The sequence below is a fragment of the Pararhodobacter sp. CCB-MM2 genome, from assembly GCF_001691415.1.
Taxonomy (GTDB): Bacteria; Pseudomonadota; Alphaproteobacteria; order Rhodobacterales; family Rhodobacteraceae; genus Pararhodobacter.
Genome location: NZ_LRRR01000001.1, coordinates 451,637 through 508,110, shown reverse-complemented (window position 1 = coordinate 508,110; position 56,474 = coordinate 451,637). Strand labels below are relative to the sequence as shown.

52 protein-coding genes and 2 tRNA genes (2 of these 54 running past the window's edge) are annotated in these 56,474 nt (G+C 65.9%); 20 read left to right on the top strand and 34 right to left on the bottom strand.

Going from position 1 to position 56,474, the window contains the following annotated elements; genetic code table 11:
- The 6 genes from BCY78_RS02375 to BCY78_RS02350 all read right to left on the bottom strand — a co-directional run.
- Nucleotides 1-25 carry the beginning of a hypothetical protein gene (locus BCY78_RS02375; protein WP_068297255.1) on the bottom strand. 254 nt of this gene lie to the left of the window's left edge, so the window shows 25 of its 279 coding nt (coding positions 1-25); its start codon is at nt 23-25; its stop codon lies off the left edge, out of view.
- Complete coding sequence (gene pgk / locus BCY78_RS02370; protein WP_068297253.1) at nt 22-1,209, bottom strand: phosphoglycerate kinase; 1,188 nt, start codon at nt 1,207-1,209, stop codon at nt 22-24. Before pgk ends, BCY78_RS02375 begins: the two co-directional genes overlap by 4 nt.
- A gap of 192 nt (nt 1,210-1,401) precedes the next feature.
- A complete protein-coding gene (locus tag BCY78_RS02365; protein WP_068297250.1) occupies nt 1,402-2,127 on the bottom strand; it encodes a peptidase in 726 nt (241 codons plus the stop codon).
- Between the two features lie 62 nt (nt 2,128-2,189).
- Entirely contained in the window at nt 2,190-2,996 is an 807-nt protein-coding gene (locus BCY78_RS02360) for a transglutaminase family protein (protein ID WP_068297247.1), read from the bottom strand.
- Entirely contained in the window at nt 2,993-3,946 is a 954-nt protein-coding gene (locus tag BCY78_RS02355) for an alpha-E domain-containing protein (RefSeq protein WP_068297243.1), read from the bottom strand. The genes BCY78_RS02360 and BCY78_RS02355 overlap by 4 nt, the downstream gene beginning before the upstream one ends.
- Before the next feature lie 5 nt (nt 3,947-3,951).
- Nucleotides 3,952-5,364, bottom strand: coding sequence for a circularly permuted type 2 ATP-grasp protein (locus BCY78_RS02350; RefSeq protein ID WP_068297239.1), 1,413 nt, complete (start codon nt 5,362-5,364; stop codon nt 3,952-3,954).
- Nucleotides 5,365-5,694: 330 nt separating this feature from the next.
- Between BCY78_RS02350 and BCY78_RS02345 the strand changes: the two genes are divergently transcribed.
- The 3 genes from BCY78_RS02345 (at nt 5,695) to BCY78_RS26290 (ending at nt 9,066) form a co-directional block, all read left to right on the top strand.
- Nucleotides 5,695-6,261: a hypothetical protein gene (locus tag BCY78_RS02345; RefSeq protein WP_068297237.1), complete on the top strand. Its 567-nt coding sequence runs from the start codon at nt 5,695-5,697 to the stop codon at nt 6,259-6,261.
- 84 nt (nt 6,262-6,345) lie between these two features.
- Nucleotides 6,346-8,058 (top strand): methyl-accepting chemotaxis protein, encoded by a 1,713-nt coding sequence (locus tag BCY78_RS02340; RefSeq protein ID WP_068297234.1) that lies wholly within the window; start codon nt 6,346-6,348, stop codon nt 8,056-8,058.
- Nucleotides 8,059-8,616: 558 nt separating this feature from the next.
- The gene (locus tag BCY78_RS26290; protein ID WP_369808685.1) at nt 8,617-9,066 is read left to right on the top strand and encodes an excalibur calcium-binding domain-containing protein; all 450 of its coding nucleotides are present in this window, start codon (nt 8,617-8,619) and stop codon (nt 9,064-9,066) included.
- A 149-nt stretch (nt 9,067-9,215) separates the two neighbouring features.
- Here the strand turns inward: BCY78_RS26290 and BCY78_RS02335 are convergent.
- Together BCY78_RS02335 and BCY78_RS02330 are read right to left on the bottom strand one after the other, a co-directional pair.
- A tRNA-Gln gene (locus tag BCY78_RS02335) sits at nt 9,216-9,290 on the bottom strand.
- 128 nt (nt 9,291-9,418) lie between these two features.
- A tRNA-Gln gene (locus tag BCY78_RS02330) sits at nt 9,419-9,493 on the bottom strand.
- Nucleotides 9,494-9,713: 220 nt separating this feature from the next.
- Between BCY78_RS02330 and BCY78_RS02325 the strand changes: the two genes are divergently transcribed.
- Entirely contained in the window at nt 9,714-10,877 is a 1,164-nt protein-coding gene (locus tag BCY78_RS02325; RefSeq protein ID WP_068297231.1) for an NAD(P)/FAD-dependent oxidoreductase, read from the top strand.
- A gap of 76 nt (nt 10,878-10,953) precedes the next feature.
- Here the strand turns inward: BCY78_RS02325 and BCY78_RS02320 are convergent, their stop codons facing one another.
- The 9 genes from BCY78_RS02320 to BCY78_RS02280 all read right to left on the bottom strand — a co-directional run bounded on the left by BCY78_RS02320 (nt 10,954) and on the right by BCY78_RS02280 (nt 22,447).
- A complete protein-coding gene (locus tag BCY78_RS02320) occupies nt 10,954-12,423 on the bottom strand; it encodes a carboxypeptidase M32 (protein WP_068297228.1) in 1,470 nt (489 codons plus the stop codon).
- Between the two features lie 2 nt (nt 12,424-12,425).
- Complete coding sequence (ctaA, locus tag BCY78_RS02315; protein WP_068297225.1) at nt 12,426-13,565, bottom strand: heme A synthase; 1,140 nt, start codon at nt 13,563-13,565, stop codon at nt 12,426-12,428.
- Nucleotides 13,566-13,637: 72 nt separating this feature from the next.
- Nucleotides 13,638-14,387: an RNA methyltransferase gene (locus tag BCY78_RS02310; protein ID WP_068297224.1), complete on the bottom strand. Its 750-nt coding sequence runs from the start codon at nt 14,385-14,387 to the stop codon at nt 13,638-13,640.
- Between the two features lie 268 nt (nt 14,388-14,655).
- Nucleotides 14,656-15,282, bottom strand: coding sequence for a thiamine phosphate synthase (locus BCY78_RS02305; RefSeq protein WP_068297221.1), 627 nt, complete (start codon nt 15,280-15,282; stop codon nt 14,656-14,658).
- A 72-nt stretch (nt 15,283-15,354) separates the two neighbouring features.
- The gene (locus BCY78_RS02300) at nt 15,355-16,992 is read right to left on the bottom strand and encodes an ABC transporter ATP-binding protein (RefSeq protein WP_068297218.1); all 1,638 of its coding nucleotides are present in this window, start codon (nt 16,990-16,992) and stop codon (nt 15,355-15,357) included.
- The gene (locus tag BCY78_RS02295; protein ID WP_068297215.1) at nt 16,985-17,803 is read right to left on the bottom strand and encodes an ABC transporter permease; all 819 of its coding nucleotides are present in this window, start codon (nt 17,801-17,803) and stop codon (nt 16,985-16,987) included. Before BCY78_RS02295 ends, BCY78_RS02300 begins: the two co-directional genes overlap by 8 nt.
- Nucleotides 17,800-18,756: an ABC transporter permease gene (locus tag BCY78_RS02290; protein ID WP_068297212.1), complete on the bottom strand. Its 957-nt coding sequence runs from the start codon at nt 18,754-18,756 to the stop codon at nt 17,800-17,802. The genes BCY78_RS02295 and BCY78_RS02290 overlap by 4 nt, the downstream gene beginning before the upstream one ends.
- 6 nt (nt 18,757-18,762) lie before the next feature.
- Complete coding sequence (locus tag BCY78_RS02285; RefSeq protein ID WP_068297209.1) at nt 18,763-20,349, bottom strand: ABC transporter substrate-binding protein; 1,587 nt, start codon at nt 20,347-20,349, stop codon at nt 18,763-18,765.
- 139 nt (nt 20,350-20,488) lie between these two features.
- Nucleotides 20,489-22,447, bottom strand: coding sequence for a CocE/NonD family hydrolase (locus BCY78_RS02280; RefSeq protein ID WP_199523090.1), 1,959 nt, complete (start codon nt 22,445-22,447; stop codon nt 20,489-20,491).
- Nucleotides 22,448-22,624: 177 nt separating this feature from the next.
- Here BCY78_RS02280 and BCY78_RS02275 point away from each other — a divergent pair, with 177 nt between their 5' ends.
- Both BCY78_RS02275 and BCY78_RS02270 read left to right on the top strand, forming a co-directional pair.
- Nucleotides 22,625-24,037 (top strand): amidase, encoded by a 1,413-nt coding sequence (locus BCY78_RS02275; protein WP_068297203.1) that lies wholly within the window; start codon nt 22,625-22,627, stop codon nt 24,035-24,037.
- Between the two features lie 125 nt (nt 24,038-24,162).
- The gene (locus BCY78_RS02270) at nt 24,163-24,369 is read left to right on the top strand and encodes a Flp family type IVb pilin (protein ID WP_068297200.1); all 207 of its coding nucleotides are present in this window, start codon (nt 24,163-24,165) and stop codon (nt 24,367-24,369) included.
- Between the two features lie 76 nt (nt 24,370-24,445).
- Here BCY78_RS02270 and pyrC read toward each other — a convergent pair whose 3' ends face one another.
- Together pyrC and BCY78_RS02260 are read right to left on the bottom strand one after the other, a co-directional pair.
- Nucleotides 24,446-25,483, bottom strand: a complete 1,038-nt coding sequence (pyrC, locus tag BCY78_RS02265) for a dihydroorotase (protein WP_068297197.1) — start codon at nt 25,481-25,483, stop codon at nt 24,446-24,448.
- Nucleotides 25,484-25,537: 54 nt separating this feature from the next.
- Nucleotides 25,538-26,470: a hypothetical protein gene (locus tag BCY78_RS02260; protein ID WP_068297195.1), complete on the bottom strand. Its 933-nt coding sequence runs from the start codon at nt 26,468-26,470 to the stop codon at nt 25,538-25,540.
- 271 nt (nt 26,471-26,741) lie between these two features.
- Between BCY78_RS02260 and BCY78_RS02255 the strand changes: the two genes are divergently transcribed.
- A complete protein-coding gene (locus tag BCY78_RS02255; RefSeq protein WP_068297193.1) occupies nt 26,742-27,443 on the top strand; it encodes a class I SAM-dependent methyltransferase in 702 nt (233 codons plus the stop codon).
- Nucleotides 27,444-27,660: 217 nt separating this feature from the next.
- A complete protein-coding gene (locus tag BCY78_RS02250) occupies nt 27,661-28,473 on the top strand; it encodes a tetratricopeptide repeat protein (protein ID WP_068297191.1) in 813 nt (270 codons plus the stop codon).
- A 7-nt stretch (nt 28,474-28,480) separates the two neighbouring features.
- Here the strand turns inward: BCY78_RS02250 and hpt are convergent, their stop codons facing one another.
- A complete protein-coding gene (gene hpt, locus BCY78_RS02245; protein ID WP_068297188.1) occupies nt 28,481-29,017 on the bottom strand; it encodes a hypoxanthine phosphoribosyltransferase in 537 nt (178 codons plus the stop codon).
- An 89-nt stretch (nt 29,018-29,106) separates the two neighbouring features.
- Here hpt and BCY78_RS02240 point away from each other — a divergent pair, with 89 nt between their 5' ends.
- Nucleotides 29,107-29,562, top strand: a complete 456-nt coding sequence (locus BCY78_RS02240) for a type II toxin-antitoxin system RatA family toxin (protein WP_068297185.1) — start codon at nt 29,107-29,109, stop codon at nt 29,560-29,562.
- A gap of 71 nt (nt 29,563-29,633) precedes the next feature.
- Here the strand turns inward: BCY78_RS02240 and BCY78_RS02235 are convergent, their stop codons facing one another.
- The 5 genes from BCY78_RS02235 to ispD form a co-directional block, all read right to left on the bottom strand.
- Nucleotides 29,634-30,812 (bottom strand): ammonium transporter, encoded by a 1,179-nt coding sequence (locus BCY78_RS02235; protein WP_068297177.1) that lies wholly within the window; start codon nt 30,810-30,812, stop codon nt 29,634-29,636.
- Nucleotides 30,813-30,972: 160 nt separating this feature from the next.
- Nucleotides 30,973-31,443 carry a CinA family protein gene (locus BCY78_RS02230; protein WP_068297174.1) on the bottom strand — a complete coding sequence of 157 codons (471 nt, stop codon included), beginning with the start codon at nt 31,441-31,443 and terminating at the stop codon, nt 30,973-30,975.
- Complete coding sequence (locus BCY78_RS02225; protein ID WP_068297170.1) at nt 31,443-31,937, bottom strand: phosphatidylglycerophosphatase A; 495 nt, start codon at nt 31,935-31,937, stop codon at nt 31,443-31,445. Before BCY78_RS02225 ends, BCY78_RS02230 begins: the two co-directional genes overlap by 1 nt.
- A complete protein-coding gene (gene ispF, locus BCY78_RS25820; RefSeq protein WP_068297168.1) occupies nt 31,934-32,413 on the bottom strand; it encodes a 2-C-methyl-D-erythritol 2,4-cyclodiphosphate synthase in 480 nt (159 codons plus the stop codon). Before ispF ends, BCY78_RS02225 begins: the two co-directional genes overlap by 4 nt.
- Nucleotide 32,414: 1 nt before the next feature.
- Nucleotides 32,415-33,092, bottom strand: coding sequence for a 2-C-methyl-D-erythritol 4-phosphate cytidylyltransferase (ispD, locus tag BCY78_RS25815; RefSeq protein ID WP_068297163.1), 678 nt, complete (start codon nt 33,090-33,092; stop codon nt 32,415-32,417).
- Nucleotides 33,093-33,294: 202 nt separating this feature from the next.
- On the opposite strand from ispD, the gene dusB reads away from it, so the two are divergent.
- The 9 genes from dusB (at nt 33,295) to hflX (ending at nt 45,305) form a co-directional block, all read left to right on the top strand.
- Complete coding sequence (gene dusB / locus BCY78_RS02210; RefSeq protein WP_068297664.1) at nt 33,295-34,284, top strand: tRNA dihydrouridine synthase DusB; 990 nt, start codon at nt 33,295-33,297, stop codon at nt 34,282-34,284.
- Nucleotides 34,281-35,384: a nitrogen regulation protein NR(II) gene (locus BCY78_RS02205; protein ID WP_068297160.1), complete on the top strand. Its 1,104-nt coding sequence runs from the start codon at nt 34,281-34,283 to the stop codon at nt 35,382-35,384. Before dusB ends, BCY78_RS02205 begins: the two co-directional genes overlap by 4 nt.
- Nucleotides 35,384-36,787 carry a response regulator gene (locus BCY78_RS02200; protein WP_068297158.1) on the top strand — a complete coding sequence of 468 codons (1,404 nt, stop codon included), beginning with the start codon at nt 35,384-35,386 and terminating at the stop codon, nt 36,785-36,787. Before BCY78_RS02205 ends, BCY78_RS02200 begins: the two co-directional genes overlap by 1 nt.
- Before the next feature lie 91 nt (nt 36,788-36,878).
- Entirely contained in the window at nt 36,879-39,167 is a 2,289-nt protein-coding gene (locus BCY78_RS02195) for a PAS domain-containing sensor histidine kinase (RefSeq protein WP_068297155.1), read from the top strand.
- Nucleotides 39,164-40,552, top strand: a complete 1,389-nt coding sequence (locus BCY78_RS02190; RefSeq protein ID WP_068297153.1) for a sigma-54 dependent transcriptional regulator — start codon at nt 39,164-39,166, stop codon at nt 40,550-40,552. The genes BCY78_RS02195 and BCY78_RS02190 overlap by 4 nt, the downstream gene beginning before the upstream one ends.
- Nucleotides 40,553-40,602: 50 nt before the next feature.
- Nucleotides 40,603-41,979 carry a Trk system potassium transporter TrkA gene (gene trkA, locus BCY78_RS02185; RefSeq protein ID WP_068297150.1) on the top strand — a complete coding sequence of 459 codons (1,377 nt, stop codon included), beginning with the start codon at nt 40,603-40,605 and terminating at the stop codon, nt 41,977-41,979.
- Between the two features lies 1 nt (nt 41,980).
- The gene (locus BCY78_RS02180; RefSeq protein ID WP_068297147.1) at nt 41,981-43,474 is read left to right on the top strand and encodes a potassium transporter TrkG; all 1,494 of its coding nucleotides are present in this window, start codon (nt 41,981-41,983) and stop codon (nt 43,472-43,474) included.
- A gap of 173 nt (nt 43,475-43,647) precedes the next feature.
- Nucleotides 43,648-43,881: an RNA chaperone Hfq gene (hfq, locus tag BCY78_RS02175; protein WP_068297142.1), complete on the top strand. Its 234-nt coding sequence runs from the start codon at nt 43,648-43,650 to the stop codon at nt 43,879-43,881.
- 47 nt (nt 43,882-43,928) lie between these two features.
- Entirely contained in the window at nt 43,929-45,305 is a 1,377-nt protein-coding gene (gene hflX / locus BCY78_RS02170) for a GTPase HflX (protein ID WP_083194768.1), read from the top strand.
- Between the two features lie 48 nt (nt 45,306-45,353).
- On the opposite strand, the gene BCY78_RS02165 is transcribed toward hflX, so the two are convergent.
- The 5 genes from BCY78_RS02165 to BCY78_RS02145 all read right to left on the bottom strand — a co-directional run bounded on the left by BCY78_RS02165 (nt 45,354) and on the right by BCY78_RS02145 (nt 51,423).
- Nucleotides 45,354-46,457, bottom strand: a complete 1,104-nt coding sequence (locus tag BCY78_RS02165) for a flagellar motor switch protein FliG (protein WP_233499329.1) — start codon at nt 46,455-46,457, stop codon at nt 45,354-45,356.
- A 354-nt stretch (nt 46,458-46,811) separates the two neighbouring features.
- Nucleotides 46,812-47,945 (bottom strand): flavodoxin-dependent (E)-4-hydroxy-3-methylbut-2-enyl-diphosphate synthase, encoded by a 1,134-nt coding sequence (ispG, locus tag BCY78_RS02160; protein ID WP_068297139.1) that lies wholly within the window; start codon nt 47,943-47,945, stop codon nt 46,812-46,814.
- A gap of 131 nt (nt 47,946-48,076) precedes the next feature.
- Nucleotides 48,077-49,318 (bottom strand): helix-turn-helix domain-containing protein, encoded by a 1,242-nt coding sequence (locus BCY78_RS02155; RefSeq protein WP_068297136.1) that lies wholly within the window; start codon nt 49,316-49,318, stop codon nt 48,077-48,079.
- Nucleotides 49,319-49,469: 151 nt separating this feature from the next.
- On the bottom strand, nt 49,470-50,699 hold the full coding sequence (gene hemA, locus BCY78_RS02150; protein ID WP_068297132.1) for a 5-aminolevulinate synthase: 1,230 nt from the start codon (nt 50,697-50,699) through the stop codon (nt 49,470-49,472).
- 145 nt (nt 50,700-50,844) lie between these two features.
- The gene (locus BCY78_RS02145; RefSeq protein WP_068297130.1) at nt 50,845-51,423 is read right to left on the bottom strand and encodes a hypothetical protein; all 579 of its coding nucleotides are present in this window, start codon (nt 51,421-51,423) and stop codon (nt 50,845-50,847) included.
- 210 nt (nt 51,424-51,633) lie between these two features.
- Between BCY78_RS02145 and BCY78_RS02140 the strand changes: the two genes are divergently transcribed.
- Nucleotides 51,634-53,022 (top strand): M20/M25/M40 family metallo-hydrolase, encoded by a 1,389-nt coding sequence (locus tag BCY78_RS02140; protein ID WP_068297129.1) that lies wholly within the window; start codon nt 51,634-51,636, stop codon nt 53,020-53,022.
- 56 nt (nt 53,023-53,078) lie between these two features.
- Here the strand turns inward: BCY78_RS02140 and BCY78_RS02135 are convergent, their stop codons facing one another.
- Entirely contained in the window at nt 53,079-53,435 is a 357-nt protein-coding gene (locus tag BCY78_RS02135) for a hypothetical protein (protein ID WP_068297126.1), read from the bottom strand.
- Nucleotides 53,436-53,466: 31 nt separating this feature from the next.
- Nucleotides 53,467-54,174: a hypothetical protein gene (locus BCY78_RS02130; protein ID WP_068297123.1), complete on the bottom strand. Its 708-nt coding sequence runs from the start codon at nt 54,172-54,174 to the stop codon at nt 53,467-53,469.
- Nucleotides 54,175-54,336: 162 nt separating this feature from the next.
- Here BCY78_RS02130 and BCY78_RS02125 point away from each other — a divergent pair, with 162 nt between their 5' ends.
- Nucleotides 54,337-55,518, top strand: a complete 1,182-nt coding sequence (locus BCY78_RS02125; RefSeq protein ID WP_068297117.1) for a cytochrome P450 — start codon at nt 54,337-54,339, stop codon at nt 55,516-55,518.
- A 19-nt stretch (nt 55,519-55,537) separates the two neighbouring features.
- Here the strand turns inward: BCY78_RS02125 and BCY78_RS02120 are convergent, their stop codons facing one another.
- Both BCY78_RS02120 and BCY78_RS02115 read right to left on the bottom strand, forming a co-directional pair.
- Complete coding sequence (locus BCY78_RS02120; protein ID WP_068297114.1) at nt 55,538-56,317, bottom strand: heparin lyase I family protein; 780 nt, start codon at nt 56,315-56,317, stop codon at nt 55,538-55,540.
- Nucleotides 56,310-56,474: the end of an NADPH:quinone reductase gene (locus tag BCY78_RS02115; RefSeq protein WP_139103059.1), read on the bottom strand. 834 nt of this gene lie beyond the right edge of the window; the window shows 165 of its 999 coding nt (coding positions 835-999); the start codon falls outside the window, past its right edge — the gene reads right to left on this strand; its stop codon occupies nt 56,310-56,312. The genes BCY78_RS02120 and BCY78_RS02115 overlap by 8 nt, the downstream gene beginning before the upstream one ends.

The window sequence follows — 56,474 nt, the reverse complement described above, 5'->3', positions numbered from 1 at the left end:
GGTCATCAGGATCACGCGTGTTCATTCAGCCTCCAGAGCGGCCACACCGGGCAGTTCCTTGCCTTCCATCCATTCGAGGAAAGCACCCCCGGCCGTAGAAATATAAGTGAAATCCTGCGCCGCGCCAGCACGATTGAGGGCGGCCACCGTGTCCCCACCGCCGGCGACGGAAACCAGCGTGCCAGCGCGGGTCAATTCGGCAGCTTTGCGCGCGGCGGAATTGGTTGCGGTGTCAAAGGGTTCCAACTCGAACGCGCCGAGAGGGCCGTTCCAGATCAGGGTCCGCGATCCGCTAAAGATGTCTGCAATCTGTTCCACGCTGGCGGGGCCTGCGTCGAGGATCATCGCATCCGCCGGGCATTCGGTGACGATCTGATGGTCGGCATGGGCCTTGAATTCCCGCGCGACGACCAGATCGACGGGCAGCACCAGTTTGCAGCCGACGGCCTTGGCCTTGGTGATGATCTCGCGCGCGGTATCGGCGAGGTCATGCTCGCACAGCGAGGTGCCGACCGGCTGGCCCATCGCCGCAAGGAACGTGTTGGCCATGCCGCCGCCGATCACCAGCGCATCGACCTTGGTGATGAGGTTGCCCAGCAGGTCCAGCTTGGTCGACACCTTGGCGCCGCCGACAACCGCCACCACCGGGCGCTGCGGGTTGCCCAGTGCCGCGTCGAGCGCGGTCAACTCGGCCTCCATCAGGCGCCCGGCGCAGGACGGCAGCAGCTTTGCGATGCCTTCCGTCGAGGCATGGGCCCGGTGCGCGGCCGAGAAGGCGTCGTTGACATAGACATCGCCCAGCGCGGCGAGGCCGGCGGCGAGCATCTTGTCGTTCTTCTCCTCGCCTGCATGGAAACGGGTGTTCTCCAGCAGCAGGACCTCGCCCGGCTTCAGGGCCGAGACGGCGTCCTTGGCCGGTTTGCCGATGCAATCCTCGGCGAAGGCGACGGGTTGGCCAAGGCGCGCTTCCAGCGCCGGCTGGACCTGACGCAGGGACATCTCGGGCACGACCTTGCCTTTGGGACGCCCGAAATGCGCCAGCAGGACCACTTTACCGCCGGCTGCCGCGATGTCACGGATGGTGGGCAGAACGGCGTCGATGCGGGTGAAGTCGCTGACCTGACCGTTCTCGAACGGGACGTTGATGTCGACGCGCACCAGTGCGGTCTTGCCGGCAAAGTCGATCTGGTCGAGGGTCTTGAAATTCATGGCCTGTTCCTTGCCCGCTATGCGTTCTGTCTGCCCGTTTGATGCCCCCGCCTGACCGCCGCGTCAACAGCAGGCAGGCGGGCGTTGGCGCAAACGCGCGCGCCACCGTCGCAAATGGGTGGCGACTGGAAAAACTTGGGGGTAGGGCAGGTGGTTCCGGCTGACGCGGGGGCAGGCGGCGGCAGGCGTGGATCAGATCTCGATCTTCTGGAAGCCGTCGCGCAGGGCGTTGGACCAGGCCTGCGACATGGCGCGGAAATCCTCGTCCTGGGCTTCGATCCGCTGCTTGTGCGTGATGCGGCAGGCGTCCTTCTCGATCACCGCGTAATCGAGCGGCATGCCGACCGATAGGTTCGAGCGCAGGGTCGAATCCATCGACAGGAACACCGCCTTGCGCGCGTCATCGAGCGTCGTATCCGGCGTCACCACCCGGTCGAGGATCGGCTTGCCATATTTATGCTCGCCGATCTGCAGATAGGGCGTGTCCTCGGTGGCTTCGATGAAATTGCCCTCGGGGTAGATCAGGAACATGCGCATCGCGCCGCCCTTGCGCTGCCCCGCGACGATCATCGAGGCCGAGGTCGAGACCTTCGAGGCCTGCATCTTGCTGTCGATATCCTGCCGCACCGAGGCCAGCGTGTTGCCGACGATCTCGGCGACTTCCAGCATGGTCTGGGCCTGCATGATCGAGGGGGTATCCTCGGTTTCGGGATGCTCGATGGCGTCGCGCAGGCGGGCGAGGGTGGTCTGGGTAACCGAGAGGCTTCCGGCGGTCAGCAGCACGATGCAGCGGTCACCGGGTTCCTCGAACACGAACATCTTGCGATAGGTAGCAATGTTGTCGAGCCCCGCATTGGTGCGGGTGTCCGACAGGAGCACCATGCCGGCCTTCAGGAGCAATCCGACGCAATAGGTCATCGAGGCGTGCCGTATCCGAGGGGAAGAATGCCCCCGGAAAGGGGCATCGAGAAGACCTGTATTTACTGTTGCGCCGAGGCGACCGCAACGGCGATTTCCATCGACTCGCTGCCCGGACCACGCGTGGTGCCACGGATCGGCGCCGCCGCCTGTGCATCCATCCCGCAGCCGAGGCGGATGTAACGCTCATCCGGGCAACAGGCGTTGGCGGGATCAAAGCCGACCCAGCCGAGGCCGTCGATATGCACCTCGGCCCAGGCATGGGCGGCCTCGTGCGGCTTGCCGTCGGCATCGGTGAACAGGTAGCCCGAGACATAGCGCGCCGGCAGGTCGTGCAGCCGGGCGCAGCAGATCAGCGCATGGGCATGGTCCTGACAGACGCCTTCGCCCAAGGCCAGCGCCTCGGCCGCCGTGGTATGGGCGTCGGTCGCTCCGGGTTTGTAGACGATGGCCTCGGCCACCGCGCCCGAGAGCGCATGGGCCAGTCCCAACGGGTTGCTATCGCTCACCGACCTCGCCAGCTCACGCAGGGCGGCATCGGGCATGGTGGGCGCGGTTTCCCCCAGCCAGGCGACGGGCGGGATGCATTCGCGGTTGCCGCGCAGCACGCCCGACAGGTCGGTCGTCGTCACCTCGCCGGTGACTTTCACCTCGATATGGTCGACCGGGCCGCGCACGCTCCACGCCTGGATCATGTCGCCGGCGCCATCGCGGAACGAGCCGCCCATCATGCCGTCGCTGACCGCGACCTGCCAGCGATGGGTGATCTGGTTGTCGCATTTGGTCGGCAGCAGGCGATGGCTCTGCACCACCGCGCGCACCGGCTGGTCATAGCGATAGGTCGTCACATGCTCGACGATCAGCCTCATTTCACGTCTCCGGACAGGTAGACCTCGTGGACCCGCGCGCCCAGATCGGCGATCTCGCCGATGAAGCGGGTGAGGAACTCGTGCAGGCCCTCTTCGAAGACGCTCTCGGTCGAGGTTTCGAACATGCGCGCCATCATGTTGCGCGCGGCGTTCTGCGCCTGCGTCGGGCGGCGGTAATAGCGCGCCAGCCGGTCCAGATGCAGGTTCAGCGCCTCGACGCAGGGCACGAGGCCGCGCGGGGTCTGCGGGTTGAGGATCAGGAAATGCGCGATCTTGTGCGCGGTGATGTCGCCGCCATAGGCCCAGTGGAAGGCGCGGTGCAGCGACATGGCGCGCAGCAGCGTGCGCCATTGGTAATTGTCGAGGCCCGAGCCCACGAAATCGGCATGTGGCAGCAGGACGTAGTATTTCACGTCCAGCAGACGTGCGGTCGAATCCGCCCGTTCCAGATTGTAGCCGATGTTCAGGAAGTCCCAGCCATCGTTGCGCAACAGCGTCGATTCGATCGCGCCCCGGACGGTCGCGCAATGGCGGCGGGTCCAGTCGATCAGGCGGCTGAGCGATTGGTCGGAGCGCGCCTCGCGCTCGATCTGACGCAGCTCCTGAAAGGCGGTGTTCAGCGCGTCCCAGACCTGCGTGGTCAGCGCGGTGCGGACGATCCGGCCGTTTTCCCGCGCGCGCGTGATGCAGGAGGCGACCGAGGAGGGGTTCTCGTAATCGAAGAACAGGTGGCTCTCGATATTGCGCTGCACCGGGTCGCCGTATTTCGCGGCGAAGGCGTCATAGGAACCGCCGGCGTGCAGCAGCGCTTCCCATTCGTTGCGATAGCCCTGTTCCGAGTTGGGCAGCATGGCGATGCGCGCGCCCACCTCCAGCAGTCGGGCGGCGGTTTCGGCGCGCTCCATGTAGCGGGCGAGCCAGAAGAGGTTGTCGGCGGTCCTGCTCAGCATATCCGTTACTCCGCCAGAACCCAGGTGTCCTTGACCCCGCCGCCCTGCGACGAGTTCACCACGAGCGAGCCTTCGCGCAGCGCCACACGGGTCAGCCCGCCCGGCACCAGCTCGATCCGCTCACCCACCAGACAATAGGGCCTGAGGTCCACATGCCGTGGCGCCACGCCTTCCTCGACGAATGAGGGGACGGTCGACAGGGCCAGCGTCGGCTGGGCGATGTAATTGTCGGGATCAGCCTCGATCTTGTGGCGGAAGAGCTCGATCTGCTCCTTGGTGGATTTCGGCCCCACCAGCATGCCGTAGCCGCCCGAGCCGTGGACTTCCTTCACCACCAGCTCGCCAAGGTTCTCCAGCACGTATTTGCAATCGTCCGCCTTGGCGCATTGCCAGGTGGGGACGTTCTGCAAGATCGGCTCCTCGCCGAGGTAGAAGCGGATCATTTCCGGCACGAAGGTATAAACGGCCTTGTCGTCGGCGACGCCAGCGCCCGGGGCCGAGCAGATCGACACCCCGCCCGAGCGGTAGACATCCATCAGCCCCGGCACACCCAGCATCGAATCCGGCCGGAAGCACAGCGGGTCAAGGAAGGCGTCGTCGATGCGGCGGTAGATCACGTCGACCTTGCGCGGGCCTTCGGTGGTCCGCATCCAACAGAATTCGCCCTCGACGAACAGATCCTGCCCCTCGACCAATTCGACACCCATCATGTCGGCAAGGAAGCTGTGCTCGTAATAAGCGCTGTTGAAATGACCCGGAGTCAGGATCACCACATTCGGCTCGCCGTCGCATTTCGCCGGCGCGACCGAGGCCAGCGTCCGGCGCAGGATCTCGGGATAGGCCTCGACGGGCTGGATGCGGTTGGCGTTGAACAGCTCGGGGAACATCCGCATCATGATCTCGCGGTTTTCCAGCATGTAGCTGACGCCCGAGGGGGTGCGGCAATTGTCTTCCAGCACGAAGAAATCGTCAGGCCCGGTCCGCACGAGGTCGATGCCGACGATATGGCTGAACACGCCCTTGGGGGGACGGATGCCGGCGACGGCCTTCTCATAGGCCTCGTTCAGATAGACCAGCCGCGAGGGGATGCGGCCCGCGCGCACGATCTCGCCCCGGCTATAGACATCGGCGAGGAAGGCGTTCAGCGCCCGCGCGCGTTGCTTGATCCCGCGCTCCAGCCGCGACCATTCCTGCCCGCTGAACACGCGCGGGAACATGTCGAAGGGGATCAGCCGGTCCGGATCGCCGCCTTCACCGTAAACGGCGAAGGTGATGCCGATGCGTCGGAACAGGGCCTCGGCCTCGGCCTGCTTGAGGTTGCGCAGCTCGGCGGGCATCTGCGCGACCCAATCCTGAAGCTGCGAATAGGGTCCGCGGACGGCCCCTTTTTCCATCATCTCGTTGAAATATACGCTCATTCCACCTTCCCCGGTTGGCTTGATCTTAGAGCATCCCGCGCGCTCGGCAATGGTAAGGTGAGGCACCGTTCACAGAAGCGCCCGAACGCATTCTGCCGATTTATTGCGCAGATAGACGGGGCGTAGATGGTCATTTGTTCTGAAAAACACCGCTCTACGGATGGTCAGAAGGCGATTGCCCGGCAAACGGGCAGTGAGCTTTCGGAGAGCGTCAGGCACCCGTGAACGCGGCCGTCGCGCATTAACCGGCCTTAAAAACTTCGTTCCTATTCTGCGAATCGTGCCCTTTGTCCGGGCGTGATCCCCACTGACGCAAAACAGGAAGCCTGCATGAAAAACCTTGCTCTCAGCCTCTGCCTCGCCGCTCTCGCTGCGCCCGCTGCTGCGACCGATCTGACCGGTCCGATGCAGGCCTATTTCGAAAGCACACTGCACCCGCTGGCGCATGATCCGATCGTGCTGTCGGCCGTGCGCGCCCAGAACGGCGTGACCGAGGGGCTGACCCAGGCCGATATCGACGCGCGCGACAGCGATTGGGCTGCGCAGCTCGGCTCCAGCAGCACCCCGCTGATTGACGCCGTCCTGAACAACGACGCCGCCAACCACCTGCGCGAGGTCGTCGCAGCCTCGGGTGGCCGCGTGACCGAGATCATCGTCATGGATTCGCATGGCCTGAACGTCGCGATCACCACGCCGACTTCGGACTACTGGCAGGGCGACGAGGCGAAGTACCAGGAAACCTACCTGAACGGCGCAGAAGCACTGCACATGAGCGATATCGAGCTCGATGAATCGACCGGCCGCTATCAGGCGCAGATCTCGTTCACCGTGTCGGACGAGGCCAGCGGCGAAGTCCTCGGTGCGATCACCGTGGGCGTGGATGCCGAACTGCTCTGATCCCTAACCGAGAGGGTCCCAAAGATGCGAATGCCCGTGAAACCTAGTCTGCCAAGCCTGCGTGTTCCGCGGCTTTCGATCTTTATGAAGATCATCGGTTTGATCACCGTCTCGACGGTGGTCGTGGTGGTGGCCAACCTCTTCGTCAGCTTTCAGGCGACGACGCGGATGGCCACCGAAGCCCTTCATGAAAGCGCGTCGGTCTCTGCCGGTGATTTCGGCTTCCGCGCCTATGCACCTGTCCGCTTCGGCGATACGGCGCGCGTTGCCGACATGGCCACAGAGGCAGACGAATTGGGCGAAGACGACCTTCATGGTGTGGTCGTTGTCGGTGCCGACGGCGCGGTGATGGCCGCAGCCGGCATCCTCCCGCCCGAGAATCTGGAGCACCTCGCCACCATGGCGGCCGAGGCGCAGGAACTGACCATTCTCCCCGGCGAGAACGGCGTTTTCTACGTCGTCGCGCCGGTCACCAACGGCGGCGCCGAGGCGCGCGTCGGCGGCTTGGCGATGCACTGGACCACCGAGGCGGCTCTGGCCCGCGCGCATGCCAATGACTGGATCACGGTCGGCATCGCGCTTGGCATCCTGGCCGGCATGCTGGTCTTTTCGCTCTTCGCTGTCCGCCATCTGATCAGCGCGCCGATGGTCGTGCTGGGCAATTCGCTGCGCGAGATTGCCGAGGGCAATTACGACGGCAGCCTGACGGGTCAGGACCGCGGCGATGAGATCGGTGATTTCGCTCGCAACGTCGCCGATCTTCGTGACCGCCTGCGCATCGCGCAACAGGACGAAGAAGCGCGCGAGCGTGACCACGAAGAGCAGGTGCGCGTCGTCTCGGCCCTGCGCGAAGGTCTCAACGCCCTGTCGCAGCGCGATCTGACCAACGTCATCGATATGCCGTTTGACGAGCGTTACGACGGTCTGCGCAGCGATTACAACGACACCGTCAATGCCCTGCGCGATACGCTGCGTGTCGTCATCGACTCGGTCACCCGGATGCGTGAAGGCGCCGAGGACATGACCTCGTCCGCCGACAACCTGTCGCACCGGACGGAAACCCAGGCTGCGACGCTGGAAGAAACCGCCGCTGCGATCCAGCAGATCTCGACCCGCGTGACCGAAACCGCGACCAACGCCCGCAAGGCCGAGCAGATCGCCCGCGGTGCGCAGGAAAAGGCGCAGGTCAGCGAGCCCATCGTGCGCGAAGCGATCGAGGCGATGGCCGCGATTCAGAAGCGCTCGTCGCAGATCGCCCAGATCATCACCATGATCGACGACATCTCGTTCCAGACCAACCTTCTGGCCCTGAACGCCGGCGTTGAAGCCGCGCGGGCAGGCGACGCAGGCCGCGGCTTCGCGGTCGTGGCCTCGGAAGTGCGGGCTCTGGCGCAGCGTTCTTCGGAAGCGGCGCGGGAGATCAAGGAACTGGTCTCGGGCAGCACCGAGCAGGTGAACCACGGCGTGGAACTGGTGAAGCGCTCGGGCTCGGCCCTGTCCGACTTCGCCGGTCAGGTCGACGATATCGCCAGCCTGATGAGTGTCGTGGCCCAGGCCAGCGACGACCAGGCGCATAGCGTGACCGAGATCAACGTGGGCGTCAGCCAACTCGACTCGGTGACGCAGCAGAACGCCGCGATGGTTCAGGAAACGACGGTCGCCATCCACGATCTGCGCCAGCAGGCCATGGAGCTGTCGTCGCTTCTGCAGAACTTCGATCTCGGCAGCGGCGCCGGTCAGCGCCATACGGCTGATCCCTACGACAATTTCCAGTCGCGGGCGCGCTCGGTCGCCTGACAAGGTTGGAATGCTGCAAGAACCCGTCTCGAGAGATCGAGGCGGGCGTTTTCTATGCCTATGCGGCAAACTCTCGGGGCATTGAGACGCAAACGACCCTCGACAGGCGATCTACTACCCATCTCTCGGACTGGATCTGGTGTAGTTTAAGCCACACATTGCACCTGCTGATCGGGTTGGTTGATATCGTTTCTCTGCCAATAGACCAGGGCCCGAGGCTAGCCGGACAATGCTGAACGCGGGCGCTGGTGGTTCTAAAGGCTCATCCATTTCCGGATGGCCGCCGTCGTCTCCGAACTGGCTTGCCAAATCAGCGGCGTCGCTCAGGCTTAGGCCGCGCCACTGGCGCGACGGTCCCTCCGACCCACGCCTTTCAGCGCTTCCAGCGCGACCGTCGCCTTCTACTCAGGCGCGTGCAGTTTCCGTTTCGACATCTTCGATGTCCTCCTCGCCGTTGCCGCCTGCGGGCCGAGCCCGCAACGGGTCTCTGCGGCCTTGGCTTCACTCTCGACATCACAGCTGTGCACCCAGGCAGGCCTGGCACAGCCCGCGGATCTCTTGGCTATCGAAGCCGAGCTTGGCGCGCGTGGCGCCATGCAATGCACCACGACCTACGGCGCGACCCGCTATGTCGGCGAGCGTACCGGCACCGCGGTCGGGCTGCCGCGCTATGGCCGCGAGTCATCGGCGCAATCCAGCGCAGGCACGAGTCAGGCGCCGAGTAGTGGAGATCGGAACTGCGGCGACTTCGCAAGCGCGGCTGACGCGCAGCGCTTCTTCCTCGCGGCAGGCGGGCCGACGCGTGACCGGCACGACCTGGATCGCGACGGCGACGGGTTTGCGTGCGAATGGGGCGCGGAGGTGCAGCGCAGCCATCGGTCCTATCAGAGCTCACTGCGAGTGACGTCACGACGCGCCTATACTGGGGGCAGCCGGTGCTATCGCGGGCGGCGCGGCGGCACCTACACCATCACGGCGAGCGGGCGGCGGAACTACGGCGGCTGTTGACGTGCCTGGGGCGGAGGGTCAGCCTCCGCCTGTCTGTTCTCGGTGAATCGCTTGAGGTGCCCGCGGGGCATGTGTCGCAACGACAAGACTGTAACACATGCGACCACGACGGTCGGTTTATGCCATTGTCATCATTCAGGAAAATGAGATGGCTGGGGCGGTAGGATTCGAACCTACGGTACACGGTACCAAAAACCGATGCCTTACCACTTGGCCACGCCCCAACTGCCGCGGTGTTTAGCCAAGCTGGCGAATGACCGCAAGGGGGAAGGTGAAAATTGTGGCAATTCAAACGGATAAAGCGCCGCAACCAAAGGATCGGGGCGTTCATGTCTGAGTGTCTGGTGAATGATGGCTGGGGCGGTAGGATTCGAACCTACGGTACACGGTACCAAAAACCGATGCCTTACCACTTGGCCACGCCCCAACTGTCGCGCTGTTTATCCAAGCCGTTTCGGGGCCGCAAGAGGGACGTTGCAAAAAAATGTCACCCAGCAACCTGTGGCCGCCGAAGTGTCTGAAACAAAATGATAAAGAGCCGGTTTCTGAAGGTGCTGGCGAGAATGGGACGTGGCCCTGTGCGAATCGTACGGCTTCCGGACCGCGGCAACGCGCGCTAGACGCGGCGCGACGAACGGAGAGCGGATATGTGGGATGTGATCGTGCTGGGCGCCGGGGCGGCCGGGCTGATGGCGGGGATCGAGGCCGGGCGGCGGGGGCGGCGGGTGCTGGTGCTCGACCATGCCCGCGCGCCGGGCGAGAAGATTCGCATCTCGGGCGGCGGGCGGTGCAATTTCACCAATCTGCAGATCGCGCCGGAATGCTTCCTGTCGCAAAACCCGCGCTTCGCGCTGTCGGCGCTGCGGCGCTACACCCAGCATGATTTCATCGCCCGCATCGACCGCGCCGGCATCGCCTGGCATGAGAAGACTCTGGGCCAGCTGTTCTGCGACGGCTCGGCCCGGCAGGTCGTCGACATGTTGGTCCGCGATTTGGCCGAGGCAGGGGGGGAGCTGCGGCTGGGCGTTGGGGTGACGGGCGTCAAACCCGGCTTCACGGTCGAGACCGATCAGGGCCCGCTCAAGGCCGGTTCGGTGATCGTCGCCACCGGCGGCAAATCGATCCCGAAGATGGGCGCGACGGGGCTCGGCTATGACATCGCCCGCAGCTTCGGGCTGCCGTTGATCGAGACGCGGCCGGGTCTCGTGCCGCTGACCTTCACCGATGCGCAGCTCGAGGGGATGAAGGCGCTGGCCGGCCTCTCGGTACAGGCGCGGGTGGGTCTGCAGGGCGCGAAGATCGCCTTCGACGAGGGGCTCCTGTTCACGCACCGCGGGCTCTCAGGCCCGTCGATCCTGCAGATCTCGAGCTATTGGCGCGAGGGGCAGGCGATCTCCGTCGACCTCGCCGCCGGCCGCGATCTGGCGCAGGAGGCCACGGACGCCCGCGCCGAGAAAGGCGCCAAGGAACTCGCCAACGCCCTCGATCTGCCCGAGAAACTGGCGCGCTCGATCACCGAGCGGGCAGGGCTCTCGGGCAAGCTCGCCACGCAATCCAAGGCCGCGCTGCAGAAGCTCGGCGATGCGGTCCATCGCTGGCAGCTCATCCCCAACGGCACCGAGGGCTACCGCACGGCCGAGGTCACCTTGGGCGGGGTCGACACCAAGGCGCTCGACGCGAAGACGATGGAGGCGCGCGAAGTGCCCGGCCTCTATTTCATCGGCGAAGTCGTGGACGTAACCGGCTGGCTCGGCGGCTACAATTTCCAATGGGCCTGGTCGTCCGGCTGGGCTGCCGGGCAAGTCGCCTGATCCTCACCTTGTCCCAAATACTCAAAAGGGCGGCCCTCCACAGAGAGCCGCCCTTTGTCATGCCAAGCCCAAGGCGTCAGACCCCGTACAACTCGCCGAACTTCGCTTCCAGATAGTCCAGAAGCGGCCCTTCCGAGGGCTCGAAGCCGCAGGCATGGGCGATGGTGTCGCGAGGCTCGCGCAACCCGCCGTGTTGCTGGAGCTTCTCGCGCAGCCAGGCGGTGGCGACGGTCGGCTTGCCTTCGGCCAGCGCGGTGTCGATGCCGACCAGATCCTTGCGCAGGGCCTTCATCAGGCAGCCCGCATAGACATTGCCCAGCGAGTAGGTCGGGAAATAGCCGAACAGGCCCACCGACCAATGCACATCCTGCAACATCCCGTGCGAGGGGCGATCCACCGCCACGCCGAAATCCTTGAAGAAGCGGTCGTTCCAGGCGGCTTCCAGATCGGCGGGTTGCAGGTCACCGGCGATCAGCGCGCGCTCCAGATCGAAGCGCATCATGATGTGCAGGTTGTAATGCACCTCGTCGGCCTCGGTGCGGATGAAGCCCGGCTGCACGCGGTTGACGGCACCGAAGAAGGCGTCGCGGTCCATACCGAGGTCGCCGAATTCATGCGTCATCGCGCCGTGCAGCCATCCGGTGAAGGCGCGCGAGCGACCCAGTTGGTTCTCGTAGATGCGGCTCTGGCTCTCGTGCACGCCCATCGACACGCCTTCACCCAGCGGCGAGAAGCGGTAATCCGCGTCGATATTCTGCTCGTAGCAGGCGTGACCGACCTCGTGGATCGTCGAGTAGAAGCAGTTGAACGGATCGGTCTCGTTCACGCGGGTGGTGATGCGCACATCCGCGCCCGAACCCGAGGAGAAGGGGTGGACGGCCAGATCGACCCGGCCGTGGCTCAGGTCATAGCCGAAGGTTTCGGCCAGTTGGCGGGTGAGCCGCAACTGGCCCTCGCGGTTGAACTCGCCGATCAGCGGCGCCGGTTGCTTGGCCGAGCCCAGCACCTTTTCGCGCAAGGCGACCAGACGGGTCCGCATCCGGCCGAAAATGGCGCCGATCTCGGCGCCGGTGATGCCGGGTTCGTAATCGTTCAAGAGGGCGTCGTAGAGATCGCCATTCTGCGCCAGAGCCGAGGCTTCCTCGCGCTTGAGGTCAATCACCCGGGTCAGCGTCGGCAGGAAATGCGCGACGTCATCGCGCGCGCGGGCCTCGGCCCAAGTGCCCTGCGCGACCGAGGTCACGCGCGCCAGCTCCGCCGCCAGCTTCGCCGGCACGCGGGTGTTGCGCTGATAGCTGCGGCGGACGTGACGCAGGATCGCCTCGCCCTTGGCATCGGGGGCCTCGGCCGTCTCCAGCCATTCGCCCAGCTGGGGATCGGTACGGCGGGCATGCAGGACTTCTTCCATCGCCGCCATCTCCTCGCCGCGCTGCTCGGCGGCGCCGCGGGGCATCATGGTTTCCTGGTCCCAACCCAGCCGGCCCATGACCTGCGCCAGCGACCAGGTGGTGCGCTCATGCGCGACGATGTTGTCGTATGCGGTCATAATCAGCCCCGAATGGTGCCGCCCAGCGGATACTGGGCGAGGTAGCGGGCGCGCAGGATCAGCACCCAGAGGATTACAGCCATCAGCTGGTGGGCGAGGCCCAGTTCCAGCGGCGCGCCATGCATGACGGTGACGATGCCGAGCACGATCTGCACCAGCAGCGCGCCGAGGACGGCGTGGAAGGCCGTGCGCGTCGGCGCATAGCTGGAGCGGCGGCCGCGGTTCCAGGCGATTACGCCGAAGACGAACAGCAGATAGCCCGACATCCGGTGGATGAACTGCACGGTGCCGTCGTTTTCGAACAGGTTGCGCCAGACGGGCGTAAGCTCCCACATCGCCGGCGGCAGGAACGAGCCGCCCATCAGCGGCCAGTCGGTATAGCCGCGGCCGGCGTCGATGCCGGCGACCAGCGCGCCCAGCAGGATCTGCAGGAAGGCGAAATGCATGAGCCCGGTGCCGAGCGAGAAGAGCTTCGCCTCGCGTGAGCGACGGGCTTGCAGCAGCTGCGCTTCCGGTCGGCCGAGCAGCAGCATGTACCAGGCCAGCACGCCCAGGATGATGAAGGCGAGGCCCAGATGGGTGGCGAGGCGGTAGGAGGCGACCGAGGTCACGCCCTCGCCGGACACGACGCCCGAGGACACCATCCACCAGCCGATCGCGCCCTGCAGGCCGCCGAGCGCGCCGGGGATGATCAGCCGTCCGGTCCAGCCCGTGGGGATCTTGCGCAGCGCAAGGAAGCCAAGGAAGCCGATCGCCCAGACAAGGCCCACGGCGCGGCCCAGCTGGCGGTGCGACCATTCCCACCAGTAGATCGACTTGAACTCGGACAGGGACATGTCGGCGTTCATCAGATGGAACTGGTCGATCTGCTGGTAGAGATCGAACTCGGCCTGCCAGTCGGCTTCGGTCATCGGCGGCAGCGCGCCCGAGAGCGGCTTCCATTCGGTGATCGACAGGCCGGAATCGGTGAGGCGGGTCAGGCCGCCGACGGCGATCATTGCTGCGACCATGAGGAACAGGATGCCGAGCCAGACCCGGATCGCGCGGCGCGCGCCCGAGGGGGCCTCGATGCTCGCGCGTCTTGCCGGGGCGACGGCGGGGCCGGGGGCGGCGGTTTCCTCGAAGATGGGGCGTTTCGCCATCGTCAAACTCCTTGAGCAGCGGCCAAGCTAGGACGCGGATCGGGGGGTATCAAGGGTGCGCGGCGACAGGATTTACCCGCGCGGGCGCACCAATTGCCGCAGGACGCCGTGCAGGGTCTGCACTTCCGAGCGGGTCATGCCCCAGCGGCCCAGCATGTTGCGCAGGTTGAGCTTCATGTGGGGGGCCTTTTCGGGCGGGAAGAAGAAGCCGGTATCCTCCAGCTTTTCCTCGAAATGATCGCCCAGCTTCTCGATCTCGACCTGCGTGGCGAGATCGGTGCCCGCAAGCTCCAGCCGCACGCCCTCGACCTCCGAGGACTGGCGGCTCCATTCATAGGCGGTCAGCAGCACGCATTGCGCGAGATTGAGCGAGTAGAATTCGGGGTTCACGGGCACGGTGATGATCGCATTGGCATGGGCCACGTCATCATTTTCCAGCCCCGCGCGCTCGGGTCCGAACATGACAGCGACGCGCTTTCCCGCCGCGATCATCGCGCGCGCCTCGGCCATGGCGGCCTCGGGCGTGAGCACGGGCTTCACGAGGCCCCGGCTGCGTGCGGTGGTGGCATAGACATAATCGCAATCCGCGACGGCCTCGGCCACGTCCGGGAAGACGGCAGCATTGTCGATCACCTTGGAGGCGCCCGAGGCCATGGCGACGGCATTGGGGTTGGGCCAGCCATCACGCGGGGCGATGAGGCGCATGTGCTCGAGCCCGAAATTCAGCATGGCGCGCGCGGCGGCGCCGATGTTCTCGCCCATCTGCGGGCGCGTGAGCACCATCAGCGGGGCCGATCCGAGTTCCGTGTCCAATGCGCGCATGGCTGATATCCCTTTTCGCGCCCGCTTACCCGGCGGGCCCACGATTGGCAACCGGCGAGGGGGGCACTGCCCCCCGCTGCGCTCCCCCGAGGATATTTAAGGAGTAAAGATGCGCAATTTGAGTCAAATTGTCAGGACCGCCGCAAAGGCTCCCCTCATCTTTGCTCCCTAAATATCCCGGGGGGTGAATTTGCGCAGCAAAGAGGGGGGCAGAGCCCCCCTGAACCCGGTCGCCCGAGCGCGCCAGCGTCGAGGGCGAAACCCCTCCTCAGCCCATCATCGGCGCGATCAGCGTTTTCAGGGCGGCGAGCGGATCCTCGGTGCTCCAGATCTCGGGGCCGACAGCGAAGAAATCGGTGATCGGAGTGAGGGTTTCTACCAGTGCCGGCGTCAGCGCGCCTTCAGCTACGACTGGGACTTCGATCATCTCGGTCCACCAGGCGAAGAGCTCGGGCTCGGCGCGTTGGCCGGTGCCGAGGGCGCTGTCGCCGACGGGGCCGAAGCTCACGTAATCCGCGCCCGCTTCGCCCGCGGCCATGCCGTCGTGGCGCGAGGTGCCGCAGCCGGCGCCGATGATGGCATCGTCACCCAGCGTCTTGCGCAGCTTGCGCAGGTCGCGCGCGCCTTCGGGCAGGTGGACGCCGTCGAGGCCCAGCTTCTCGACCAGCAGCGCGTGGCGCTCGATGACCAGCGGTATATCGCGGGCATGGGCTAGCTCGCGCAGTTGGTCGGCCGCGCGCGAAATCTCGTCCTCGTCACCGCTGGCCATCGCGAGGCGCAGGCAGGCCACCTCCACGGCATCACAGATCCGGGCCAGTTTCGGCGCGAACTCCTCGACCTCGAAGGAGGGCGGGGTGATCAGGTAGAGCTGCGGGCGGTCTTGGGCGTCGGACATGGCTTGGTCCCTGAAATGATTGGCGCCCTGTCTAGACGGACCAGACAGGGCGCGCAATGTGTGTTGAAGGGCTCAGTTGCCGGCGCTGGTCATCTTGCGATGGGCGAGCACCTTTTCCAGCCAGCCGAGCTCCATCTCCGGCACCGACGAGAGCAGGAGGTCGGTGTAATCGTCGAAGGGTGGACTGAGCACCTGATCTTTGGGCCCGTAGCGCTGGACGCGGCCCTGATACATCACCGCGATGCTGTCGGCGATGGCGCGGACCGTCGCGATGTCATGGGTGATGAACAGGTAGGCCACGCCTTCGCGCTTCTGCAGGTCGAGCAAGAGCTTCAGGATGCCGTCCGCGACCAAGGGATCCAGCGCCGAGGTGACCTCGTCGCAGATGATCAGCTTGGGCTTCGCCGCCAGCGCTCGGGCGATGCAAACGCGTTGCTTCTGGCCGCCGGACAGCTCGGCCGGATAGCGGTCGCCGAAGCCCTTGCCCAGTTCGATCGCATCGAGCAACTCCTGCACCCGTTCATCCCGCTTGCGACCGCGCAGGCCGAAGTAGAATTCCAACGGGCGGCCGATGATCGTGGCGACCGTCTGGCGCGGGTTCATCGCGACATCGGCCATCTGGTAGATCATCTGCAACTCGCGCAGCTCTTCGCGCGAGCGTTGCTTCAGGGCCGGGGGCAGGGGTTTGCCGTCAAAGGTGATCTCACCCTGCCGCGGAGGCAGCAAGCCGGTGATCACCCGCGCCATGGTCGATTTGCCGGAACCGGATTCGCCGACCAAGGCCAGCGTCTGGCCCGGATGCAGCTCGACCGAGACATCGGACAGCACGTCCTTCGACATCGAACCGTACCGCGCGAAGACACCGTCGACCTTGAGCAGCGGCGCCGGGGTAGGCTGCATCTGCTCATGCTCGATCGAGCGCACCGAGATCAGCGCCTGCGTGTATTCCTCACGCGGGGCCTCGATGATCTGCTGGACAGTGCCATGCTCGACCATCTTGCCGTGGCGCAGCACCATGATCTCGTCCGAGACTTGCGCCACGACAGCCAGATCGTGCGTGATATAGAGCGCGGCGACGCCGGTCTCGGCGATGGCGGTCTTGATGGCCGCCAACACGTCGATCTGGGTCGTCACATCAAGGGCCGTGGTCGGCTCGTCGAAAATCACGAGGTCCGGCTTCGGGCAGAGCGCCATGGCGGTCATCGCGCGCTGCAGCTGTCCGCCCGAGACCTGGTGCGGATAGCGGTTGCCGAAGTTCTCGGGGTCCGGCAGCGACAGCGTGCGGAACAGCTCGACCGCGCGCTTCTCGGCCTCGTCCTTGGACATGACGCCGTGCTTGAGCGCGGCCTCCGTCACCTGCTCCATGAGCTTCTTCGCCGGGTTGAAAGCCGCCGCCGCCGATTGCGCGACATAGGTGACTTCCTTGCCCCGGAGTGAGCGCAGAACCGACGGCGAGGCGCCCCGGATCTGCTTGCCGTTCAGCCGGATCTCGCCACCCGACAGCCGGATCCCGCCGCGCCCGTAGGACAGGGCGGAAAGGCCGATGGTCGATTTGCCGGCCCCGGATTCGCCGATCAGGCCCATCACCTTGCCCCGCGCCAGCGAGAGCGAGACATCGTCGACGATGACGACGTCGCGCGGCTTTTCGCCCGGGGCATAGACCGTCGCCTCGATCCGGAGGTTCTTGATTTCCAGAAGGTTATCAGGCACCGCGACCTCCTTTCAGGCTGGTGGTGCGGTTCAGCGCCCAGTCAGCGACCAGGTTGACCGAGATCGACAGGGTGACGATTGCCACCGCCGGGATCAGGGCTGCCGGGATGCCGTAGACGATGCCCTCGCGGTTCTCCTTCACGATGCCGCCCCAATCCGCTGCCGGCGGCTGGATGCCGAGGCCAAGGAACGAGAGGGTCGAGATGAAGAGGATGGCGAAGATGAAGCGCAGGCCCAGTTCGGCGACGAGCGGCGACAGGGCGTTGGGCAGGATCTCGCGGAAGATGACCCAGCGCTGGCCTTCGCCCCTAAGGCGGGCGGCCTCGACGTAATCCATGACGTTGATGTCGACGGCAACGGCCCGCGACAGGCGGAACACGCGGGTCGAATCCAGAAGCCCCATGACGAGGATCAGGATCGGCAGCGTGACCGGCATGACCGACAGCACCACCAGCGCGAAGATCAGCGTCGGGATCGACATGACGAGGTCGTTGAAGCGCGACATGGCCTGATCGACCCAACCGCCATAGACGGCGGCCGTGAAGCCGAGGATCGAGCCGAGGCAGAACGACACCGCCGTCGCGGCCGAGGCCACGAAGATCGTGTTGCGCCCGCCGTAGATCATGCGCGTCAGCAGGTCCCGGCCAAGGTTGTCGGTGCCCAGCCAGAAGTCGGCCGAGGACGGCTCCCAGATGTCGCCGACGATCTCGGACATGCCATAGGGCGCGATCCACGGGGCAAGGATGGCGGCCGCGAAGAACAACCCGGTGATGAAAAGGCCCAGAAGGGCGGAAAGTGTCATGCCCTTCATTTCGGATGCCTCAGACGCGGGTTGGACAGGATGGAGATCACGTCAGCCAGAATGTTGAGGCCGATGTAGATCGTGGCGAAGATCAGACCGCAGGCCTGCACGACCGGGACGTCCCGCTTGGCGACGTGGTCGACAAGGTACTGGCCCATGCCGGGATAGACGAAGACCACCTCGATGACGACGACGCCGACCACCAGATAGGCGAGGTTGATCATCACCACGTTGACGATCGGCGCGATGGCGTTCGGCATGGCATGACGCGCGATGATGGTGAAGCGGCGCAGGCCCTTCAACTCGGCGGTCTCGACATAGGCCGATTGCATGACATTCAGGATCGCGGCGCGGGTCATGCGCATCATGTGAGCCAGCACGACCAGCGTGAGGACCATGGCGGGCAGGGCGACGGCGTTCAGCTTCTCAAGGAAGCTCATGCCTGAGTTGATGTTCGACACCGAGGGGAACAGGCCCCACTGCACCGAGAAGAAATACATGATGACGTAGCCCAGCAAGAATTCGGGCAGCGAAATCGAGGTCAGGGTGATCGCCGAGATCAGCTTGTCGGGCCAGCGGTCACGATAGCGGACGGCCAACAGCCCGAGGAATATCGCCAGCGGCACCGAGATGCAGGCAGCGACAGCGGCGAGGAAGAGGGTGTTCTGCAAGCGGCCGCCGATCGACGAGGCAATGTCGCGTCCATTCGACAGGGCCGTGCCAAGATCGCCTTGCAAGGCGCTGGAAAGCCACTCGATGTAGCGGGTGAACGCGGGCTCATCCAGCCCAAGTTCGCTGCGAAGGTTGGCGAGAGCCTCGGGCGTCGCGCCTTGTCCCAGGATCGCCTGGGCCACGTCTCCGGGCAGGATCTGGGTGCCGACGAAGATCAGGACCGAGGCTGCCAGAAGGAGGAGGAGACCCAGCGCCAAGCGCTGGATCACCAGTTTGAGAACAGGATGCATCGGCTCTTATTCGGCCGACCACATCTGGACCGGCGCCAGACCATCCATCATTTCCAGGTTCGGGTTGGTGACCCAGCCCGTGATCTGGTCGTTGTAGGCGTCGATGAAGTCGTTGAACATCGGGCAGATCAGACCGCCCTCGTCGCGCACCATCATGCCCATTTCGCTGTACATGGCCTTGCGGCGCGTCTGGTCCAGCTCGCCACGGGCCTGCAGCAGCAGCTCGTCGAAATGCTCGTTGAAGAAGCGGGTGTCGTTCCAGTCGGCATTCGACAGATAGGCGGTCGAATACATCTGGTCCTGCACCGGACGGCCGCCCCAGTACGAGGCCGAGAAGGGCTGCACGTTCCAGACTTCCGACCAGTAGCCATCGCCGGGCTCGCGCAGGATCTCGATGTCGATCCCTGCGGCAGCGGCGCTTTCCTTGAACAGCTGGGCGGCGTCGACGGCGCCCGGGAAGGCGACTTCCGAGGTGCGCAGCTGGATCGGGCCCGAGTGACCCGAACGCTCGTAGTGGAAGCGGGCCTGATCCGGGTCGTATTGACGCTGCGGGATCGACTCGTCAAACAGCGGGTACGAGGCGTTGATCGGCATGTCGTTCCCGACCGAGCCATAGCCGCGCAGGATGCGGTCCACCATGTCCTGACGGTCGATGGCCAGTTTCAGGGCCATGCGCAGGTCGTTGTTGTCGAAGGGCGCCGTGTTGCAATGCATGATGAACACGTAGTGGCCACGACCGGCGGTCGATTCCACATGGATGCCCGGGGCGCGGGCCAGCAGGCCGGCAACGCGCGGCTCGACGCGGTTGATCAGCTGCACCTGACCCGATTGCAGGGCCGAGTTACGGGCGGTCGAGTCGTTGATGACCAGCATCTCGATCGAGTTGAAGTGACCGACCGAGCTGTCCCAGTAGTTCGCGTGCTTTTCCAGCACATGGCGGACGCCGGGCTCGTTCTCGACCCATTTGTAGGCGCCTGCGAAGATGCCGGCGGTGGCGTCGTCGAAGCCGCCGTTCGGCTGGATCATCAGGTGGTAATCGGCCAGCAGGAACGGAAGGTCGGCGTTCGGACCTTCGGTCTGCAGGACCAGCGTGTCACCCTCGACCGCGATCGAGGAGATGCCGCGCATGATGCCCAGCGCGCCCGACTGGCTGTCCTCGTTCGAGTGGCGGCGCAGGGTCTGGGCCACATCCTCGGCGGTGACGGTCTGGCCGTTGTGGAACTCGACGCCCGAGCGGATCTTGAAGCGCCATTCGGTCGCGTCCGGCGAGGCGGTCCATTCCTCGGCGATACGGCCCTGCAGGTTGCCATCAGCACCGATGTTGACCAGCGGCTCGCCCGAGACCTTGAGGTACGAGAAGGGCACCTGCGATGCGGCCAGCGCCGGGTCGAGCGAGTTGGTGCTCTCACCGCCCTGCAGACCCATCACGAGGCTGCCGCCCTGACGCGGACCCTGTGCGAGCACGGCCTTGGACAGAAGGCCGGTGGCCACGGTGCTGGTCACACCCAGCGCGGCGGCGCGGCCGAGGAACGCGCGGCGGTCGAGCGAGCCACGGGCCGCACGGGCCAAAAGGTAGCGGAATTCGTCGTTCATGCTTGTCTCCCTGAAGGTCCTTCCTGTGGAAGGATTTCGTTATCCGGGGCACCGGCGGCCCCGGTTTTTCTTGACTGTCGAATCAATAACAACGCGTCGGGTTCGTAATCAATGATTATGTTCCCGGTAACTGTAACAATCATACATGCCGGCGTGCAACCGATGCACCGAAGGTTCTTTCGATGATTTCGGGGGCTTCCGGGCCGTCCTTGATGTGCGCAATGAGCTTTGCGTCGATCTTCAGCTGATCGGCACTGCCCGTTTGCGTGGCATCGACCCGCGTGTCGATCGACCAATCCCCGCGCCGGAAATGCTGAGTCCATGTGACATCGCAGCGCGCCGACAGGGGATCGCCCTCGCGGATCGACCAGACCTCGACCATGGTGTCGCGGGTGATCAGGCCGTGATCGGGGTTCTCGGTCTCGCCGCTGTCATGGGTGACGATCAGCTTTTCCTCGCCGGTCAGCAGGTCGATCTCGCGCTTGCGGCTCTCGCTGGCCTCGGTCAGGCGCTTGAGGCGGCCGGGCGGCGGCACCTCGGGCGCGGCGAAGTCCCATCCGCCGGCTGCCCCGTTGTGCACGGGCAGCGACAACGCGCCCCCGGTCACGGTCAGCGCGACCATGGCGGGCGAGGGCCAGACGAAGGGCCAATAGGTGTTCGACAGCGCCAGCCGCAGGGTATGGCCGGGCGCCATCTCATAGGCCATCTGATCGAGCACCACTTCGACCTCTACGCTTTCGCCCGGCACCAGCGGCGCCGGCGGATCGCTGCGGTGATGCAGGTTCAGCAGCCCATGCGCGATGCGGGTGGACGAGCCGTCGGGCGCCACGTCGCACAGCCGCGCGCAGACGAAGGCGAAGGGCTGATCGGCGCTGAGCGTCAGTTTCAGACGCGCGGCCCCCAACAGGCGCAGCCCCTCGGGTTGCAGCTGCTCGAAGCACAGCGAATGCGCGTCATCCGCCCGCTGGTCGCCGGCCATCTCGGCCGAGGTGCCCATCGGGAAATACTCGCCAGCCGAGGCCCCCAGCGTCTGTGGGGTCGAGACCACGGCGGTGAACGGCGCAGCATTGCCGAGGGTGCCATCGCCCAACCCCAGCTCCTGCCACGCCACGTTGGGCGAGGGCATTTGTTCCGCCACCCAGTAGCCCTTGCGCTCGGCGGCGCAAGCGTCGGGGGTCTCGGATTGCAGCATGTAGGCGCGGTAGTTCGGCCATTGATCGGCGCCGTTCTCGATGCCCTTCAGCCAGCGGTCCCACCAGGTCTTCATCTCGGTGAGGAAGCCGATGCGCGGGGCGGGAACGGCGGTATGCGGGTATTGGTGCACCCAAGGGCCGACGATGGCCTTGGCGCCCGAGATATTCTCGACCAGATGCGCGGGCGTGTTCATATAGCCGTCGTTCCAGCCACCGACTGACAGCACCGCCGCCTTCATCCGCGAATAGTCCTCGCAGACCGAACCGTGCTTCCAATAGGCATCGCGCGACTGATGGCTGGTCCAGGGATCGGCCAGATGCGGCAGCTCGGCCACGCGGCGACGAAAATCCTCGCGCCAGTCGGGGCGCAGCAGCGGATCGGCGGGACGCGAGGCATAGGACAGCATCAGTGCCGCCCAGCCGAAATTCTCACCGAGCAGGGTGCCGCCCTTGAAATGGATGTCATCGGCGAATCGGTCGGTGGTCGAACAGACCGAGACCACGGCCTTCAGCGCGGGCGGCTGCAGGAAGGCGGTCTGCAGGCAGTTGAAGCCGCCCCAGCTCTTGCCCATCATCCCCACGCTGCCCGAGCACCAGTCCTGTTCGGCGATCCAGGCGATCACGTCACAGGCGTCCTGCAGCTCGGTCGGCGAGTATTCGTCGTCGAAAATCCCCTCGCTGTCGCCATTGCCGCGGATGTCGACACGCAGGCAGGCATAGCCCTGCGCGGCCATCCAGGGGTGGATCGTCTCGTCGCGCGGCAGCGTGTTGTCGCGCTTGCGGTACGGGATGTATTCAAGGATCGCGGGCACCTTGTCCCCATGGGCGGGGCGCCAGATGCGGGCGGAAAGGCGGGTTCCGTCGGGCAGGGGGATGGTGATCCCATCCCGGTCGATGATCTCCACGCGTATCTCCAGATCGTGTTGATTGAGCCATGCGATGATGGCGGCTTGTTATACGCTTGTCGAAATTCGCCCCGAGATGCAAGGAAAGCGACATTCCCGATTTTTCATTGTGCGCCGAGGGCCTTGCAAAGCAAGCGTTAGAACCGGAAGCTCACGAAAACGGCAAAAGGTGACGCGATGGACGAGCTTCTGGATCAGGGCGCTCTGGCGCAATCGGCGGCTTTGGAGGCCCGGCAGGTCTCGGCCGAGGAGCTGATGGCGGCGACGCTCGACCGGATCGAGGCGCGCAATCCGCGCGTCAATGCGATCGTCAACCTGCGCGACCGCGAGGCGCTGCTGTCGGAGGCCCGCGCCGCCGATGCCGCGCCGCGCTCGGGCTGGATGCATGGCTTGCCGATGGCGGTGAAGGATCTGGCCAATGTCGCCGGGATCCGCACGACGATGGGCTCGCCGATCATGGCCACACAGATGGCGCGGCACGACGACCTGATGGTCGCCCGGATGCGTGCGGCGGGGGCCTTGTTCATCGGTAAGACCAACACGCCGGAATTTGGCCTCGGCAGTCACACCTTCAACCCGGTGCATGGCGCGACGGGCAATGCTTATGACCCGACGCGCAGCGCTGGCGGGTCCTCGGGCGGGGCGGCGGTGGCTTTGGCCTGCGGGATGGTTTCGCTGGCCGATGGGTCGGACATGATGGGCAGCCTGCGCAATCCGGCGGGCTGGAACAACGTCTACGGAATGCGCCCCAGCTGGGGCCGCGTGCCCGACGAGGCCGAGGGCGAGACCTTCCTCCATCCCCTGTCAACGAACGGCCCGATGGCGCGCAACCCGCGCGATCTGGCGGCGCTTCTGGACGTGCAATCGGGCCCCGTGCCGGAGCGGCCGTTCACCCTGCCGAAGGAGAGTTTCTTCGCCGGGATCGTCGCCGAGGTGAAGGGCCGCCGCGTCGCATGGCTGGGCGATTGGAGCGGGGCCTATCCGATGGAGGACGGGGTTCTGGCGACCTGCGAGGCGGCTTTGGGGCTGTTTGACACGCTGGGCGTGACGGTCGAGGCGGTTCAGGCGCCCTTCGACGCAGGCGCCCTGTGGCAAAGCTGGCTCGACCTGCGGGCCTTCGCGAATGCCGACCGTCTGGGCACGCTCTACGCCAATCCCGAGTGGCGGCGGCAGCTGAAGGGCACAGCGATCTGGGAGATCGAGACCGGGCAGAAGCTGACGCTGGAGGCCGTGAAAGCCGCGAGCCTTTCGCGGTCGAAATGGTACACCAAGGCGGCCGAGCTGTTCCGCACCTATGACGCGCTGATCCTGCCGACCGCGCAGGTCTGGCCTTTCCCCGTTGCGCAAGAATACCCGACCGAGATCGCCGGGCGGTCCCTCGACACCTATCACCGCTGGATGGAGGTGGTGATTCCCGCCTCGCTGATCGGGCTGCCGGCCATCGCCGTGCCCGCGGGTTTCGGCGCACAGGGCCTGCCGATGGGACTGCAGCTGATCGGCCGACACGGAGGCGACCTCGGCCTGCTGCAACTGGCCGAGGCCTGGCATCAGGCAGCGGACTGGGTCGGAAAGCGCCCCGAGGGTTGCTGAAACAACCGTTAACCTCCCTTTACCAGAAGGTTACAAATTCTTTGGTTGCGGGGGCTCGTCCACACTTCGGTCAGAATTTCACGGCAGGATGATGCCATCAAACCGTAGCCGCGCCGGAGGGCCTCATGACCTCGATCCTGTCCCGTTTCCTTGCCGATGAGCAGGGCGTCGTGACCGTGGATTGGGTCGTCCTGACCTCGGTCGCGGCGGTGTTCGGCGTGGTGGTGATGCTGACACTCGGCACCGGCACCACGGATGTCGGTGCGGCGATGGAAACCTCCTTGGTCAATATCGACGTGGTGACCCTCGGGACTTTGGGTCACTCGCGGTAACGACGCATTCGGGCACAAAAATCCGGGGCGCGCGGCAAGGCGGCCCCGGTTTTCGTTTGTCTGACGTTTGTGGGTGTCAGGCGACGACGCGCCAATGCACGTCGAAGCCGGGCTCGAACACCGTAACCGGGCCCGCGCCGGTCTCGATCTTGGCGGGGAAGCGGACGGGTTCGGCCTGTTTTTCCAGCGTGATCGTGCCGGTGTTGCGCGGCAGGCCGTAGTAATCGGCGCCGAAATGGCTGGTGAAGCCTTCCAGCTTGTCCAGCGCGCCCTCGCGCTCGAACACCTGCGCGAGGATCGGCATGGTGTTCGTGGCGGTGAAGCAACCGGCGGCGCAGCAGGCGCATTCCTTCTTGTCGTCGCTATGCGGCGCGGAATCGGTGCCGAGGAAGAAGCGCGCATCGCCCGAGATCGCGGCCTCGACCAACGCCTGACGATGCACCTCGCGCTTGGCGACGGGCAAGCAGAAGTAATGCGGCCGCATCCCGCCCACCAGCAGCGAGTTGCGGTTGATGATCAGGTGATGCGTGGTGATCGTCGCGCCGAGGCCCGCCGGGTTGGCGCGCACATACTCGACGGCGTCCTTGGTGGTGACATGCTCCATGATCACCTTGAGGCCGGGATGCGCGCGGCGGATCGGGTCGAGCACCTTGTCGATGAACACGGCCTCGCGGTCGAAGATGTCGATCTCGGCATCCGTGACCTCGCCATGCACACAGAGCGGCACGCCGGCTTCGGCCATGGCCTCGAACACCGGGCGCATCTTGTCGAAATCACGCACGCCCGAGGCCGAGTTGGTCGTGGCCCCGGCGGGGTACAGTTTCACGGCGGTGATGATGCCCGATTTGTGCGCGGCGACCAGATCGGCGGGATCGGTCTCCTCGGTCAGGTAGAGGGTCATCAGCGGGGTGAAATCCACGCCCGGCAGCGCCGCAGCGATCCGCTCACGGTAGGCCGAGGCCTGCGCGCCCGTGACGACCGGCGGCACGAGGTTCGGCATGATGATCGCGCGGGCGAAATCGCGGGCCGTCTCGGGGGCGATCCCGGTCAGCATGGCGCCGTCGCGCAGGTGGAGGTGGAAATCGTCGGGGCGGGTGAGGGTGAGGCGGGTCATGACCCTGCCATAGCGCGCGCGATGCCGCCTGTGAAGTGGGTCAGGCGAAGTGGGTCAGCGCAGGGGTTGCCCGGCCTCGACCCGTTCCAGCGCCTTGCGCAGCTGGGGATGTTCGACCAGCCCGTTGGCGACGCGCAGGGCGCGCAGCAGCAGGGCCGGGCGCTTCATCGCCTGAATACGTCCGATCAACCGGCCGAGGTAATGCGGATTCTGTCGCCGCGCGCGCCACAGGCGGTAGAAGACCGTCGGCTCCAGCGTGCCGGTGCAAGCGGCATCGACGAGGGGGCGCAGGATGTTGACCCGGGCCAGCTCGGCCTGCGGATCGCGGCCGATATGACGCGCGCGCAGCCGGTGGATATGCGGGCCGCGGAACATCGCGGCATGAACGGCGTCCACCTGCTGGATCGGGTCGTAGATCAGGAACACGCGGTCGCAGGCCTCGACCATGTCGGGGGCAAAGCCGAAGCGGCGGGTGAAGTCCAGCTGCCGGGCCGAGAGGAAGCGGCGGTCCCATTCCGCCATCTCGGTGTCCAGCGTCGCCTGAGGGGCCAGTGCCAGCACGGTCGATCCCGGCGCCGCGACCGAGAAGGCCGCCGCCCCATAGCCGCCCATGCCCGCACCGTAGAATACGACGTGGTCGAAATCCTCGAAGAAGGCGTCGTCGATCAGCCGGTCGAAATAGCCATAAACCGCAGGATCGCGATACCAGCTGTCCTCATGCGCGACGATGGTCAGCGAGGACCAGCCCCGCGGCGCAGCGATCTGATAGCCCAGCGGCATCTGCCCGCCGCCGGCCGCGCGTACGCCTGCGAGGGTCTCGAAGCTGACCAGCAGCACGGTCCCGAGGTCCGAGAAGAAGGCGGAATGTGTCTCGCCCAGCCGTTCGAAATAGCCCGCTTCCTCGCCGATCTCGTCCATGATCGACAGCCAGTCCTGATCGGACTGCGCCTCACCGGCATCGAAGATCTCGATGGAATCGTCGTTCATGCGCTCATGACTCACATAGGCGGGCCAAACCATGGCCGGGGATCGGAAAACGGGTCGCTTTAACCAAAGCTACACCATGCTTTGCGGTCGGAAAAAGAGCCCAAGACAGGGCAACGGCGTGAAATTGCCGGGAAATGCGGAAACAACGATTCCACCTTGTTTCCAAATCGGAAACCAGGCGCCGGCCGGGGTTTCGGGTGTCGAGTGCCTTGCCCTGCGGCGCCGGCCAGCCTAGCCTCGCCGAAATTGTAGGTTTCAGGGATTCTGGCGCATGGATTTCAACGACATTCCCGGCTGGTTCATGCCGATCGATCAGGCCGCTTTCGCCTGGGTTCTGGATTACCAGAACCGCAGCCAGACCGAGGGCGGGGTGGTCGAGCTGGGGGTGTTCAAGGGCAAGAGCGCGGTCCTGATCGGCAAGCATGTTCGCGCCGGCGAGGTCTTCACCGTCTGCGATCTGTTCGACGATATCGAGACGGATGCCGCGGCCGATCCCAAGGAACAGCGCTTCTTCCGCACCCAATCGCTGACGCAGGCCGAGTTCGAGCGCAATTACCTTGCCTTCCACCGCGAACTGCCGCGCGTGGTCAAGGGGCCGACCGGCACGATCACCCGCCATGTCGCGCCGGGATCTGCCCGTTTCGTGCATATCGACGCCGGGCACACCTATGCGCTGGTGCGTGAGGACACGGCCTCGGCCAAGGTGATGCTGCGCGAGAACGGGGTCGTGGTCTTCGACGATTACCGCAAGGCCGGGGCGCTGGGATGCGGCGCGGCGGTGTGGGAGGCGATCCTGAACGAGGGGCTCAAACCCATCGCCAACACCGATTTCAAGCTCTACGCCACCTGGGGTGATCCGGCGCCTTATCAGGCCGAGATCGCCGCCAAGGCCGCGGAGTCCGGCTGGTGCGTCACCGAAAGCGCAGTCATGGTGCGTGACATGCCGGTGATCTACCTGCACCGGAAGGGCTGAGGCTGCAATCACGACAGGGTGTGGGCTCCGGTTTTAGCCCATATGGGTGAGGCACCGGCGCGGCACGCCAGCAAGATAGGGGGATATTTCTGCCCTATTTTGCCGGAGTTCCAGATGTTCATTGCCAAATCCCTTCCCGTTCTTGCCCTTCTTTTGTCGTTGGGGGGGCCTGACTCCGGCGTCCGCACAGCTGGTCGCCGACCCCGCGCCTGAGAACATGGCCGACCCCGTGGCTGCGGCCCGGCAAATGTTCGTCAACGGTGACCATGCTCAGGCGCTCACAATCCTGCGTCCTTTGGCCGAGGCGGGCGATGCGTCGGCGCAGAACATTGTCGGTGCCGCCTATGAAAACGGCTACGGCGTCAACATGGACTTCCATCAGGCGCAGCTTTGGTTTGAGCGCGCAGCGCAACACGGCAATCGCCTGGCGATGATGAACCTCGGCCGGATCTACCGCGATGGCGGGCCGGGTTTCCCGGTCGATGGCGCCCGAGCGCGGGTCTGGCTGCGACGCTCGGCCGACGCGGGCTACGGGCCGGCGATGGGCGCCTTGGGGCGGATGTTCGAATATGGTGTGGGTGGGCCTGTTGATCTTGAGCAGGCGCGGACCTTTTATGAGAACGGCCGGAGTGCCGGGGACGAATGGTCCTCGGAATATCTTGCGCATCTTTACCGGTTGGGAAGCGGCGTGCCCGAGGATCTGGCCCGCGCCCGCGCCCTCTTTGCCGAGGCTGCAGCGGCGGGTCTATCGCAATCCATGGGCAATCTGGGCCGGATGATGGAGCAGGGTTCCGGCGGGGCGCAGGATATCGATGGGGCCGAGGCGCTCTATCGCCGGGCGCATGGTGAGGGACATTTGATGTCGACCTATAACCTCGCCTGGCTGTTGTACGAGAACCGGCACACGGCTGAGGCCGCAGCCGAGGTTCGCGCGCTGTGCGCCGATCTTCTTCCGCGTGCCGAGCCTGAGCGTCACTCGGACTGGTTTGCCGAATGCGCCCAGATGCAGAAAACGATGCTTGGCTACTGAGCCCGGCTCAGGTGAAGCGCACCTTGCCGATATAGGGCAGGTTGCGGTTGCGCTGTGCGTAGTCGATGCCATAGCCCACGACGAATTCATCGGGGATCTCGAACCCGGTCCAGGTGGCCTTGATGTCCACCTCGCGGCGCGACGGCTTGTCGAGCAGCGCGCAGATCTCCAACCGGCGGGGCTCACGGGCCATCAGCAGGTGCTTGACGTGGTGCAGCGTGAAGCCGGTGTCGACGATATCCTCGACGACCAGCACATCGCGGCCGGCGATCTCGCCGCGCAGGTCCTTGAGGATCCGCACCTCGCGCGAGCTTTGCATGGAATCGCCGTAGGACGAGGCCTCGAGGAAATCGACCTCAACCGGCAGGTCGATCTCCCGCACGAGGTCGGCGATGAACACGAAGGAGCCGCGCAGCAGGCCCACGACGACCAGCTTGTCGGTGTCGCGGTAGGCGGCAGTGATTTCCTCGGCCAAGGCCTCGACCCGCGCGGCGATCTTCTTGGCCGAGATCATCTGATCGATCACATAGGGAGGCTGGGTCATCGGGTCGCGTCCTGTCAGGCTGGCGGAAAGAGGGGTTGAAAACCGGGGCCCACAATAGGAAAACACGCCCGCACACGCCAGAGGTGGGAATGCCCAAGCACAGCGAAAACCGTCTGCTGCCCTATAGCGCGGATCAGATCTACGACCTCGTGGCCGATGTGGCCCGCTATCCCGAGTTCCTGCCCTGGACTGCCGCCGCGCGCATCCGCTCTCGCACCCCGGTGCCAGAGCGCGGTGAGGGGGCCGAGAAGATGGAGGCCGATCTGGTCATCAGCTTCAAGGTCTTCCGCGAGAAGTTCGGCTCGCGCGTGGTGCTGCTGCCGGCCGAGCGCCGGATCGAGACCGATTACCTCGACGGGCCGTTCAAGTACCTGCATTCGTGGTGGCAGATGGAGCCCGAAGGCGACGGGTGCCGGGTCCGCTTCGAAGTGGATTTCGAGTTCCGCAATGCGGTCTTGCAGAACGTGATCGGGCTGGTGTTCGATCAGGCCATGCGCCGGATCGTCGGCGCATTCGAGGGCCGAGCGAAACAGCTCTACGGCTGATCCTGCGGCTGCGGATACGAAAAAGGGCGCGCCAGACCGGCGCGCCCTTCGTGTTTTCCCAACCCTGAATGTTACGAATTGAGCTCGTACGCACGCTCGCCATGGGCCGACAGGTCGAGGCCGTTGGTCTCGGTCTCCTTGTCGACGCGCAGCGGCGTGATCAGGCCTACCAGCTTCACCAACACGAAGCTGACGACGACGGTGAACACGCCCACGATGGCCAGAGCGCCAAGCTGGGCGACCCAGCTGCCGGCGCCGAGGACGGCGATCATGATGGTGCCGAAGATCCCCCCAACGCCGTGCACGGCGAAGACATCGAGCGTGTCGTCGATCTGGATCTTGTGACGGATCAGGCTGACAGCTTCCTGACACAGGATGCCTGCGATGCCGCCGATGATCAGCGCCGCCACCGGGCCGACATAGCCCGAGGCCGGTGTGATCGAGGCCAAGCCCGCGATCGTGCCGGTGACCAGACCCACCATCGAGGCGCGGCCGAACTTGATCCGCTCCCACAGGGCCCAGGTGAGCGAGGCCGCGGCGGCCGACAGATGCGTGACGGTGATCGCCATCGCTGCCTGACCATTCGCGCCCAGCGCCGAGCCGCCGTTGAAGCCGAACCAGCCGACCCAGAGCATCGCTGCGCCCATCATCACCAGACCGGGCTGGTGCGGCGGGGTGGTGCGGTTCAGCCGCGGGCCCAGCACCCAGGCGATGACCAGCGCCGCAAGGCCTGCGGTCTCGTGCACGACGATGCCGCCGGCGAAGTCGCGGGTGCCGATCTCGCCGAAGATCCCGCCATCGGCCATGAAGCCGCCGCCCCAGATCCAATGGGTGACCGGCGCATAGACCAGCACCATCCACAGGGCCGAGAAGATCAGCACGAAGGCATAGCCGATCCGCTCGACGAAGGAGCCGACGATCAGGGCAGGGGTGATGATGGCGAAGGTCATCTGGAAGGCGAAGAACAGCACTTCCGGCACGGTGCCCGAAACGCTGTTCACATCGACGCCCATCAGGAAGGCCTTGCCCAGCCCGCCCCAGAAGGCGTTGCCTTCACCAAAGGCGATGGAATAGCCCACGGCGAGCCAGAGCACCGACATCAGGCAGGCTATCGAGAAGACATGCATGAAGACGCTGAGCACGTTCCGGGCGCGCACGAGGCCGCCATAGAACAACGCCAGCGCGGGCAAGGTCATGAACAGCACGAGGGCCGTTGCGGTGAAAAGAAAGGCGGTATCGGCTGCGTTCATGTCCCCCTCCGAGTCATTTTGCGCCTGTCAAAACGGCAAAATGCTGAGGCGAGAAGCGGCGCATTGCCAAATCAGCGCAAAAAACTTGAGCAGATAGCGAAAAGCGCGCCCAAACGGCGCGTATTGCGCCGCAAGGGTCAAAAATTCATCACAATGTGAATCAGGTGCAGGCGCCCAGGAGCAGGCGCAGCGCGTGCTCGACCGAGGCGCGGCGCACGTTGCTGCGGCCGATGGCCCCGAACTCGATGGTTTCGGTGCGGCAGCCCTCGGCGCTGGCGAGGCCGAAGGAGACGCGGCCCTCGGGCTTGTGCTCGGACCCGCCGGGGCCCGCGATGCCGGTGATCGACACGGCCAGCCCGGCGGCGCTGTGGGTCAGCGCGCCCTCGGCCATTTCGCGCGCGACCTCTTCGCTGACGGCGCCATGGGCGGCCAGCGTCTCGGCGCGGACGCCCAGCATCTGCTGTTTGGCGGCGTTGGAATAGGTGGTGAAGCCGCGCTCGACGACATCGGAGGAGCCCGGGATCTCGGTCAAAGCGCCCGAGACGAGGCCCCCGGTGCAGCTTTCCGCCGTGGCGATCATCAGGCCCTTGGCGCGGGCTGCGGCCAGAACCTCGGTTGCCAGCGCCTCCATCACATCAGGAACCCATGCGCGACGCCCGCGGCGATCACCACCGCGACCCCGGCGGTCAGGCCAGCGGCGAGGTCATCGAGCATCACGCCCAGCCAATCCTCGCGCTTGTCCAGCTTGCCGATGTACCACGGCTTCCAGATGTCGAAGAGGCGGAAGAAGACGAATGCCGCGACCCAGCCGGGGTAGGGCATCCAATCGTCCCAGCCGCGCCACCAGAAGGCGATGGCGGGGAAGGCGAGCGCGATCCATTGCCCGGCGATCTCGTCGATGACGATCTCGGACGGGTCGAGGCCCGGACGGTCCCGCAACTCCGCATAGCAAGCCCAGATCCCGGCGATCGAGGCCGCGGCCGCGAAGAAACCCAGCGTCAGCCCGCCGAGGTAGCGGTCGATCACCAGACCCACGGCGACGGCGGCGGCCGAGGCCCAGGTGCCGGGGGCGGGTTTCAGCAGGCCGAGGCCGAAGCCGATGCTGGTCAGACGGGCGAGGCTCATGCTTTCACCAAGGCTGCGGTGGCGATGGCGGCGATGCCTTCCTCGCGGCCGGTGAAGCCCAGCCGTTCCGAGGTCGTGGCCTTCACCGAGATGCGGCCCCGATCGAGGTTCATGATCGACGCCAGTTCCGCGCGCATCGCATCGGCATGCGGGCCGACCTTTGGCCGTTCGCAGACCAGCGTGACGTCGCAATTGGAGATCTCGAAGCCCTTGGACCGCGCGAGTTCGACGGCATGGCGCAGGAAGATATGGCTGGCGGCGCCTTTCCACTGCGGGTCGGAGGGCGGGAAGTGCCGGCCGATATCGCCTTCGGCCAGCGCGCCATAGATCGCGTCGGTCAGGGCGTGCATGCCGACATCGGCATCGGAATGGCCCAGCAGCGCCTTGGTGTGCGGGACCTTCACGCCGCAGAGCCAGACGTGATCGCCCTCGGTAAAGGCGTGGACGTCATAGCCATTGCCCAGTCGTATATCCATGTCAGCGGCCTTCTTGTGTCTGACCTTCGGCGAGCCAGCGCTCGGCCCGGTCGAAATCGGCGGGGTAGGTGAGTTTCAGATTGTTTTCCGAGCCTTGGGTGATCTGCACGGCGATCCCGGCGGCTAGCGCCACGGCGACATCATCGGCGGCCTCGCCGGGATGGGCGCGGTGCGCGGCGAGGATCGGCGCAAAGGCGAAGCCCTGCGGGGTCTGGGCGCGGAACAGCCCGTCGCGCGGCTGCAGGCCCGCGACCTTGCCCTCCTCGCCCCGCCAAAGCGCATCGGTGACGGGCAGGGCCGGCGCGGCGGCATCGTGTTGGCTCAGCGCCTCGATCACGCCGTGGATCAGCGTGGGGTCGACCAGCGGGCGGGCGCCGTCGTGGATCAGCACCTTGGCGGGCGGTTGGCCCTCGAGCGATTCCAGCGCTGCCCGGACGGTGGCCGAGCGTGTGGCGCCGCCGTCGACCAGCGTGACGCCCAAGGATTCGGCGAGAGGGCGGTCCTCAGGGTGAATGGCGACGAGGATGCGCGACAGGCCTGCCCGGCGGAAGGCCTCTATGGTATGCGCCAGCACCGGTCGACCTGCGAGCGGGCGCCATTGCTTGGGCAAACCGCCGCCCATCCGGCTGCCACGGCCAGCGGCGACGAGGATCACGGCAATGTCGTCAAACGCGTTCATAGGCCGGGCTTAGGCGAAGGGCGTCTGCGCCGCAAGCCTGCTCGCCTCCGGGGTGATGCCTTCCGATTGAGCGGCTGCGGTTGATACTTGCATAAAAAGTCATCACATGATGAAAGCGCAAGCAGAATCCCCCCCGTTCGCCTTTTCGTCCGTCGAGTCTGCGCGCTAGATGGGCACCAACAATGCCGCCAAGCAGGGCCTGATGACTTTTGCCGCGTTTCCCGTCTCCCTGATTCCGCCGGTTGTGCTGGCGCCGATGTCCGGGATCACCGATCTGCCCTTCCGGCGGGTGGTTGCCCGCTTCGGTGCCGGGCTGGTGGTCAGCGAGATGATCGCCTCAGGCGAGATGGTCACGGCACGCCCCTCGCGTCGTGCGGCCTCACGCGCGCGGGCGGAGGTGGATGACAGCGTGCCGACCGCCGTGCAGCTGGCGGGCCGCGATGCCGGCGCCATGGCCGAGGCCGCGAAGATCGCCGAAGGGCAGGGCGCGCCGCTGATCGACATCAACATGGGTTGCCCGGCGAAAAAGGTCGTCGGCGGGGCCGCGGGCTCGGCCCTGATGCGTGAGCCCGATCTGGCGTTGAAATTGATCGAGGCGGTCGTGGGCGCGGTCTCCGTGCCCGTGACCTTGAAGACCCGGCTGGGCTGGGACGGCGATTGCCTGAACGCGGCGAAGATCGCGAAGCAGGCAGAGGGCGCCGGTGTGCGGATGATCACCATTCATGGCAGAACCCGCGCGCAATTCTACACCGGCTCCGCCGACTGGAACGCCATCGCCGAGGTGGTGGAGGCCGTCGAAGTGCCGGTGCTGGCAAATGGCGACATCCTCGGTGCCGACGACGCACGCGCGGCGCTGAAGGCCTCGGGCGCGGCTGGCGTCATGGTTGGGCGCGGCGCGCAGGGACGGCCGTGGTTGCTGGCCCAGATCGGCGCGGCGCTGCATGGCATGCCCAACCCGGAGGTGCCCGAGGGCAAGGATCTGGCCGATCTGGTGGCCACGCATTACGAGGACATGCTGTCCTTCTACGGCAGCGAACTGGGCGTGCGCATCGCCCGCAAGCACCTTGGCTGGTACATCGACGCCGCCAATGGCCCGGCCGATCTGCGCGCCCGGCTGATGCGCGAAAGCGACCCGGCCGCGGTGATCGCAACGTTGCCGGACGCCCTGACCCCGCAGGAGCTGGCCGCATGACGCCCCGCCCCGCGCCCACGCCCGTCCCCGGCGCCATCTTTGCCGCCCTGCCGATGCCGGCCTTCCTGACCGCGGCTGAGAACGGCCAGGAACGCATCCTCGATTGCAACTCGGCGGCCGAGCAATTCTGCTCTGCCTCTTCGCCCATGCTTCGGGGCGAGCCCGCTTTCGACCGCCTGCTGATCGACGCCCCCATGGACGAGGCGGTGGAACGCGCCCGCCGGAACCGCGCGCCGATCTTCATCAACGATTGCGAAGTGACCACCGGAGAGCGTCCGCCGGTCCTGTGCACCCTGCAGATCGCGCCGATGAACGATACGGCGGACAGCCTGCTCCTTCTCATCACCCCGCGCGACATCGCCGGGCGGCTGGGGCGGACCCGCGTCGTCAAGGCGGCGGCCAAATCGGCGATCGGCATGGCCGAGATGCTGGCGCACGAGATCAAGAACCCGCTGGCGGGCATTGCTGGCTCGGCGCAGCTGTTGTCGATGGGCCTTGGGCCCGAGGACCGCGAACTCACCGATCTGATCGTGGCCGAGACCCGGCGGATCGTGAAGCTGCTTGAACAGGTCGAGCAATTCGGGGACCAGCGCCCGCCAGACCGCCGTCCGGTCAATATCCATGACGTTCTGGAGCGCGCGCGACGCTCGGCGGCGGTCAGCTTCGGCGCGCATATGAAGATCGGCGACGATTACGACCCGTCGCTGCCCGATGTCTGGGCCGATCCCGATCAGCTGCAGCAGGTATTCCTCAACCTGATCAAGAACGCCTCGGAAGCGCAGCGCGAAAGCGGTGCGATCCGGATCCATACCTATTTCGAGCGTGGCCTGCAGGTCGCCGGTCTTGATGGCCGCCGCGTGGCCCTGCCGCTGCATGTCGAGATCATCGATGACGGCCCCGGCCTGCCGCCCGCCATCGCCGAGAACATCTTCGAACCCTTCGTCTCGGGGCGCGAGAACGGCACCGGCCTCGGGCTGGCGCTGGTCTCGAAGATCATTGCCGCCCACGAGGGGTGGATCGAAGTCAAATCACGCCCCGGGCAGACCATTTTCCGCGTGTCCCTGCCCATGGTGCCCGCTGCCAACAAGGAGTCCAACTGATGGATGGAACCGTCCTCGTCGCCGATGACGACCGCACGATCCGCACCGTGCTGACCCAGGCGCTGACGCGCGCGGGCTGCCGGGTGCATGCGACCTCCAGCCTGACCACGCTCCTGCGCTGGGTCGAGGAAGGGAAGGGTGACCTCGTCGTCACCGACGTGATGATGCCCGACGGGAACGGCATCGAGATGCTGCCCAGGATCAAGACTCTGCGGCCCGGCCTGCCGGTGATCGTGATTTCGGCGCAGAACACGATCATGACCGCCATTCAGGCGACCGAGGCCGAGGCCTGGGATTACTTGCCCAAGCCCTTCGACCTGCCGGACCTGCTGTCGCGCGCCGGCAAGGCGATGGAAAGCTCGCGCCGTGGGGCCGTGCGCACCGCCGCGCCGGCGCCCACACCGTCGCCGATCCCGACGCCCGAGCCCGCCGCCGCCGCCGATCTGCCGCTGGTGGGTCGCACGCCCTCGATGCAGGCGCTGTACCGTCTGGTCGCCCGCGTGATGAATGCCGAGCTTCCGGCGCTGATCACCGGTGAAAGCGGCACGGGCAAGTCGTTGATCGCCCGCGCTTTGCATGATTTCTCGGACCGTCGCGCGCAAAGCTTCGTCCTTGCTTCGGCGCAGGATTTTGCCGGTGACCAGAACAGCGCCGGTGCGGCCTTGATGGCCCGGGCCCGCGCGGGCTCGCTGGTGATCGACGGCCTCGGCGATCTGGACGCCGCCGCGCAGGCGCGTCTCGTGCGGCTGTTGGACACGCTGCCCGAGGACGGCCCGCGCATCATCGCCATCGCAGACGGCAGCCTGAACGGCGCGCTGGAGGCCGGGAATTTCCGTCACGACCTCTATTACCGTCTGTCCGGCGTGACTCTGCATGTCCCGCCGCTGCGCGAGCGGATCGAGGATATTCCGCTGCTGGCCGAGCATTTCCTCGCGCGCGCCGCGCGTGAGGGCGGCAACCCGCGCCGCCTGTCCAATGCCGCGCTGGAGCTGGTGCGCCAATACCGCTGGCCGGGCAACGTGCGGCAGTTGGAGAATGTGATCCGCCGGCTGGTGATCACCGGGCAGGAGCCCGAGATCTCGCGGCAGGAAATCGAATCCGCGCTGAACGCCCATCCCGCCGCCTCGCCCGCCGGGGAAGCGACCGAGGCTGGAACCCTGGGAGAATCCGTCGCCCGCCATGTCCGCCGCTACTTTGAGCTGCATGGCGCCGATCTGCCGCCCGCCGGTGTCTACCAGCGGATTCTGCGTGAGGTTGAGGCCCCCCTCATCGATATCGCGCTGGAGTATACGGGCGGGAACCAGGCGCGCTGTGCGGACCTTCTGGGCATTAACCGCAATACTTTGCGCAAGAAGACCAACGAGCTCGATATTCGCGTGACACGGCGCCGCAAATTGATGTAGTCAGGCAACAGGGCGTGGCGCAATTGCCGCACCCTGCGCAAGAAATCGCGCCATGGACTGTGTCTGCGCCCGTGTTGCCTGATTGCCTCAAATGACGTCTTCCCCGATTCCCGCACCGGGCTTGCCCGAGCTTGGCCCCCCGCGCCGCAGCCGTTTGCAGCGCCGCCTTCAGGCCATTGGGACGCTGGTGCTGGTGGTCCTGGCGCCGATCCTCGTCTTGGTGACGATGGTCGCGTTGGGGCCGACGCGCAGCCCGGTCCTGCCCTCGGTGCGGACGGTGCTGCTGGTCGACCTGATCTATTTCCTCATCGTCGCGACACTGGTGCTGGGGCGGATCTTCCGACTGATCCTCGCGCGGCGATCGCGCTCGGCCGGCTCGGCGCTGCATCTGCGGCTGTCTTCGCTGTTCGGGATCATCGCGCTGTCGCCGGCGATCACCGTCGCGGTCTTCGCCGTGGTGACGATCAACCTGGGTCTGGAGAGCTGGTTCTCGGACCGGGTGCGCAATGTGGTCGGCAATTCGCTGGCCGCTGCGCAGGCCTATCAGGATGAGCAGGAACGCAACCTGATCGAGGACGCACAGGCCGTCGCCAACCTGCTGGTACAAGCCCGTCGGCAGCAGCCCTTGCTCAGCGAAGGGGACACGCGGCAGCTTCTCAGCCAGGCGCAGGCGGCGATCCAGCGCGGATTGCGCGTGGCCCTGATCATCGATTTCAACGGTGAGCTTTTGCTGCGCGGGGAGCGGTCGTATCTGTTCGACTTCATCCGCCCAGAGGTCGAGGACCTGAACCGCGCTGCGGACGGGGAACTGACGCTCATAAAGGATTGGCCGAACAGCGAATTCCGCGCCTTGGTGCCGCTGCCGGGCTACCCGAACCGGCTGCTCTACGTCGGTCGTGCGGTGGATGGCGAGATCCTGTCGCTGCTCGATGAGACGCAGCAGACGATCCAATTGTACAACCAGCTGGAGGCCGAACGCGGCACGCTGTTGTTCAATTTTGCCCTTCTTTACATCGGCTTCGCGCTCATCCTTATCCTTGCGGCGATCTGGCTGGGCATGTGGTTCGCCGAACGTCTCTCGCGCCCCGTCGGCCGGCTGGCCGCCGCCGCCGAGATCGTCGGCCAAGGCGATCTGGACGTGCAGGTGCCCGAAGAGCGCGGCGAGGACGAGATCGCCCTGATGGGCCGTGTTTTCAACCAGATGACGCGCCAACTTAAGGGCCAGCGTGAAGCCCTTCTGGCCAATACCCGCCAGATCGAGGAACGCGGACGCCTGTTCGACTCAGTGCTGGGTTCGGTCACGGCCGGGGTGATCGGCCTCGATGCCGAGGGTCGGATCGATTTCGTCAACCGCGCTGCCGAGACGCTGACCAAGATCACCGCCGAGGCCGCCGTGCATCAGCCGATCGCCGAGGCGGTGCCGGAATTCGGGGCGCTGTTGGGCCGGCTTCAGGGCGGCGAGGGCCGTCTGGTGGGCGGCCGGGTGCAGGACGAGGTCCGCATCAGTCGCAACGGACGGCTGGAAAGCCTGTTGGTGCGGCTGGCCGAGCGTCGCAATGCCGCCGGAGAGCTGGAGGGCTATGTGGTCGCCTTTGACGATGTGACCGAGCTGGTCTCGGCGCAGCGCATGGCGGCCTGGGGCGATGTCGCGCGGCGGATCGCGCATGAGATCAAGAACCCGCTGACGCCTATCCAGCTGTCGGCGGAACGGATCAAGCGCAAGTTCTCGAAGGTGATGGGCGAGGAGGACGCGGCCTCGCTGGCGCAGCTGACGGATGTCATTGTGCGCCAAACCAATGACTTGCGCCGCATCGTTGACGAGTTCTCCCGCTTTGCCCGCATGCCCGAGCCGGATCGGCGGCCGACGGATCTGGTGACGCTGCTGCGCGACGCGACGACCCTGCAGGAAAGCGGCCAGCCGAATGTCACCTTCGATGTGACGCTGCCGGCCGAGCCCTTGGTGATCGAGATCGACCCGACGATGATCTCGCAGGCGCTGACCAACCTGCTGAAGAACGCGGGCGAGGCCACGGAAGGCCTGATCGAAGCCCGGCGCGCGCCTGAAGGTTACACGCCTGCGATCAAGGTCGCGATGGACGTGGCCGAAGATCGCGCCACCATCACCATTTCCGACAACGGAATTGGCCTGCCCGAAGACCGGGCGCGGCTGTTTGAACCTTACGTGACGACACGCGAGCGGGGGACGGGTTTGGGCCTTCCGATCGTGAAGAAGATCATCGAGGAACACGGCGGCACTCTGGAACTGCGCGACGCGCCCGTCATGGCGGGCTGTGCGCATACCGGGGCGCTGGCGGAAATTAGGCTGCCGATCCTGCGCAATTCGCGCGGCAGCCGCAATGAATTGGGAGCCGAGGCATGAGCGACATCCTGATCGTCGACGACGAACGAGACATCCGCGAGTTGGTGGCGGAAATCCTGCGCGAGGAGGGCTATTCCACCCGCGTCGCCGCCAATTCCGACGAGGCGATGGCCGCCGTGGCGAATGATCCGCCAATGCTGCTGATCCTCGACCTCTGGCTGCGGGATTCGAAGCTGGATGGCATCGGGATTCTGATGTCGGTGAAACGCGACTACCCGCATATCCCGGTGGTCATCATCTCGGGCCATGGCAACATCGAGATCGCCGTCGAGGCGATCAAGAAGGGCGCCTATGACTTCATCGAGAAGCCGTTCAACACCGACCAGCTGCTGGTTGTGATCGGTCGGGCCATGGAGACCTCCCGCCTGCGGCGCGAGAATACCAAGCTGAAGAAGCGCGATTCCGGCCCGACCGAGATGATCGGCCAAAGTCAGGCGCTGAAGTTCCTGAAGAGCCAGCTGGGCAAGGTCACGCGATCGAACGGGCGGGTGATGCTGACGGGGCCGTCTGGCTCGGGCAAGGAAGTCGCCGCGCGCTATATCCATGCCAATTCCAACCGGGCCGACGCGCCGTTCGTGACCGTGGCCTGTGCCTCGATCGAACCGGACAAGATGGAGGCGGTCCTCTTCGGGCAGGAGAGCGGCGCGCGGGGCATCATTCCGGGTCTGCTGGAACAGGCGAATGGCGGCATCCTGTACCTCGACGAGGTGGCGGACATGCCCGTGGTTACCCAGTCGAAAATCCTGCGCGTGCTGGTCGAACAGACCTTTACCCGCGTCGATGGGGCGGATCGGGTGAAGGTCGACTTGCGCGTGATCTCGTCCACGACCCGCGACCTGCGCGCCGAGATCGCCGCCGGCACCTTCCGGCAGGAACTGTACGACCGGCTCAACGTGGTGCCGATCAGCGTCCCGGCTCTGTCCGAGCGGCGCGAGGATATTCCCGAACTCTCGCGGCATTTCATCGAGTTGCTGCACCAGACGCAGGGCCTGCCCAAGCGCGACCTGTCCGAAGAGGCCGAGACGCAGCTTCAGTCGATGAACTGGCCCGGCAACATCCGCCAGCTGCGCAACGTGATCGAACGCGCGCTGATTTTGGGCGAGGAAGGGGCGATCGAGGCCCGCGACCTGATGTCCGAAAGCGCCGGGGCCGAGGACGAGGGCCGCGTGGTGCTGGCCGGTGGCCTTGCAACGCTGCCGCTGCGCGAGGCGCGCGAGCTGTTCGAGCGCGAATACCTGCTCACGCAGATCAACCGTTTCGGCGGTAACATCTCGCGCACGGCGGCCTTTGTCGGTATGGAGCGCTCGGCATTGCATCGGAAGCTGAAGTCGCTGGGCGTGAATACGGCGGCGCTTTCGGGTGGTCGCAATGGGCGTGACGAGTGACAATCGGGTATCGACTTCCTTCTGACGCCAGCGCGGTGGAGAGCTAATCGATGAAGATCATCATCTGCGGCGCGGGCCAGGTGGGCTGGCAGATCGCCCGTCACCTCTCGGGTGAATCGAACGACGTCTCCATCGTCGACAACAACCCGGCGCTGGTGCGCCGCGCGACCGATGCGCTGGAAGTGCAGGGGGTTGTGGGCTTCGCGTCGCATCCCGATGTGCTGGAACAAGCCGGCGCGCGCGAAGCCGACATGATCATCGCCGCGACCTATTCCGACGAGGTCAACATGGTCACCTGTCAGGTGGCCCATTCGGTCTTCAACGTCACCCGCAAGATCGCCCGTCTGCGCGCCCAGACCTATCTGGCACCGGTCTATTCCGACCTGTTCCGCCGCGATCACATGCCCATCGACGTGGTGATCAACCCCGAACACGAGGTCTCGCGCGCGGCCCTGCGGCGCTTTGCGGCGCCCTCGACCTTCGATGTGCAGGATTTCATCGACGGCAAGGTGCGGCTGGCGGGGATCTCGCTCGACGACGAATGCCCGGTGCTGAACACGCCGTTGCGGCAGCTGACCGAACTGTTCTCCAGCCTGCGCGCCATCGTCGTGGGCGTGCGCCGGTCGGGCAAGCTGTTCGCACCTGAACCCGGCGATCAGCTGTTCGAGGGCGATCAGATCTACGTCGTCGCGGAAAGCTCGGATCTGGCGCGCACCTTGGCGATCTTCGGCAAGCCGCAGGCCAAGCAGGAGCGGATCGTCATCGTCGGCGCCGGCAACGTGGGCCTTGGTGTCGCGCGGGCGTTGGAAACCCAGCGCGAGCGTGTCCGCGTCAAGGTGATCGAGCGCGACCGCGTCCGGGCCGAGACGGCTGCCGACCAGCTGGAGCGGACCATCGTGCTGCATGGCGACGGCATGGACAGCGAGCTTCTGTCCGAGGCCGCCATCGACAGCGCCGATGCGCTGCTGGCCGTCACCGATGACGACAAGACCAACCTGCTGGCCTGTGTGCGCGCCAAGGCGATGGGCTGCAAGATGACCATCGCGCTGGTCAACGATCCCTCGCTGGTGCCGCTGATGGACCACCTCGGGGTCGATGCGCATATCAACCCGCGCGCCACGACCGTGTCGTCGATCCTGCGCCATGTGCGCCATGGCCGCGTGCGCTCGATCTATACGATCGGCGATGGTGAGGCCGAGGTGATCGAGGCGCAGGTGCTGTCGACCTCGCCGCTGGCCGGGCGCAAGATCGGCCAGATCGGCTTCCCGGAAGGGGCGCTGGTCGGCGCGGTGATGAAGAAGGGCGAGTTCGTGAAGCCCACCTCGACCACCGAACTGGCCGAGGGCGATATTCTGGTGATCTTCGCGCTGCGCAACGATGTGCCGGTGATCGAGCGGCTGCTACAAGTGGCCGTGGAGTATTTCTGACATGCCCGAGCGCCTGTCCCGGGTGCCGCCCCTCGTTGCCCTGATCGGCCTCGCGGGGGCGCTGATGCTGGTGCCGGCGTTGAAGGCGGCGCTGGACGGCAACGAGGATCTGGCGCGCACCTTCTTCTATTGGGGCCTGCTCAGCGGGTTGCTGGCGGGGTTCGTCGCCATCGCCTCGGCCGGGCAGATCCGCCGAGGGCCACCGACCGGGCCGTTCCCCTTGCTGGCCTCGATCTATCTGCTGTTGCCGGCCGTGATGGCGCTTCCGCTGGCCGAGGCCACGCCGAATATGCGCTTCATCGATGCCTGGTTCGAGATGATCTCGGCCTTCACCACCACCGGCGCCTCGCTGTTCGACCTGCCGCGTCGGGTGCCGCAGGCCATCCACCTGTGGCGCGGTATGGCCGGCTGGCTGGGCGGGGCCTTCATCCTTGCTGCCGCGACGGCCCTGCTGGCGCCCCTGCGCCTCGGTGGCTTCGAGATGATCCGCCGAACGCCCATCGCCATCACCCGCGCCGGGCCGGGAGCGGGGCATGGCCTGCGGCTGCGGGCCCATGCCGTGGTGATCCTGCCCGCCTATGCCGGCCTGACGTTGGCCCTGTGGGTGCTGCTGACGCTAATGGGCGTGCCCGGTTTCGACGCGCTGATGCAGGCGATGGCGACGCTGTCGACCTCGGGCGTGTTGCCGCGTGAGACTCTGGGCAATGTGGGCCTCGGCGCCGAGGTGGCGATTTTCGGCTTCCTCTGCGTGGCACTCAGCCGCCGGTTTCTGCCCGGCCACGGCGCCCGCGCCCGTCCGCTCTACCGCGATCCAGAGCTGATCACGGCGGTCGTGTTGATCACGATGGTGACCCTCTTCGTCGTCGCCCGCCATTGGGCCGGCGCTTTCGAGGCGCGCGAGGGCGAGAACCTGCCCGCCATTGGCCGCACCGCTTGGGGCGCGGCCTTCACCGCGCTGTCGTTCCTGACTACCACGGGCTTCGTCAATCAGGACTGGATCGCCGCCCGCGCCTGGTCCGGGCTGACCCCGCCGGGGCTGGTCCTGATGTCGGTGGCGCTGCTTGGCGGTGGCGTGGCGACGACGGCGGGGGGCATCAAACTGCTGCGTCTCTATTCGCTGGGCCGCCTCAGCCGGTTCGAGCTGATGCGCATGATCTACCCCTCGATGGTGGTCGGCGGAAATGAATACGACCGCTTCCTCGCAACCTCGGCCGCGCGGTCGGCCTGGCTGTTCGCGATGGTCTTCGCGCTGACCTCGGTGGTGATCGTGGCGCTGCTGCTGTTCAGCGGCATGAGCCTTGAGACCGCGATGATCTTCGCCATGGCTGCGCTGACGAACACCGGCCAGCTGACGCAGGTGGCGGGGGATCAGCCGCTCTATTGGGTGCTGCTCGGCGATCCCGCGCGAGGCGTGCTGGCAGGCGCGATGATTCTCGGCCGGTTGGAAATCCTCGTGCTGTTGGCCGCGATCCTCGACCGTTCCCGGAGAACGTGACGCGACGTTTCCGCAACCGCCCGTCGCACGGGCAATTTTTCGCCCGGTAATGCGCTGAAAAGGCGAGTTTTTGGGCTGGAAACTTATGCAATCCCCCTCCATACTCGGCCCTCAGGGGGAGACTGCGACAGCTCCGACGGCTGCGTGGGCCAAGAACAAGAAGGCAAAGACAAATGGCCACAGACAAACAGAATTTGCAGGACGCCTTTCTGAACCACGTTCGCAAGAACAAGGTTCCTGTAACGATTTTTCTCATCAACGGTGTGAAGCTTCTGGGCGTGATCACCTGGTTCGACAATTTCTGCGTGCTGCTGCGTCGCGAAGGTCAGAGCCAGCTGGTGTACAAGCACGCCATCTCGACCATCATGCCGGGCCAGCCGATCTCGCTGTATAATGGCGAGGATTGATTGGCGCCTGAAAGCCGGTCTCTATCGTGAACATTGACGCGACGGATATGGGGGGCGCCACGCGCAAAGCCCCCCAGCGAGCGCTTGTGATCCATCCCGACATCCGTGGCCGTCAGGCCGCGCGCAGCGCCGAGGCCGCTTTGGCCGAAGCGCTGTCCTTGGCCGTGGCGCTGCCCGGTATCGAGGTCGTCGGCGGCGTGGTGGTCAAGCTGCCCAAGGCACAGCCGGGGCGGCTGTTCGGCTCGGGCAAGGTGGAAGAGCTGAAGGAACGGATTGAGGAAGACGAGATCGAGCTGGTGCTCATCGACGGCCCGGTCACGCCCGTTCAGCAGCGCAACCTCGAGAAGGACTGGGGCGTCAAGCTTCTGGACCGCACGGGGTTGATCCTTGAGATTTTCGCCGACCGCGCCCGCACCCGAGAGGGTGTGTTGCAGGTCGAGCTGGCCGCGCTGAGTTATCAGCGCACGCGACTGGTCCGGGCCTGGACCCACCTTGAGCGTCAGCGCGGGGGCCTCGGCTTCGTCGGCGGTCCCGGTGAGACGCAGATCGAGGCCGACCGCCGCGCCATCGATGAGCAGATGGTGCGCCTGCGCCGTCAGCTGGACAAGGTGGTGAAAACGCGCGAGCTGCACCGTGCGGCCCGTCGCCGTGTGCCCTATCCGGTGATCGCGCTGGTGGGCTACACGAACGCCGGAAAATCAACGCTGTTCAATCACTTGACCGGCGCGGATGTGCTGGCCAAGGACATGCTTTTCGCGACGCTGGACCCGACGATGCGGGCCGTGGTCTTGCCGGGCGGGCTGTCGGTGATCCTGTCGGATACGGTGGGCTTCATCTCGGACCTGCCGACGCAGTTGGTCGCCGCCTTCCGCGCCACGCTGGAAGAGGTGCTGGAAGCGGACCTGATCCTGCATGTGCGCGACATCGCCCATCCCGAGACGGAAGCCCAGGCCGACGATGTCGAGACGATCCTGCGCGATCTTGGTGTCGGCAAGGATGTCCCGCGGCTGGAGCTGTGGAACAAGATCGACCTCTTGCCCGACGATGACGGCCAGCGCACGGTTGCGCAGCGGCGCGAGGGGGTGATTGCCGCCTCGGCCCTGACCGGCGAGGGGCTGCCCGAGCTGATCGAGGCCATGGGCCGCGCCATGGGCGACGAGCGCCGGATCGAAACGGTGGTGATCGACCACGGCGAGGGCAAGGCGCGGGCCTGGGCCTATGCCGAGGGGATCGTGCAAGGGGAAGAAGGGCTGGACGAGGGGCTTGCGCTGACCATGTCGTGGTCGCCGCGCCAAAAGCGCCGCTTCGAGTCGCTGCTGACCGCGCAACCGGACGCGGAGGACGACGCCTTGCTGGAGGACGACGATGACACGGACTCGTCCGGCGGCTGGGACCCTTTGGCCCGGGACGACCGGAAATCGTGATTGCAAATGAGGAAGGGCGCCGCGTTGGCGCCCTTTGTCGTTGGGGGGTTATTCTTCCTCGTCCGCTTCGACGAGAGAGATCTCGCCGGCCTCGACAAGGTTGCGCACGGCTTGAATGACGGCACCGAACGCGGCCTCCGCCTCCTTGCCCTTGATGCGACCACGGGTCTCGACCTCGTCGCGCAGGGTGGCAGCCATCCGCTGGGACATGTTGGCCAGAAGGAAATTGGCGCTGATGCCGTCGGGGCTGTCCGGCGCATGAAGGCTGGCGGCGAGGGCGGTGATCAGGTCGCTCTGCGGCAGCTCGCGCAGGATCTTCGGCACGTCGCGAGGGTTCACACGCTCGGCCACGTTGCCGAAGGTGAAGATCGCTTTGCGCACATTCTCGGCGAAATCGGCGTCTTCTTCCTCGAGGCTGGTCAGCACCGATTCGCGGATCGGTGTGGTCGAGTTGTTCAGGATCGCACCGACACGCTGTGCCGGGGCCGAGGAGAAGTACTTGGCCGGACGGCCGTCGATCTCTCGCGCGATGGACTGGCCGATGCGCGTGACCATCTCCGGCGCGATGCCTTCGGTCAGCGACACGCCATAGGCCACGCGGCGCGCGCGGTCGCCCGGCATCTTCGCGAGCAATTCCGCCGCCTTGCCGACCGGCAGCTTCGACAGCACGACCGAGGCAACCTCGGCGCTCTCGGGCTCAAGCACCGACAGCAGGGTCGGCACATCGGTTTGCGAGATCCGCTCCCACGGGTCGGACCCGGCGCGGGCCTTACGCTGCAAGGCGGTGCTGGCACCGGGGCTGAGGCGACCATCCATGGCTTTCAGCGCGCCGCGAAGGCCCGCCGGGAAGCTGAGGCCGACCTGTTCCATCGTCTCGACGAACTCGCCGATCACGGCGCTGAGCGTGTCGCGATCGACAAGACGCATCTCGCCGATGGTTTCGGTCAAGGCGGTTTGCAGATCGTCGGGCAGCGACGAGATCTTCAGGTCAGCGCCTTCGGCCAACAGCAGCCGCACGACGATCGCCGCTTTCTGGCGGCCGGTCAGCGCAGGGATCTTCCGGCCCGACGGCGCATGCGCATGCATCGGCTCATCGAAGGCCATCGGGGTCGAGGCGGACGGGAAAGCGAGGGGGGCAAGGTCCTGGGGCATGGGCGAATCCATCGTGGTGCGAAGCTCAGAATGCCCGATGCAGGGTTAACCGGCGGTTATTAGCCGGAAAAAATTCATCCCTTCTTCAGGATCATGCAAAGCCTGACACGATCCCTGCCGAAAGAATTGGCGTTGCTTGATCCACATCAAGGTTTGCAGCGGGAAAGCGGCGTAGAACCGTGGCTGAAGGGTCGGGCCGATGTCCACACTTCATCTCCCGTTTCCGGGCACACCTCCCTGTGCCCCGGTTGACTAAGCCGCCGCGAGACCTCCCTCTCGCGGCGATTTTTTTGTCCGGCGGATACGAAAACGGCGCCCCGAGGGACGCCGTATCCATGGATATCATCGCGGCAATCAGCCGCCGACGGCTTCCTCTGCCTTCGTGGCGGCATCCAGTTCCGCCGCCCGTTTTTCGACCAGTTCGACGATGTGGTCGATCATCCGGTCGTTGGACATTTTGTGGTCCTGCTTGCCGGCCATATAGACCATGCCAGATCCCGCGCCGCCGCCGGTGAAGCCGATATCGGTCATCAGCGCCTCGCCGGGGCCGTTCACCACGCAGCCAATGATCGACAGCGACATCGGCGTCTTGATGTGGGACAGCCGGTCCTCGAGGATCTCGACGGTCTTGATCACGTCGAAGCCCTGCCGCGCGCAGGAGGGGCAGGAGATGATCTGCACGCCGCGTGTGCGCAGGCCCAGCGATTTCAGGATCTCGTAGCCGACCTTCACCTCCTGCACCGGATCGGCGGACAGGGAGACGCGGATCGTGTCGCCGATGCCCGACCACAGCAGGTTGCCCAGACCGATCGCGGATTTCACCGTGCCGGCGACGAAGCCGCCAGCCTCGGTGATGCCGAGGTGGATGGGCGCGTCGGTGGCGTCTGCGAGCTGCTGATAGGCGGCGGCGGCAAGGAACACATCCGAGGCCTTCACCGAGATCTTGAACTCGTGGAAATCGTTGTCCTGCAGGATCTTGATATGGTCGAGACCGCTCTCGACCATCGCATCGGGGCAGGGCTCGCCGTATTTGTCGAGCAGATGCTTCTCCAGTGAGCCGGCATTGACGCCGATGCGGATCGAGCAGCCGTGGTCCTTGGCGGCCTTGATCACCTCGCGCACGCGGTCGGCCGAGCCGATGTTGCCCGGGTTGATGCGCAGGCAGGCGGCGCCGGCCTCGGCGGCCTCGATGGCACGCTTGTAGTGGAAATGGATGTCAGCGACGATCGGCACCGGGCTCTCACGCACGATCTCGCGCAGGGCGCCGGTCGAGGATTCGTCGGGCGTCGAGACGCGAACGATATCGGCCCCGGCCTCGGCGGCGGCGATCACCTGTGCCAGCGTCGCCTTCACATCCGAGCTGTCGGTGTTGGTCATCGTCTGCACCGAGATCGGCGCATCGCCCCCGACCGGCACGCGGCCGACCATGATCTGGCGCGATTTGCGACGTTCAATGTTGCGCCAGGGGCGGATCGGGTTCAGGGACATGGGCCGGGTTCCTCGATCGGAGACAGTCCTGCAGGACATAAGTGAGGGCGCAGCGAGGGGCAATGCGCCAAACGAAAAAGGCCCGCCCGGATGGTCAATCGGGGCGGGCCTTGGGCAATCACGTTTCCGCGTTACTCGCGCAGTTGGGCGACGTAGACGGCGAGGTCCTCGTCGCGGCCAAGATCGGCGACCTGGAAGCTGGTCTGCAGCGCCTGGGCATCGAGGGCCACGTTGCGCACGACCTGTGCGCCGGGGGCGGCGGGACCATAGGCCTGACCGTTGATCAGGAAGTAGACCGAGCCCGAGTTGCCGGCATGAAGGGTCGGCGGCTCTTCGGTCTGCGGGATGGTGTAGCGCTCCCCGGCGTCCAGAATACGCTCGAAGATGACCGAGCCATCGGCGCCACGCACGCGCAGCCACGACGGGCGGACGGCCAGCAGCTCGACAGTGTCGGGCCCGGCGCCCAGAACCTGCGGCGCGGTCGGGTCCGTGGTCTGGTCAGCAGAGGCGAGGCTCAACGCCTGCATCACCGCGTCATCCGTCGCAGCGGCCTGCGCGGTCGCGACAGGGTTCACGGCCTCGGGGACGATGGCGGCGATGGGGCCGTCACGCGGCACGATGACCGGAACCTCCAGCGCCGGGGCGCGGGCAATGCGGACGCGGCCTTCGGCACCCGTGCCCTCACCGGTAACGGCGGTGGCGCTGTCCTCACGGCGGGTGGTACCGACGCCGGCCAGCGGGTCGGTGTCATTGGCGGCCAGCGACGAGCCGGGCGTGCGCATCTCGGGCGCCAGCGGATTGATGTCCGAGGCGACGTTCGGGACGATATCGGCAGGTGCGACGGTCACGCGCTGCACTTCCTGCAACACGGTCCAGCCGGCATAGCCCAGCCCCAGAATCAGCGCGAGCAGCACGCTGACAGAGCCCAGCGCACCGGGTTCGATCCGGCGCCAGAAGGGATCGGGATCGGGCAGGAGGCCCACGCCCTTCAGGGCACCGGGACGACCCTCGATCGGCTGGCTGCGCGACGGGCGGGCTGCAGCTTGCGAGCCGGCCATGCCATGCGCGACTTGGAAGCCGTGCTCCGAGCAGAAGCGCTCATAGACCCATTCGGGTTCCATGCCGAGGTAACGGGCGTAGGACCTGACGAAACCGGCAATGAAGCTGGGGGTTTCGAAGGCTTCGAGATCTCCATTCTCGATCGCGGCGATATAGGCCGCCCGAATGTGGAGTTCTCGTTGCACGTCCAGAAGCGACTTGCCCAGTGTCGCACGCTCACCGCGCAGCACATCGCCCAGACGGAGTTCGAAATCATCGAACCCGCGTGGACCTTCCTCGTGCTGCGCTGGAGGCTGTTCCTTGCGCCAGATCATCTGCCCTATGTCCCTTGACCGCCTGCTCGTTACGGGTCGCTTTTCCCGAGGGCCCGACCGCACCGGGATGTGTACGGTCGAGTCGCTTCGTAACGACCTCTTGAACACAGGTTTAACAGATCACCGAAAGCATTTGAAGCTAAAGGCGTTGTCAGGCCGACATCTCGGCGCGATTCAGCGCACAATGCGACCACAACTTGTCCATCGCCTTCACAAGTGCGTCGATTTCCTTCGGATCGTGCACCGGCGAGGGGGTGAAGCGCAGGCGCTCGGTCCCGCGGGGCACGGTCGGGAAGTTGATCGGCTGGACGTAGACGCCGTGATCTTCCAGCAGCATGTCCGACAGCATCTTGCAGTGCACCGGGTTGCCGACATGCACCGGCACGATATGCGAGCCATGGTCAATGATCGGCATGCCGAGGCCCTTCAGGCGCATCTTCAGGATCCGTGCGTGCAGCTGCTGCTTGTCGCGCAGCTCTTGCCCGGCGGCGGTCTTGAGGAAGGCGATCGAGGCCGTGCAGCCCGCGGCCACGGCCGGCGGGATCGAGGTGGTGAAGATGAAGCCCGGCGCGTAAGACCGCACAGCGTCAACCATTTTCGCCGATGCCGCGATATAGCCGCCCATCACGCCGAAGGCCTTGGCCATCGTCGCGTTGATGATGTCGATGCGGTGCATCAGCCCGTCACGCTCGGCCACGCCGGCGCCGCGCGGGCCGTACATGCCGACCGCGTGGACCTCGTCGATATAGGTCAGCGCGTTGAACTCGTCCGCCAGATCGCAGATCGCCTCGATCGGGCCGAAATCGCCGTCCATCGAATAGATCGATTCGAAGGCGATCAGCTTCGGCGCGGCGGGATCGTCGGCTTCCAGCAGCTCGCGCAGATGGGCGACGTCGTTGTGGCGGAAGATGCGCTTGGCACCGCCGTTGCGGCGCACGCCTTCGATCATCGAGGCGTGGTTCAGCGCGTCGGAATAGATAATCAGGCCGGGGAACAGCTTGGGCAGGGTGCTCAGCGTCGCGTCATTGGCGATATAGGCCGAGGTGAAGATCAGCGCCGCTTCCTTGCCATGCAGGTCGGCAATCTCGGCTTCCAGGCGCTTGTGATACACCGTGGTGCCCGAGATGTTGCGCGTCCCGCCCGAGCCGGCGCCGGTGGCATCGATCGCTTCGTGCATGGCTTCCAGCACGACGGGGTGCTGACCCATACCGAGGTAGTCGTTGCCGCACCAGACGGTGATGTCCTTCGTCGAGCCATCCTTCCGCGTCCACACGGCGTGGGGGAAGTGACCCTTCTTGCGCTCGATGTCGATGAAGGTCCGGTAACGGCCTTCGTCATGCAGGCGCTGGAGGGCGGCGTCGAGGGCGGTGTCGTAGGTCAAGGGTCTTCTCCTGGCGTCCCGCTGGGCTCTCAAGGGCGTCCCAGCTCAAAAGCTGGGCGTTCTTTGCATGTTTGAATGCGATGAAAACATGATTTAGATCAATTCAAAAAAGTGTCGCACCCCCGCGGGCAGGCCTGTTTTTTCGTCAATCTGCGATCACGACGCTACAATCGGAAACCCCGGCATCGCCCTGACAGGCCCGAACGGCGGCTGTCGCGGCCTCGGCCCCGGTGCCGATTCCCCACACGCCCGAGCTGGGCGAAATCGCCAGCGCGCGCGGCCCCGAGGCGCCGGCATAGCCGTCCTGGAAGCCCGTGGTCGCATCCGCCGAGAGCATCAGCGCGCGCTCCGACCAGCCCGAAGGGCGGACTTCCAGCGCCAGCGTACAGGCGGTGCCGCCATTGCGACGCTCGTTGCAGGTGGCCAGCGCAGCATCGCGCGCCGCCTGCGGCGAGTGGTAATTCGCTGCCATAACGGTGGGTTCCGCGATGATCCCGGCATCCGGCGCATAGGCAACGGCGGCATAATAGCGCTGGGTGCGTGCGACCATCAGCAGCGTCGCGCGTTCCTGTTCGGCAAGCGCCGACAGGTCGTAACTGGCGACTTCGACCGCATCGGCCGGGTAGAGCTGCACCTGTGCCTCGGCCCCGGTCACGGGATCGGCGAAGGCGGGCGCGGCGGCCAGAACGGCCAGCACAGAGAGGGTCGTCGAACGCAGGATCATCGGGCGCTCCTTGGGATCAGATGTTGTTTTCTGAATACCCGGTTTCTTGGGCGATTGCAGCCCCTTGTCCGGCGTTTTGCGTTCACACTTTCCCTTGATCGGCGCTTGACGCGACGGCGGCCTGCGCCGCGCCCGCAGGGCATTCGGCCGCCGGCTGGACTTCGCGTCGGGGCCGGGTCTAGATTTGGCGCGCAACAACAGGGAATTCCCATGACCTCCGATGCCGTCACCCCCGTCCTCGCGCATGTCGATGCCCATCTCGACGAGTCGCTCGAGCGGCTGATGGGCCTTCTGCGCCTGCAATCCATCTCGACCGACCCGGCGTTCAAGGCCGCGTGCGACAAGACCGCCGATTGGCTGGTCGAGGAGCTGGCCGAGATGGGCTTCGATGCGGCCAAGCACCCGACGACCGGCCATCCCATGGTCGTCGCCCATGACGACGAGGGCGAGGGATTCCACGTCCTGTTCTATGGGCACTATGACGTGCAACCCGTTGATCCGCTTAACCTCTGGAACCGTGACCCGTTCGATCCCGCGGTCGAGGAAACGCCTGCCGGCAAAGTGATCCGGGGCCGGGGCGCCGCCGATGACAAGGGCCAGCTGATGACCTTCGTCGAGGCCTGCCGCGCCTGGATGGCGGTGCATGGCACGCTGCCGATCAAGGTGTCGATGTTCTTCGAAGGCGAAGAGGAAAGCGGCTCGCCCTCGCTCATCCCCTACATGGAGGCCTATGGCGAGGATCTGAAAGCCGATATCGCGCTGATCTGCGACACCGGCATGTTCGACCCGCAAACCCCGGCGATCACCACCGCGCTGCGCGGCCTCGCCAAGCTGGAGCTGGTGATCACCGGCCCGAACAAGGACCTGCATTCGGGCATGTTCGGCGGCGCCGCGCGCAACCCGGCGCATGTGCTCTCGCGCATCCTCGCCGATCTGCATGACGAGGACGGCGCCTGCACGCTCGAAGGCTTCTATGACGGCGTGCCGGAGCTGTCGAACGCGCAGAAGGCGCAATGGGAGAACCTCGGCTTTGATGCTGACGGCTTCCTCGGCGGTGTGGGCCTGTCGGTTCCCGCCGGCGAGAAGGGCCGCTCGGTGCTGGAGATGGTCTGGTCGCGCCCGACCTGCGAGGTGAACGGCATGACCTCGGGCTACACTGGCGCGGGCTTCAAGACGGTGCTGCCGTCGAAGGCCTCGGCCAAGGTGAGCTTCCGTCTCGTCGGGACGCAGGACCCGCAGGCGGTGCTGAAGGCCTTCGAGGCCCATGTCGCCGCGCGCATACCCAAGGATTGCAGCTTCCAGCTTCTGGATACCGAGGGCAGCCCGGCCACGACGATGGAGATCGACCACCCCGCCTTCGAGGCCGCGCGTCAGGCCTTGAGCGACGAATGGCCCAAACCCGCCGCCTTCATCGGCTGCGGCGGTTCGATCCCGATCGCCGGCTATTTCCAGAAGCTCTTGGGCATGGATTCGATGCTGATCGGCTTTGGCAATGACGACGACCAGATCCATTCGCCGAACGAAAAATACGACCTGACCTCGTATCACAAGGGCATCCGCAGCTGGGTCCGCGTGCTGGACGCCCTGTCCGAGATCTGATCGGTTTTACAACGCGAAGGGCGCCTCGGGTTCCCGGGCGCCCTTTTGCGTGCCCGTCATCGCAGGGGACGGTGCAACAGCGCCATGGCCGCCCACCAAAGGGCCGAGGCGCCCAGCGTCACCACAAGGCCCCAAGGGGGTTGCAGCGCCGCCAGTGCCAGCGTGATCGGCAGCGCCAGGGCGAGTGCGATCCAGCCGAGCGCAAGGACCGCGTGGCGCTCTGGCTGCGGCAGGATCAGCGGCAGGGCCAGCACCCCCATCAATCCGGCCATCAGCGCCAGGATCTCGCCCTGAACCGGCACCAGCGACGAGGCGCCGCCAACCAGCGCGAGGACGGTCAGAACCAGCGCGCCACGGGCGGGCAGGGTGAGCAGGGCAAGGGGTGAGGGCGGGGGGCTGTAACGGCGTGTCATGACCCTGTGTCGGGCGGGCCGATCCCCCGGTTCAATCGACGTGCGCGGATTTTCGACGGTCGTACAGGATCACGCCCACAGCCCAGACGGCCCAAAAGAAAAGAACGTGCAAGGCCAGACGCTTGCCGGCGTTCCATTGCAGCGTCTCAGGCGCGAGGCTGCGGGCAAAGATCGGGTGCGGGGTCACCTCGTCGATGCCGTCCCACAACAGGATCGCGTCCGTCAGCGGCTGCTCTTCAGGCAGGCAAAGAGGAACGGCGTCCAACTGGTCGCGATTGCCGGGCTCGGCGCAGACGAGAAACGCGGGCGCATCGGCCTGAAGCGGGATCAGGCGCAGCCGCATCCGCCGCGTCTCGTAGCGGGTCATGTTGCCGTCCCGGTACTGATAGCGGTGTTCATACGGCAACGTGTCTTCCGGCAGGGGGGCAAGGCCCGGAAGGCGCAGGTAATAGGCGTCGCTAGTCCGGGCTTCGGCGATCGTGTCCATGGATGCCATCGGCAGCTGCGCCCGTTGCCAAGCGCGCAGCGGTAGGTCCAAGGTGCCAGTGCAGAGCAGGGCCACCGGGATCAGCGCGATCATCGCGCCGCCAGGCAACAACCGGAACGCCAACAGGGCAGAGCCGAGGGCGGCGATTGCCATGCCCGGCAAGACGACCTCCACGGCCTCGACCCAGCGGGTGGCAACAGCCATGCCACCCACCAGCCCTGCCAGCCAGACCAGCCCGACGAGGAACTGCAATGCCCGTCGCTGGGACCGGGGTTGAGGCAAGGGGGGCTGCACCATGCGACCATCTGGCACGACGCTGCGGCATCGGTCAATCGCCGGTCTGGACTGACTGGACCGTCTGGTCGGGGCGGGCTAGGGTCGCGCGCTCAGAGGCTCCACAAGACGAGACACCCGATGCAGCGCCTGCGCCAGTCCCCGACGGATTCTGCTTTCGTACAGAACCCTTACGCCTTCTACGACCGCGCGCGCGAAGCCGGAAAGATCGTCTTCTGGGAGGATTACAACCTGCCCTGCGTCTTCGGTCAGGCCGCTGCGAACCAGATCCTGCGCGACCGCCGCTTCGGCCGTGAGATCCCCGAGGACAAGCGCCAGCCCATCGCGCCCCATACCGCGCCGTTCTACGCGATCGAGGCGCATTCCATGTTGGAGCTGGAGCCGCCGCGCCACACCCGCCTTCGCAGCCTCGTGCTGCGGGCCTTCACCTCGCGCCGGATCGAGGCCATGGGCCCCGAGATCGAAGCCTTGGCCCGTGACCTCGCCGAGGCCTTGCCGGAGGGGGAATTCGACCTTCTGCCGACCTTCGCCGAGATCATACCCGTGGTTATCATCGCCCGGCTGCTCGGTGTGCCGGAGGCGATGAAGGACGACCTGCTGGCATGGTCGCACGCCATGGTCGGGATGTATCAGGCGGGCCGAACCCGCGCGATGGAGGACGCCGCCGCCAGCGCCAGCGCCGACTTCGCCGCCTTCCTGCGCGAGTATGTCGACAGCCGACGCCGCCAGCCGGGCGATGACCTGATCACCTCGTTGATCGAGGCCGAGGAAGCGGGCGAGAAGCTGTCCACCGATGAGCTGATCTCGACCTGCGTGCTGCTTCTGAACGCGGGGCACGAGGCGACCGTGCACGCGATTGGCAACAGCGTGAAGACGCTGCTGGAACAAGGCGGGCCGAAGGATTGGCTGTCGCCTGAGAAGATTGGCGCGACGATCGAGGAATTGCTGCGCTTCGATCCGCCGCTGCACATGTTCACCCGCTGGGCCTATGAGCGGATCGAGGTCATGGGCCATGTCTTCGAGCCCGGCGAGCAGGTCGGTGTGATGCTGGCCGCCGCCGCGCGCGATCCCGGCGTCTGGGACCGCCCCGCGGTGTTCGATCCCGGTCGCCCCGCGAAGCCGCATTTGGCCTTTGGCGTCGGGCTGCACTTCTGCGTCGGCGCGCCGCTGGCCCGGCTGGAGATGGCCCGCGCGCTTCCCGTCCTGTTCGAGGCCCGCCCGAACCTGAAATTGGCTGGCACCCCGGAATACGCCGGCACCTACCATTTCCACGGTCTGAGCCGGCTGATGGTTCGCGGCTGACCGGCTTACTCCACCCGGCTTAATCCACCGGACGCGCGGGGTCGGGACGCACCTCGGCCGCGCTGGTGCCCAGCCGCATCTCGTCGAAATAGGCGACTTGCGTGGGCATCGGCCCCTCGTGCCGGCTGACGAAGCTGCGGTAGAGGCCGTATTTCAGGTAGAAGAACTCAGGGTCCGGCAGAGGCCAGTCGGTGATGTCGGCCACGGCCTCGTCATTGATCCAGATCTGCAGGCGCGGCTGGGCGCTGTCGAAGTGCACGACCATCCGGCGCCAATCGCCCCGCAACGCCGACAGCGGCCCGAGGTCATGATGGATGTTGTCCGCCCCGGCGATATGCACCGTGAGCCGCAATCTTTCGCCCCGCGCCTCGATCTGCATCACGGGCGGGCGCGAGACCTGACCGCCATCCGCCGTCCGGATCGGCCCGCCTTGCTGGTGGATCTGAAGCAGGGTGGTGTTGACGGCCTCGGACGAGGCGAAATCCTCGGGCAGCAAAAGCGCGAAGCCGATCCAAAGATCGGCGCCCGGCTCCCAGCGTGCGCGGGGACGGAATTCGCTGCGCTCCCGGTCCGTGGCGCAATCATCCCAGGTCGATCCCGCCGCGCAATCGCCGGGCCGAACCTCGAACCGCTGCGCCTCGAACCCGGCGGCGACGGGGGTGTCGACGATGGTGTAGCCCCAGTCGGTCTCGGACAGGCTGCGTGCCCCTTCCAATCGCTGCGCGATTCCGGGCGAAGGCAGGCTTGTCGCGGCCAGCAGCGATGCCACCGCAACTGCCTTGAGGGCGCGTTCAGGCATCCGCCGCCACCTCGATCAGCGCGGTGCCGATCCGGGTGTTGGTCTCGCAGGCGGCGTGGGCCTGCCAGCCATCGGCCAGCGGAACCTGCAGGGCGACGGTATGCTTCAGCGCGCCCAAGGCCAGCCAGCGGTTGATATCGGTAATCGCCTCGGCCCG

Coding starts and splice junctions, on each gene's coding strand:
- pgk (WP_068297253.1), bottom strand. CDS start 1,209: ATGAATTTCAAGACCCTCGACCAGATCGACTTTGCCGGCAAGACCGCA.
- BCY78_RS02365 (WP_068297250.1), bottom strand. CDS start 2,127: ATGACCTATTGCGTCGGATTGCTCCTGAAGGCCGGCATGGTGCTCCTG.
- BCY78_RS02360 (WP_068297247.1), bottom strand. CDS start 2,996: ATGAGGCTGATCGTCGAGCATGTGACGACCTATCGCTATGACCAGCCG.
- BCY78_RS02355 (WP_068297243.1), bottom strand. CDS start 3,946: ATGCTGAGCAGGACCGCCGACAACCTCTTCTGGCTCGCCCGCTACATG.
- BCY78_RS02350 (WP_068297239.1), bottom strand. CDS start 5,364: ATGAGCGTATATTTCAACGAGATGATGGAAAAAGGGGCCGTCCGCGGA.
- BCY78_RS02345 (WP_068297237.1), top strand. CDS start 5,695: ATGAAAAACCTTGCTCTCAGCCTCTGCCTCGCCGCTCTCGCTGCGCCC.
- BCY78_RS02340 (WP_068297234.1), top strand. CDS start 6,346: ATGAAGATCATCGGTTTGATCACCGTCTCGACGGTGGTCGTGGTGGTG.
- BCY78_RS02325 (WP_068297231.1), top strand. CDS start 9,714: ATGTGGGATGTGATCGTGCTGGGCGCCGGGGCGGCCGGGCTGATGGCG.
- BCY78_RS02320 (WP_068297228.1), bottom strand. CDS start 12,423: ATGACCGCATACGACAACATCGTCGCGCATGAGCGCACCACCTGGTCG.
- ctaA (WP_068297225.1), bottom strand. CDS start 13,565: ATGGCGAAACGCCCCATCTTCGAGGAAACCGCCGCCCCCGGCCCCGCC.
- BCY78_RS02310 (WP_068297224.1), bottom strand. CDS start 14,387: ATGCGCGCATTGGACACGGAACTCGGATCGGCCCCGCTGATGGTGCTC.
- BCY78_RS02305 (WP_068297221.1), bottom strand. CDS start 15,282: ATGTCCGACGCCCAAGACCGCCCGCAGCTCTACCTGATCACCCCGCCC.
- BCY78_RS02295 (WP_068297215.1), bottom strand. CDS start 17,803: ATGAAGGGCATGACACTTTCCGCCCTTCTGGGCCTTTTCATCACCGGG.
- BCY78_RS02290 (WP_068297212.1), bottom strand. CDS start 18,756: ATGCATCCTGTTCTCAAACTGGTGATCCAGCGCTTGGCGCTGGGTCTC.
- BCY78_RS02285 (WP_068297209.1), bottom strand. CDS start 20,349: ATGAACGACGAATTCCGCTACCTTTTGGCCCGTGCGGCCCGTGGCTCG.
- BCY78_RS02275 (WP_068297203.1), top strand. CDS start 22,625: ATGGACGAGCTTCTGGATCAGGGCGCTCTGGCGCAATCGGCGGCTTTG.
- BCY78_RS02270 (WP_068297200.1), top strand. CDS start 24,163: ATGACCTCGATCCTGTCCCGTTTCCTTGCCGATGAGCAGGGCGTCGTG.
- pyrC (WP_068297197.1), bottom strand. CDS start 25,483: ATGACCCGCCTCACCCTCACCCGCCCCGACGATTTCCACCTCCACCTG.
- BCY78_RS02260 (WP_068297195.1), bottom strand. CDS start 26,470: ATGAACGACGATTCCATCGAGATCTTCGATGCCGGTGAGGCGCAGTCC.
- BCY78_RS02255 (WP_068297193.1), top strand. CDS start 26,742: ATGGATTTCAACGACATTCCCGGCTGGTTCATGCCGATCGATCAGGCC.
- BCY78_RS02250 (WP_068297191.1), top strand. CDS start 27,661: ATGGCCGACCCCGTGGCTGCGGCCCGGCAAATGTTCGTCAACGGTGAC.
- hpt (WP_068297188.1), bottom strand. CDS start 29,017: ATGACCCAGCCTCCCTATGTGATCGATCAGATGATCTCGGCCAAGAAG.
- BCY78_RS02240 (WP_068297185.1), top strand. CDS start 29,107: ATGCCCAAGCACAGCGAAAACCGTCTGCTGCCCTATAGCGCGGATCAG.
- BCY78_RS02235 (WP_068297177.1), bottom strand. CDS start 30,812: ATGAACGCAGCCGATACCGCCTTTCTTTTCACCGCAACGGCCCTCGTG.
- BCY78_RS02230 (WP_068297174.1), bottom strand. CDS start 31,443: ATGGAGGCGCTGGCAACCGAGGTTCTGGCCGCAGCCCGCGCCAAGGGC.
- BCY78_RS02225 (WP_068297170.1), bottom strand. CDS start 31,937: ATGAGCCTCGCCCGTCTGACCAGCATCGGCTTCGGCCTCGGCCTGCTG.
- ispF (WP_068297168.1), bottom strand. CDS start 32,413: ATGGATATACGACTGGGCAATGGCTATGACGTCCACGCCTTTACCGAG.
- ispD (WP_068297163.1), bottom strand. CDS start 33,092: ATGAACGCGTTTGACGACATTGCCGTGATCCTCGTCGCCGCTGGCCGT.
- dusB (WP_068297664.1), top strand. CDS start 33,295: ATGACTTTTGCCGCGTTTCCCGTCTCCCTGATTCCGCCGGTTGTGCTG.
- BCY78_RS02205 (WP_068297160.1), top strand. CDS start 34,281: ATGACGCCCCGCCCCGCGCCCACGCCCGTCCCCGGCGCCATCTTTGCC.
- BCY78_RS02200 (WP_068297158.1), top strand. CDS start 35,384: ATGGATGGAACCGTCCTCGTCGCCGATGACGACCGCACGATCCGCACC.
- BCY78_RS02195 (WP_068297155.1), top strand. CDS start 36,879: ATGACGTCTTCCCCGATTCCCGCACCGGGCTTGCCCGAGCTTGGCCCC.
- BCY78_RS02190 (WP_068297153.1), top strand. CDS start 39,164: ATGAGCGACATCCTGATCGTCGACGACGAACGAGACATCCGCGAGTTG.
- trkA (WP_068297150.1), top strand. CDS start 40,603: ATGAAGATCATCATCTGCGGCGCGGGCCAGGTGGGCTGGCAGATCGCC.
- BCY78_RS02180 (WP_068297147.1), top strand. CDS start 41,981: ATGCCCGAGCGCCTGTCCCGGGTGCCGCCCCTCGTTGCCCTGATCGGC.
- hfq (WP_068297142.1), top strand. CDS start 43,648: ATGGCCACAGACAAACAGAATTTGCAGGACGCCTTTCTGAACCACGTT.
- hflX (WP_083194768.1), top strand. CDS start 43,929: ATGGGGGGCGCCACGCGCAAAGCCCCCCAGCGAGCGCTTGTGATCCAT.
- BCY78_RS02165 (WP_233499329.1), bottom strand. CDS start 46,457: ATGCCCCAGGACCTTGCCCCCCTCGCTTTCCCGTCCGCCTCGACCCCG.
- ispG (WP_068297139.1), bottom strand. CDS start 47,945: ATGTCCCTGAACCCGATCCGCCCCTGGCGCAACATTGAACGTCGCAAA.
- BCY78_RS02155 (WP_068297136.1), bottom strand. CDS start 49,318: ATGATCTGGCGCAAGGAACAGCCTCCAGCGCAGCACGAGGAAGGTCCA.
- BCY78_RS02145 (WP_068297130.1), bottom strand. CDS start 51,423: ATGATCCTGCGTTCGACGACCCTCTCTGTGCTGGCCGTTCTGGCCGCC.
- BCY78_RS02140 (WP_068297129.1), top strand. CDS start 51,634: ATGACCTCCGATGCCGTCACCCCCGTCCTCGCGCATGTCGATGCCCAT.
- BCY78_RS02135 (WP_068297126.1), bottom strand. CDS start 53,435: ATGACACGCCGTTACAGCCCCCCGCCCTCACCCCTTGCCCTGCTCACC.
- BCY78_RS02125 (WP_068297117.1), top strand. CDS start 54,337: ATGCAGCGCCTGCGCCAGTCCCCGACGGATTCTGCTTTCGTACAGAAC.
- BCY78_RS02120 (WP_068297114.1), bottom strand. CDS start 56,317: ATGCCTGAACGCGCCCTCAAGGCAGTTGCGGTGGCATCGCTGCTGGCC.